Annotated in this window: 53 protein-coding genes (2 of these 53 only partly in view); 26 read left to right on the top strand and 27 right to left on the bottom strand. The window is 66.6% G+C overall.

What is annotated here, in order from left to right; genetic code table 11:
• A protein-coding gene (gene mgtE, locus P0Y43_RS25790; RefSeq protein ID WP_275640071.1) for a magnesium transporter crosses the window boundary here: on the top strand, positions 1-972 show its 3' portion. 84 nt of this gene lie to the left of the window's left edge; the window shows 972 of its 1,056 coding nt (coding positions 85-1,056); its start codon lies off the left edge, out of view; it ends in the stop codon at positions 970-972.
• Between the two features lie 40 nt (positions 973-1,012).
• Here mgtE and P0Y43_RS25785 read toward each other — a convergent pair whose 3' ends face one another.
• Entirely contained in the window at positions 1,013-2,209 is a 1,197-nt protein-coding gene (locus tag P0Y43_RS25785; protein WP_275640070.1) for a class I SAM-dependent rRNA methyltransferase, read from the bottom strand.
• Positions 2,210-2,442: 233 nt separating this feature from the next.
• Here P0Y43_RS25785 and P0Y43_RS25780 point away from each other — a divergent pair, with 233 nt between their 5' ends.
• Entirely contained in the window at positions 2,443-3,261 is an 819-nt protein-coding gene (locus P0Y43_RS25780; RefSeq protein WP_275640231.1) for an HDOD domain-containing protein, read from the top strand.
• Positions 3,262-3,264: 3 nt separating this feature from the next.
• Positions 3,265-4,077 (top strand): bifunctional DNA-formamidopyrimidine glycosylase/DNA-(apurinic or apyrimidinic site) lyase, encoded by an 813-nt coding sequence (mutM, locus tag P0Y43_RS25775; RefSeq protein ID WP_275640069.1) that lies wholly within the window; start codon positions 3,265-3,267, stop codon positions 4,075-4,077.
• Positions 4,078-4,140: 63 nt separating this feature from the next.
• On the opposite strand, the gene P0Y43_RS25770 is transcribed toward mutM, so the two are convergent.
• The 5 genes from P0Y43_RS25770 to P0Y43_RS25750 form a co-directional block, all read right to left on the bottom strand.
• Entirely contained in the window at positions 4,141-4,392 is a 252-nt protein-coding gene (locus tag P0Y43_RS25770) for a YfhL family 4Fe-4S dicluster ferredoxin (protein WP_275640068.1), read from the bottom strand.
• Positions 4,393-4,502: 110 nt separating this feature from the next.
• Positions 4,503-4,982: a pantetheine-phosphate adenylyltransferase gene (coaD, locus tag P0Y43_RS25765; RefSeq protein ID WP_275640067.1), complete on the bottom strand. Its 480-nt coding sequence runs from the start codon at positions 4,980-4,982 to the stop codon at positions 4,503-4,505.
• 111 nt (positions 4,983-5,093) lie between these two features.
• Entirely contained in the window at positions 5,094-6,692 is a 1,599-nt protein-coding gene (locus P0Y43_RS25760) for a GMC family oxidoreductase (RefSeq protein WP_275640066.1), read from the bottom strand.
• A 26-nt stretch (positions 6,693-6,718) separates the two neighbouring features.
• On the bottom strand, positions 6,719-7,204 hold the full coding sequence (locus P0Y43_RS25755; RefSeq protein ID WP_275640065.1) for a twin-arginine translocation pathway signal protein: 486 nt from the start codon (positions 7,202-7,204) through the stop codon (positions 6,719-6,721).
• Between the two features lie 13 nt (positions 7,205-7,217).
• Entirely contained in the window at positions 7,218-8,648 is a 1,431-nt protein-coding gene (locus tag P0Y43_RS25750; RefSeq protein ID WP_275640064.1) for a coniferyl aldehyde dehydrogenase, read from the bottom strand.
• 151 nt (positions 8,649-8,799) lie between these two features.
• Between P0Y43_RS25750 and P0Y43_RS25745 the strand changes: the two genes are divergently transcribed.
• Positions 8,800-9,465, top strand: coding sequence for a TetR/AcrR family transcriptional regulator (locus P0Y43_RS25745; protein ID WP_275640063.1), 666 nt, complete (start codon positions 8,800-8,802; stop codon positions 9,463-9,465).
• A gap of 35 nt (positions 9,466-9,500) precedes the next feature.
• Positions 9,501-10,355 (top strand): sulfurtransferase, encoded by an 855-nt coding sequence (locus P0Y43_RS25740; protein WP_275640062.1) that lies wholly within the window; start codon positions 9,501-9,503, stop codon positions 10,353-10,355.
• A gap of 48 nt (positions 10,356-10,403) precedes the next feature.
• Here P0Y43_RS25740 and P0Y43_RS25735 read toward each other — a convergent pair whose 3' ends face one another.
• From P0Y43_RS25735 to P0Y43_RS25710, 6 genes are all read right to left on the bottom strand, one after another.
• Entirely contained in the window at positions 10,404-11,396 is a 993-nt protein-coding gene (locus P0Y43_RS25735; RefSeq protein WP_275640061.1) for a hydrolase, read from the bottom strand.
• A 60-nt stretch (positions 11,397-11,456) separates the two neighbouring features.
• Positions 11,457-12,845 carry a M16 family metallopeptidase gene (locus tag P0Y43_RS25730; RefSeq protein WP_275640060.1) on the bottom strand — a complete coding sequence of 463 codons (1,389 nt, stop codon included), beginning with the start codon at positions 12,843-12,845 and terminating at the stop codon, positions 11,457-11,459.
• Positions 12,838-14,145, bottom strand: a complete 1,308-nt coding sequence (locus P0Y43_RS25725) for a M16 family metallopeptidase (protein WP_275640059.1) — start codon at positions 14,143-14,145, stop codon at positions 12,838-12,840. Before P0Y43_RS25725 ends, P0Y43_RS25730 begins: the two co-directional genes overlap by 8 nt.
• A 98-nt stretch (positions 14,146-14,243) precedes the next feature.
• Positions 14,244-14,846 (bottom strand): 16S rRNA (guanine(966)-N(2))-methyltransferase RsmD, encoded by a 603-nt coding sequence (gene rsmD / locus P0Y43_RS25720; RefSeq protein WP_275640058.1) that lies wholly within the window; start codon positions 14,844-14,846, stop codon positions 14,244-14,246.
• Positions 14,846-16,330, bottom strand: a complete 1,485-nt coding sequence (locus tag P0Y43_RS25715; RefSeq protein WP_275640057.1) for a M16 family metallopeptidase — start codon at positions 16,328-16,330, stop codon at positions 14,846-14,848. The genes rsmD and P0Y43_RS25715 overlap by 1 nt, the downstream gene beginning before the upstream one ends.
• On the bottom strand, positions 16,323-17,678 hold the full coding sequence (locus P0Y43_RS25710) for a M16 family metallopeptidase (RefSeq protein WP_275640056.1): 1,356 nt from the start codon (positions 17,676-17,678) through the stop codon (positions 16,323-16,325). Before P0Y43_RS25710 ends, P0Y43_RS25715 begins: the two co-directional genes overlap by 8 nt.
• Positions 17,679-17,910: 232 nt before the next feature.
• Here P0Y43_RS25710 and ftsY point away from each other — a divergent pair, with 232 nt between their 5' ends.
• The 4 genes from ftsY (at position 17,911) to rpoH (ending at position 22,133) form a co-directional block, all read left to right on the top strand.
• Positions 17,911-19,476, top strand: a complete 1,566-nt coding sequence (gene ftsY / locus P0Y43_RS25705) for a signal recognition particle-docking protein FtsY (protein WP_275640055.1) — start codon at positions 17,911-17,913, stop codon at positions 19,474-19,476.
• On the top strand, positions 19,473-20,144 hold the full coding sequence (gene ftsE / locus P0Y43_RS25700; protein WP_011531723.1) for a cell division ATP-binding protein FtsE: 672 nt from the start codon (positions 19,473-19,475) through the stop codon (positions 20,142-20,144). Before ftsY ends, ftsE begins: the two co-directional genes overlap by 4 nt.
• Positions 20,141-21,166, top strand: coding sequence for a permease-like cell division protein FtsX (ftsX, locus tag P0Y43_RS25695; protein WP_275640054.1), 1,026 nt, complete (start codon positions 20,141-20,143; stop codon positions 21,164-21,166). The genes ftsE and ftsX overlap by 4 nt, the downstream gene beginning before the upstream one ends.
• Positions 21,167-21,278: 112 nt before the next feature.
• A complete protein-coding gene (rpoH, locus tag P0Y43_RS25690) occupies positions 21,279-22,133 on the top strand; it encodes an RNA polymerase sigma factor RpoH (protein ID WP_275640053.1) in 855 nt (284 codons plus the stop codon).
• A 125-nt stretch (positions 22,134-22,258) separates the two neighbouring features.
• Here the strand turns inward: rpoH and mtgA are convergent, their stop codons facing one another.
• The gene (mtgA, locus tag P0Y43_RS25685; protein ID WP_275640052.1) at positions 22,259-22,969 is read right to left on the bottom strand and encodes a monofunctional biosynthetic peptidoglycan transglycosylase; all 711 of its coding nucleotides are present in this window, start codon (positions 22,967-22,969) and stop codon (positions 22,259-22,261) included.
• A 64-nt stretch (positions 22,970-23,033) separates the two neighbouring features.
• On the opposite strand from mtgA, the gene P0Y43_RS25680 reads away from it, so the two are divergent.
• From P0Y43_RS25680 to trmB, 4 genes are all read left to right on the top strand, one after another.
• Positions 23,034-23,405 carry a DUF423 domain-containing protein gene (locus P0Y43_RS25680; RefSeq protein WP_275640051.1) on the top strand — a complete coding sequence of 124 codons (372 nt, stop codon included), beginning with the start codon at positions 23,034-23,036 and terminating at the stop codon, positions 23,403-23,405.
• Positions 23,406-23,508: 103 nt separating this feature from the next.
• On the top strand, positions 23,509-23,709 hold the full coding sequence (gene thiS / locus P0Y43_RS25675) for a sulfur carrier protein ThiS (RefSeq protein WP_166885687.1): 201 nt from the start codon (positions 23,509-23,511) through the stop codon (positions 23,707-23,709).
• Between the two features lie 54 nt (positions 23,710-23,763).
• Complete coding sequence (locus P0Y43_RS25670) at positions 23,764-24,558, top strand: thiazole synthase (RefSeq protein ID WP_275640050.1); 795 nt, start codon at positions 23,764-23,766, stop codon at positions 24,556-24,558.
• A gap of 9 nt (positions 24,559-24,567) precedes the next feature.
• Complete coding sequence (gene trmB, locus P0Y43_RS25665) at positions 24,568-25,290, top strand: tRNA (guanosine(46)-N7)-methyltransferase TrmB (protein ID WP_275640049.1); 723 nt, start codon at positions 24,568-24,570, stop codon at positions 25,288-25,290.
• 39 nt (positions 25,291-25,329) lie between these two features.
• On the opposite strand, the gene P0Y43_RS25660 is transcribed toward trmB, so the two are convergent.
• The 9 genes from P0Y43_RS25660 to P0Y43_RS25620 form a co-directional block, all read right to left on the bottom strand.
• Entirely contained in the window at positions 25,330-25,656 is a 327-nt protein-coding gene (locus P0Y43_RS25660; protein ID WP_275640048.1) for a DUF3392 family protein, read from the bottom strand.
• Between the two features lie 9 nt (positions 25,657-25,665).
• On the bottom strand, positions 25,666-26,859 hold the full coding sequence (hemW, locus tag P0Y43_RS25655; RefSeq protein ID WP_275640047.1) for a radical SAM family heme chaperone HemW: 1,194 nt from the start codon (positions 26,857-26,859) through the stop codon (positions 25,666-25,668).
• Positions 26,856-27,452: an RdgB/HAM1 family non-canonical purine NTP pyrophosphatase gene (gene rdgB / locus P0Y43_RS25650; RefSeq protein WP_275640046.1), complete on the bottom strand. Its 597-nt coding sequence runs from the start codon at positions 27,450-27,452 to the stop codon at positions 26,856-26,858. The genes hemW and rdgB overlap by 4 nt, the downstream gene beginning before the upstream one ends.
• The gene (locus P0Y43_RS25645) at positions 27,449-27,883 is read right to left on the bottom strand and encodes a DUF4426 domain-containing protein (protein WP_275640045.1); all 435 of its coding nucleotides are present in this window, start codon (positions 27,881-27,883) and stop codon (positions 27,449-27,451) included. Before P0Y43_RS25645 ends, rdgB begins: the two co-directional genes overlap by 4 nt.
• Before the next feature lie 24 nt (positions 27,884-27,907).
• The gene (gene metW / locus P0Y43_RS25640; protein ID WP_275640044.1) at positions 27,908-28,528 is read right to left on the bottom strand and encodes a methionine biosynthesis protein MetW; all 621 of its coding nucleotides are present in this window, start codon (positions 28,526-28,528) and stop codon (positions 27,908-27,910) included.
• Positions 28,529-28,535: 7 nt separating this feature from the next.
• On the bottom strand, positions 28,536-29,675 hold the full coding sequence (metX, locus tag P0Y43_RS25635) for a homoserine O-succinyltransferase MetX (RefSeq protein WP_275640043.1): 1,140 nt from the start codon (positions 29,673-29,675) through the stop codon (positions 28,536-28,538).
• 89 nt (positions 29,676-29,764) lie between these two features.
• Positions 29,765-30,355, bottom strand: coding sequence for a YggT family protein (locus P0Y43_RS25630; protein ID WP_275640042.1), 591 nt, complete (start codon positions 30,353-30,355; stop codon positions 29,765-29,767).
• 10 nt (positions 30,356-30,365) lie between these two features.
• Positions 30,366-31,184 (bottom strand): pyrroline-5-carboxylate reductase, encoded by an 819-nt coding sequence (gene proC / locus P0Y43_RS25625; RefSeq protein WP_275640041.1) that lies wholly within the window; start codon positions 31,182-31,184, stop codon positions 30,366-30,368.
• 38 nt (positions 31,185-31,222) lie between these two features.
• On the bottom strand, positions 31,223-31,909 hold the full coding sequence (locus P0Y43_RS25620; RefSeq protein ID WP_275640040.1) for a YggS family pyridoxal phosphate-dependent enzyme: 687 nt from the start codon (positions 31,907-31,909) through the stop codon (positions 31,223-31,225).
• 65 nt (positions 31,910-31,974) lie between these two features.
• On the opposite strand from P0Y43_RS25620, the gene P0Y43_RS25615 reads away from it, so the two are divergent.
• Entirely contained in the window at positions 31,975-32,973 is a 999-nt protein-coding gene (locus P0Y43_RS25615) for a type IV pilus twitching motility protein PilT (RefSeq protein ID WP_275640039.1), read from the top strand.
• A 67-nt stretch (positions 32,974-33,040) separates the two neighbouring features.
• Here P0Y43_RS25615 and P0Y43_RS25610 read toward each other — a convergent pair whose 3' ends face one another.
• On the bottom strand, positions 33,041-33,673 hold the full coding sequence (locus P0Y43_RS25610; RefSeq protein ID WP_275640038.1) for a C40 family peptidase: 633 nt from the start codon (positions 33,671-33,673) through the stop codon (positions 33,041-33,043).
• Positions 33,674-33,831: 158 nt separating this feature from the next.
• On the opposite strand from P0Y43_RS25610, the gene P0Y43_RS25605 reads away from it, so the two are divergent.
• Positions 33,832-34,251 carry an NINE protein gene (locus P0Y43_RS25605; RefSeq protein ID WP_275640037.1) on the top strand — a complete coding sequence of 140 codons (420 nt, stop codon included), beginning with the start codon at positions 33,832-33,834 and terminating at the stop codon, positions 34,249-34,251.
• Between the two features lie 124 nt (positions 34,252-34,375).
• Here P0Y43_RS25605 and P0Y43_RS25600 read toward each other — a convergent pair whose 3' ends face one another.
• From P0Y43_RS25600 to P0Y43_RS25590, 3 genes are all read right to left on the bottom strand, one after another.
• Positions 34,376-35,080: an SPOR domain-containing protein gene (locus P0Y43_RS25600; RefSeq protein ID WP_275640036.1), complete on the bottom strand. Its 705-nt coding sequence runs from the start codon at positions 35,078-35,080 to the stop codon at positions 34,376-34,378.
• Position 35,081: 1 nt separating this feature from the next.
• Entirely contained in the window at positions 35,082-36,818 is a 1,737-nt protein-coding gene (gene argS, locus P0Y43_RS25595; RefSeq protein WP_275640035.1) for an arginine--tRNA ligase, read from the bottom strand.
• Between the two features lie 141 nt (positions 36,819-36,959).
• On the bottom strand, positions 36,960-39,179 hold the full coding sequence (locus P0Y43_RS25590; RefSeq protein WP_275640034.1) for a primosomal protein N': 2,220 nt from the start codon (positions 39,177-39,179) through the stop codon (positions 36,960-36,962).
• A 178-nt stretch (positions 39,180-39,357) separates the two neighbouring features.
• On the opposite strand from P0Y43_RS25590, the gene rpmE reads away from it, so the two are divergent.
• The 3 genes from rpmE (at position 39,358) to P0Y43_RS25575 (ending at position 41,845) form a co-directional block, all read left to right on the top strand.
• The gene (rpmE, locus tag P0Y43_RS25585; protein ID WP_029614303.1) at positions 39,358-39,573 is read left to right on the top strand and encodes a 50S ribosomal protein L31; all 216 of its coding nucleotides are present in this window, start codon (positions 39,358-39,360) and stop codon (positions 39,571-39,573) included.
• Positions 39,574-39,575: 2 nt separating this feature from the next.
• Entirely contained in the window at positions 39,576-40,397 is an 822-nt protein-coding gene (locus tag P0Y43_RS25580) for a thermonuclease family protein (protein ID WP_275640033.1), read from the top strand.
• A gap of 179 nt (positions 40,398-40,576) precedes the next feature.
• A complete protein-coding gene (locus tag P0Y43_RS25575) occupies positions 40,577-41,845 on the top strand; it encodes a malic enzyme-like NAD(P)-binding protein (protein ID WP_275640032.1) in 1,269 nt (422 codons plus the stop codon).
• A 104-nt stretch (positions 41,846-41,949) separates the two neighbouring features.
• On the opposite strand, the gene P0Y43_RS25570 is transcribed toward P0Y43_RS25575, so the two are convergent.
• Complete coding sequence (locus P0Y43_RS25570) at positions 41,950-44,400, bottom strand: penicillin-binding protein 1A (protein ID WP_430540289.1); 2,451 nt, start codon at positions 44,398-44,400, stop codon at positions 41,950-41,952.
• A 169-nt stretch (positions 44,401-44,569) separates the two neighbouring features.
• On the opposite strand from P0Y43_RS25570, the gene pilM reads away from it, so the two are divergent.
• The 8 genes from pilM to gltB form a co-directional block, all read left to right on the top strand.
• The gene (pilM, locus tag P0Y43_RS25565) at positions 44,570-45,448 is read left to right on the top strand and encodes a type IV pilus biogenesis protein PilM (RefSeq protein WP_275640030.1); all 879 of its coding nucleotides are present in this window, start codon (positions 44,570-44,572) and stop codon (positions 45,446-45,448) included.
• Positions 45,445-45,984 carry a PilN domain-containing protein gene (locus P0Y43_RS25560; protein ID WP_275640029.1) on the top strand — a complete coding sequence of 180 codons (540 nt, stop codon included), beginning with the start codon at positions 45,445-45,447 and terminating at the stop codon, positions 45,982-45,984. The genes pilM and P0Y43_RS25560 overlap by 4 nt, the downstream gene beginning before the upstream one ends.
• A gap of 35 nt (positions 45,985-46,019) precedes the next feature.
• Entirely contained in the window at positions 46,020-46,994 is a 975-nt protein-coding gene (locus P0Y43_RS25555; RefSeq protein ID WP_275640028.1) for a pilus assembly protein PilP, read from the top strand.
• Positions 46,915-48,183 carry a type IV pilus secretin PilQ gene (locus P0Y43_RS25550; RefSeq protein ID WP_430540281.1) on the top strand — a complete coding sequence of 423 codons (1,269 nt, stop codon included), beginning with the start codon at positions 46,915-46,917 and terminating at the stop codon, positions 48,181-48,183. The genes P0Y43_RS25555 and P0Y43_RS25550 overlap by 80 nt, the downstream gene beginning before the upstream one ends.
• Positions 48,184-48,187: 4 nt before the next feature.
• A complete protein-coding gene (gene aroK, locus P0Y43_RS25545) occupies positions 48,188-48,706 on the top strand; it encodes a shikimate kinase AroK (RefSeq protein WP_275640027.1) in 519 nt (172 codons plus the stop codon).
• Positions 48,707-48,795: 89 nt separating this feature from the next.
• Positions 48,796-49,893, top strand: coding sequence for a 3-dehydroquinate synthase (gene aroB / locus P0Y43_RS25540; protein ID WP_275640026.1), 1,098 nt, complete (start codon positions 48,796-48,798; stop codon positions 49,891-49,893).
• 15 nt (positions 49,894-49,908) lie between these two features.
• On the top strand, positions 49,909-51,492 hold the full coding sequence (locus P0Y43_RS25535) for an AAA family ATPase (RefSeq protein WP_275640025.1): 1,584 nt from the start codon (positions 49,909-49,911) through the stop codon (positions 51,490-51,492).
• A gap of 376 nt (positions 51,493-51,868) precedes the next feature.
• Positions 51,869-55,164 carry the 5' portion of a glutamate synthase large subunit gene (gltB, locus tag P0Y43_RS25530; protein ID WP_275640024.1) on the top strand. It continues 1,150 nt past the right edge of the window, so the window shows 3,296 of its 4,446 coding nt (coding positions 1-3,296); it begins with the start codon at positions 51,869-51,871; its stop codon lies off the right edge, out of view.

Genomic DNA, 55,164 nt, shown 5'->3' with positions numbered 1-55,164 from the left:
GGCCTGTACGAGGAAGGCAGCGCCGGCGCGCTGATGATCAGCCAATACTCCAGCCTCGACAGCGGCCTGAGCGCCCGCCAGGCCATCGACATGCTGCGGCGCGAGGCGGCGGACGCCGAAACCATCTATCAGTCCTACGTGCTGGATGCCGAGCGCAACCTGCTCGGCACCCTATCGCTGCGTGAACTGATCCTGGCGGCGCCTGACCAGCCGATCGAAGCCATCATGGTGCGCAAGGTCCTCTGCGTGACCACCGCGACCCGTCAGGAAGAAGTCGCCCGCCTGATCCGCGAGCACGACCTGCTGGCGGTGCCGGTGCTCGACGAGGTGGGCCGCCTGGTGGGCATCGTCACCTGCGACGAGGCGCTGGACGTGATGGTCGAAGAGGCCACCGAGGACTTCCACAAGGGTGCATCGATCACCAACCACATTGGCAACCTGAAGGACGCGAGTGTCGGCCTGATGTACCGCAAGCGCGTGCTGTGGCTGGTGTTGCTGGTGTTCGGCAACCTGTTCTCCGGGGCCGGGATCGCCGCGTTCGAGGACACCATCGCCGCCCATATCGCGCTGGTGTTCTTCCTGCCCTTGCTGGTGGACAGCGGCGGCAATGCCGGCGCCCAGTCGGCGACCCTGATGGTGCGCGGCCTGGCCACCGGCGAGGTGGTGCTGCGGGACTGGCTGCGCATGTTGTCGCGCGAGTGCGGCGTGGCGCTGGCGCTGGGCGGCACCATGGCGGTGGCGGTGGCTTCTCTGGGCGTATTGCGTGGTGGGCCTGAAATCGCCTGGATCGTGGCCAGCAGCATGCTGGTGATCGTGCTGATTGGCAGCCTGATCGGCATGAGCCTGCCGTTCATGCTCAGCCGGCTGAAGCTGGACCCTGCGACCGCGAGCGGGCCGCTGGTCACGTCGATCGCCGACGCGGTGGGCGTGTTGATCTACTTCGGTATCGCGTCGAGGGTGCTGGACATGTGATCGAGGGCCAGGGCTGCCGCGCGCGGCAGCCCTGGAGCGATCAGCTGTTGGGCAGCAAGCGGCAGGTGATGCTCTTGATGTAGCGGGTCTCGGCGATCGCCGGGTGCACCGGGTGGTCCGGGCCTTGGCCGCCGCGTTCGAGCAGTTGCAGGTTGCGGTCCAGGTGACGGGCGCTGGTCAGCAGGATGTTGTGCAGGTCGTCCTCGGGCAGGTGCATCGAGCACGAGGCGCTGACCAGGATGCCGTCCTTGGTCAGCATGCGCATGGCCTGCTCGTTGAGGCGGCGGTAGGCGGCCTCGCCGTTCTTCAGGTCTTTCTTGCGCTTGATGAACGCGGGCGGGTCGGCAACGATCACGTCGAAGCGCTCCTCGGCGGCCTTGAGCTCGCGCAGGGCCTCGAACACGTCGCCTTCGATGCAGGTCAGCTTGTCGCCGATGCCATTGAGCGCGGCGTTGCGCTCGACGCCGTCCAGGGCGAAGCCCGAGGCGTCGACGCAGAACACTTCGCTGGCGCCGAACGCGCCGGCCTGCACACCCCAGCCGCCGATGTAGCTGAACAGGTCGAGCACGCGCTTGCCCTTGACGTAGGGCGCCAGGCGCGCGCGGTTCATGCGGTGGTCGTAGAACCAGCCGGTCTTCTGGCCGTCGCGCACCGGGGCTTCGAACTTGACGCCGTTCTCTTCCAGGGCGACCCAGTCCGGCACCTCGCCGTAGACGGTCTCGACGTAACGCTGCAGGCCCTCGGCGTCGCGTGCGGCGGAGTCGTTCTTGAACAGGATCCCGCTGGGCTTGAGCACCTGCACCAGGGCGGCGATGACGTCGTCCTTGTGCGCCTCCATGGTGGCCGAGGCCAACTGCACCACGAGGATGTCGAAGAAGCGGTCGACCACCAGGCCAGGAAGCAGGTCGGAGTCGCCATACACCAGGCGGTAGCAGGGCTTGTCGAACAGCCGTTCGCGCAGCGACAGGGCGACGTTCAGGCGGTGCACCAGCAGCGACTTGTCCAGCGCCAGTTTGACGTCGCGCGACAGCAGGCGCGCGCAGATCAGGTTGTTCGGGCTCAGCGCGACGATGCCCAGCGGCTTGCCGTTGGCCGCTTCGAGAATCGCCTGCTGGCCGGCTTGCAGGCCCTGCAGCGGGGTCGCGACGACATCGACTTCGTTGCTGTAGACCCACAGGTGGCCGGCGCGCAGGCGGCGGTCGGCGTTGGCTTTGAGGCGAAGGCTGGGCAGGGACATGACGTCGCTCCGGGAAAAAAGAGCGGGAGTATACCGTGTTGGACCGGGGTTCGCTGGTGGGGTGGATGAAGTGTCGGGCCCTATCGCGGCTAAAGTAAACCGCCCAGGGAACGATCCAGTGATTGGTGCCCTGCCGGAGTACAGGGTTAGAATTCCCCTTCATTCCCGAGTATGTGCCCATGTCCCAGGAACTTACCGCCGAACAGATCCAGCAAGCCTTGCAAGGCATCACCATCCCGCCGCAGCCGCAGATCATGGTCGACCTGCAGTTCGAGCAGTACATGCCCGACCCTGATCTGGAAACCATCGCCAAGCTGATCGCGCAAGACCCCGGCCTCTCCGGCGCCCTGCTCAAGCTGGTGAACTCGCCGCACTTTGGCCTTTCCAACAAGATCGGCTCGATCCAGCGCGCGGTGAACCTGCTGGGCAGCCGTTCGGTCATCAACCTGATCAACGCCCAGTCGATCAAGGGCGAGATGACCGATGAAACCATCGTCACCCTCAACCGTTTCTGGGACACCGCCCAGGACGTGGCCATGACCTGCCTGACCCTGGCCAAGCGCACTGGCCTGCAAGCGGCGGACGAAGCCTACACCCTGGGCCTGTTCCACGACTGCGGCGTGCCGCTGATGCTCAAGCGCTTCCCCAACTACATGGAGGTGCTGGAGGAGGCCTACGCCGCGGCCAGCGACGAGGTCCGCGTGGTCGACACCGAGAACCGCGCCTTCAACACCAACCACTCGGTGGTCGGCTACTTCACCGCCAAGTCCTGGCGACTGCCGGAGCACCTGAGCGCGGCCATCGCCAACCACCACAACGCCCTGGCGGTATTCCGCGACGAGTCCTCGCGCAACACCCAGACCCAACTGAAGAACCTGCTGGCGGTGCTGAAGATGGCCGAGCACATCTGTGCCTCGTACCGGGTGCTGGGCAACCAGGCCGTGGACCACGAGTGGGAGGTGGTCGGGCCGCTGGTGCTGGACTACATCGGGTTGTCGGAGTACGACTTCGAGACCCTCAAGCAGAACATCCGTGAGATGGGCGGGCACTGATTCATGCCGGAATTGCCAGAAGTCGAAACCACCCGACGCGGTATCGCGCCGTACCTCGAAGGCCAGCGCGTCAGCCGCGTGGTGGTGCGTGACCGGCGCCTGCGCTGGCCGATCCCCGAGGACCTCGACGTGCGTTTGTCGGGGCAGCGCATCGTCACCGTCGAGCGGCGCGCCAAGTACCTGCTGATCAACGCCGAGGTCGGCACGCTGATCAGCCACCTGGGCATGTCCGGCAACCTGCGCCTGGTGGAGCTGGGGTTGCCGGCGGCCAAGCACGAGCACGTGGACATCGAGCTGGAGTCGGGGCTGATGCTGCGCTACACCGACCCGCGGCGTTTCGGCGCCATGCTCTGGAGCCAGGACCCGCTGAACCACGAGCTGCTGCTGCGCCTGGGGCCGGAGCCGCTGACCGAGCTGTTCGACGGCGAGCGCCTGTTCCAGCTGTCGCGCGGGCGGGCCATGGCGGTCAAGCCGTTCATCATGGACAACGCGGTGGTGGTGGGGGTGGGCAACATCTACGCCACCGAGGCGCTGTTCGCCGCGGGCATCGACCCACGCCGCGAGGCGGGCAGCGTGTCGCGGGCGCGCTATGTGAAGCTGGTGGGGGAGATCAAGCGGGTGCTGGCGGCGGCGATCGAGCGCGGCGGCACCACGTTGCGCGACTTCATCGGCGGCGACGGGCAGCCAGGGTATTTCCAGCAGGAGCTGTTCGCCTATGGGCGTGGCGGAGAATTGTGCAAGGTATGCGGCACGACCCTGCGCGAGGTGAAGCTGGGGCAGCGGGCGAGCGTGTATTGCCCGCGTTGCCAGCGCTGACCCCATCCCCTGAGCGGGCTTGCCCCGCGATGAGGCCGGCGAAAGCCCCGAAAACGCCTGGCCTCAGGCCTTGCCGGTGATCCGCCGGTACTTTTCCATCAGTTCGTCCTGGGTTTCCGGGTGCGCTTCATCCAGCGGGATGCAGTCGACCGGGCACACCTGCTGGCATTGCGGCTCGTCGTAATGGCCCACGCATTGGGTGCACAGGTTCGGGTCGATCACGTAGATCTCTTCGCCCTGGGAAATGGCGGCGTTCGGGCACTCGGGTTCGCAGACGTCGCAGTTGATGCAATCGTCGGTGATGATCAGGGACATGGGTACTCCGGCCGAGGCCTGTGGCCCGGGCATGTTTCAAAGGCGATGGGCACAATTGTGCCGCATTCGCGCCCGCAGTGCACGCGGGCGCGACGGTCAGGCGGTGGCAATCACTTGCGGAAGCGTTCGGTCAGGGCGTCGGCCACCGCCGGGTGGACGAACTTGCTGATGTCGCCGCCCAGCGCCGCGATCTCGCGCACCAGGGTCGAGGAAATGAACGAATAACGCTCCGACGGCGTCAGGAACAGGCTCTCGACGTCCGGCGCCAACTGACGGTTCATGTTCGCCAGCTGGAACTCGTACTCGAAGTCCGATACCGCGCGCAGGCCACGCAGGAACACATTGGCGTTCTGTTCCTTGGCGAAATGCGCCAGCAGGCTGGAGAAGCCGATGACTTCGACATTGGGCAGGTGCTTGGTGACCTCACGGGCCAGCCCGACCCGTTGTTCCAGCGGGAACAGGGGGTTCTTCTTGGGGCTGGCGGCCACTGCGATGATCACGTGGTCGAACAGGCGCGAGGCGCGCTCGACCAGGTCGCCATGGCCTTTGGTGATGGGGTCGAAAGTACCCGGGTACAACACTCGGTTCATCGCGTCATCCTGGCTGGAGTGCGTTGGGGAGTCGGATGGTAGCGCAGCGACTGCGCCCGGCCAAGTCACGCGGCCGGATGATGGCACTATAGACAGTGCGGATATTCGTTGTCATGCCCCGTGCGCCAGGCGGCTGGCCAAGGCGTCGCTGAGGCACGCGGTGATGGCGTACACCGACAATTGCGGGTTGGCGCCGATGCTGGTGGGAAACAGCGAACCATCGTGAATCGACAGGTTTTCCAACTGGTGGTGGCGCCCCAGGCTGTCGCATACCGCCTGGCGCGGGTCTTCGCCCAGGGCGCAGCCGCCCATCACATGGGCGCTGCCCAGGCGGGCGCGCAAGGGTTCCAGGCGCAGGCCGTCGATCAGCGCCTGGGCGTGCGCCAGGCTGGCGACGTAGCGGGCGTCGGCGTGCACCGGCATCACCCGGCTGGCGCCCGCGGCGAACTGCACCTGCGCCATGCTCTGGTAGGCGCGGCGCAGGCCATCGCGCAGGTAGTCGGTGACGCTGTAGTCGAGCACCGGCGAGCCATCGCCGCGCAGCTCCACTTGCCCGCCCGGGCTTTCGGGGTGAAAGCCGTCGCGCAGCAGTGCAAGCATCACATGGGTATGCGGCAGCTCGGCCATGCGTCGGGCGTTGTCCTGGCCGTGGCTGCCCAGCAGGGTGCTGGCCAGGGCCGGATGCAGGGGCGGCACCTCCAATTTGTAGCCGACCGCGCCGTCGACGCCGCCCTGCCACTGGAAGTGGTCGCTGTAGATGGATTGCGGGGCGCCGTAGTACGGGTCGATGCGCTCGGCGAAGCGCGCGGCGCTGAAGTTCACCAGGTGCAGGAAGGTGCGTTTGCCAAGGCAGCGATGCGGGTCGGGCGCCGCCGAGCGCAGCAGCAGCGCCGGGCTGTTGATGCCGCCGCCGGCGAGCACGTAGTGACGGGCCTGCACTCTGATACGACGCCCGTTGGGGTTTACACCTGCGGCGTCCAGGGCTTGGCAGTGCAGGGCGGCGATGCGCCCATCGGCGTGCTCGAAGCGCTCGGCGCGAGCCAGGTAGAGCAATTCGGCGCCACGTTCGAGGGCGGCCGGGATGCTGGTCACCAGCATCGACTGCTTGGCGTTGACCGGGCAACCCATGCCGCAATAGCCCAGGTTCCAGCAGCCGCGCACGTTGCGTGGGATCACCGCCCAGCGGTAGCCGAGCGCCTCGCAGCCGCGGCGCAGCACGTCGTTGTTGGCGTTTGGCGGCAGCGCCCAGGGGCTGATGCCCAGGTCCTGCTCCACACGCTCGAACCAGGGGCGCAGCGCCTCGCTGCCCAACCCCTTCACCGCATGCTCCTTGGCCCAGTGGGCGAGGGTCGGCTCGGGGGTGCGGAAGCTCGAGGTCCAGTTCACCACGGTGGTACCGCCTACGGCGCGGCCCTGGAGAATGGTGATCGCGCCGTCCTTGCTCATGCGCCCCAGGCCTTCCTGGTAGAGGCTGGCGTAGGCTTCGTCCTCCAGCAGGTGGAAGTCGCGGCTGGTGCGCAGTGGGCCTTCCTCGATCAGCAGCACCTTGAGCCCTGCCTCGCTGAGCCGCCGCGCACTGGTGGCGCCGCCCGCGCCGCTGCCGATCACCGCGACGTCTGCGGCCAGGGTCAGGTCCTGTTCGAGGCGCGAGCCGTCGTGGGTGATCCAGCCTCGTTCGAGGCCTTGGCGAAACGGGTCCGGTACTGGCATTCGAGGGTGCTCTTGTCGGTTGGCGATCAGATCTTCGGTGGGCCGGGGTAGCCGCACGCGGGCCAGGCCTGTGGGCATTCGTACCAGGCCATCAGCAGCAGTTGCAGCAATGAGGCATGGCCCATGCGCAGCAGGTTCAGCGAGCTGCCCTGCCAGCGTTGCAGGAACGCCTCGACCTGTTCCGGGCTGGCGCTGGCCCAGCCGCCCCAGACGCCGGTCAGCGGCCCGCGGGTGAAGGGCAGGCTGAGCACGTCGAACAGCTGGCGAGTGAGCTTGAGCATTTCCGGCGACAGCGCTGCGAGCTTGCGGTCCAGGCTATGCAGCACCGGGTCGGCGGTGGCGGCGGTGCCGGCCAGCACCACCGGGATCAGCACGCTGAGCAGCGGCAGGTCGTCGTCACGCAGGGCGCGGTAGCCCTGGGCGGGCGACTGGGGCGAGCAGCCGACCAGGCTCGCGGTGGCCAGGAAGGCGCTGGCGCCCAGGCTCAAGCGCAACAGTTCGCGACGCTGCATGGCCGGCCCCCGTTCAGCGGATGAACAGCTTGTGGACCAGGCGCTGCAAGGCCTTGCCGTAGGGCGGATAGATCAGCCGTGCGGCGTTCAGGCGTTGCTTGGCCAGCACCGCCTTGGCCTTGCTGAAGGTCAGGAAGCCGTCGTGACCGTGGTAATGGCCCATGCCGGACGGGCCGATGCCGCCGAACGGCAGGTTGTCCTGGGCCACGTGCAGCAGGGTGTCGTTCAGGCACACGCCGCCGGAGTGGGTGTGCTGCAGCACGCGCGCCTGCCCGGCGCGGTCGTAGCCGAAGTAGTACAGCGCCAGCGGGCGTGGGCGTTGGTTGATGTAGGCCAGGGCGCCGTCGAGGTCGTCGTAGGGCACCAGCGGCAGCAGCGGGCCGAAGATCTCGTCCTGCATCACCTGCATGTCGTCGTGCACATCCAGCAGCAGGTGGGGCGGCAGGCGGCGGCCCTGGCGGGGTTCGTCGGCATAGAGGTCGAGGACCTGGGCGCCTTTGCCGCGGGCGTCGGCCAACAGATGCTCCAGGCGTTGCAACTGGCGCGGGTTGATGATCGCGCTGTAGTCGGGGTTGTCGGCGATGCGTGGGTACAAGCGGTGCACGGCACGCTGGTAGGCGTCGGCGAAGGCGCCCTGGCGCTCGCGTGGCACCAGGACGTAGTCGGGGGCTACGCAGGTCTGGCCGGCGTTGAGGGTCTTGCCGAAGGCGATGCGTTCGGCGGCGGCGTCCAGCGGCACGTCGGTCGAGACGATGGCCGGTGACTTGCCGCCCAACTCCAGGGTCACGGGGGTCAGGTTGTGCGCGGCGGCCAGCATCACCTGGCGGCCGACGCTGGTGGCACCGGTGAACAACAAGTGATCGAAGGGCAGGCGGGCGAAGGCCTGGCCCACCGCGACCTCGCCGAGCACCACGCTGACCAGGTCGGCGGGAAACACCCGCTCGAGCAGCGCCTGGAGCGCCAGCCCGGTGGCCGGGGTGGCCTCGCTGAGCTTGAGCATCACCCGGTTGCCAGCGGCCAGCGCGCAGGTCAGCGGGCCGATGGCCAGGAACAGCGGGTAGTTCCACGGCACGATGACCCCCACCACCCCCAGCGGCTGGTACAGCACGCGGGCGCTGGCCGGCTGGAAGGCCAGGCCGACCGCGCGCCGTTGCGGGCGCATCCAGCGCGCGAGGTGGCGTTCGGCGTGGCGCAGGCCCTGCACCGAGGGCAACAGCTCGGCCACCAGCGTCTCGTCGGCGCTGCGCCCGTCGAAGTCGGCGTCGATGGCCTCGATCAACGCCTGGCGCCCGTCCAGCAGGGCTTCGCGCAGGCGCTTCAGCCATTGCCGGCGCTGGGCGGCCGGCGGCATGGGGTTGGCGGCGAAGGCCTGGCGCTGGGCGGCGAACGTCCCCTCCAGGGCGAGGTCGGAGTGCACAGGGGGCACGGCAAGGGACGACGTCATGGGGGCTCCGGTCAGGGGCGGCGAATCTCTAGAGCCTATACTCTAATCCCCCGGGCCGTGCGAGTTTTTTCATGTTGCCAACCGGTGCATCGCGACCACCCAAGGCCTTAAGATGAAGCCCTATCGAAGCCGTCAGACTGGGAGTCCAAGCATGGCCCCGCGCCTCAAGACCCGCGAGCGCATCGTGCAGAGCAGCCTGGAATTGTTCAACCAGCAGGGCGAACGCAGCGTCAGCACCAACCACATTGCCGCGCACATGGAAATATCGCCCGGCAACCTGTACTACCACTTCCCCAACAAGCAGGCGATCATCGCGCTGTTGTTCAGCCAGTACGAAGAGCTGGTCGACAGTTTCCTGCGCCCGCCCCAGGGCCGCGCTGCCACCGTCGAAGACAAGCGCTTCTACCTCAAGGCGTTGCTGGCGGCAATGTGGAACTACCGCTTTCTGCACCGTGACCTGGAGCACCTGCTGGAAAGCGACCCGGAGCTGGCCGCGCGCTACCGGCGCTTCTCCCAGCGCTGCTTGCAGCAAGGCCAGGCGATCTACCGGGGTTTCGTCGAGGCGGGCATCCTGGCCATGGATGCCTCGCAGATCGAGTCTTTGACCATCAACGCCTGGATCGTGCTGACCTCCTGGGTGCGTTTTCTCAGCACCACCCGCGAGCATTCCGCGCATTTGGGTGAAGAAGCCTTCAAGCGTGGCGTCTACCAGGTGCTGGTGCTCGAACTCGGCTTCGTCACCGCTGACGCCCGGCGCGCGGTGGATGCGCTGTGCCAGGAATTCCACATCCCCTTCAACCAGGCCCTGGAGCAGTGAGCCAGCGCCTTCGTGCCACCGATCAGGAGATTGTCATGCCCCTTGCGCAATTGATCACCCCGCAGCAACTGGCCGAGCGTCTGGGCTCGCCCGGGCTGGTGATCCTCGACTGTCGCTTCGCCCTGGAGGATGTCGACTATGGACAACGCAGCTTCGCCGAAGGGCATATCGCCGGGGCGCACTTCGCCGACCTTGAGCGCGACCTGAGTGGGCCGGTGGTCAAGGGCAGCACCGGGCGCCACCCGTTGCCGGAGCCGCGCCGGCTGGTCGAGCGCCTGCGCGAGTGGGGCGTGGACAACGACAGCCAGGTGGTGCTGTACGACGACGGCCCGGGTGCCTATGCCGCGCGCGCCTGGTGGTTGTTGGCCTGGCTGGGCAAGCGTGACGGTGTGTTCATCCTCGATGGCGGCCTGAAGGCCTGGCACGCCGCGCACCTGCCGCTGAGCCTCGACCCGCCGCTCAAGCGCGAGGGCGCGTTCAGCGGGCAGCCGGACGCCAAGCTGCTGATCGATGCCGAGCACCTGGGCAAGCGCCTGGGGCATGCCGAGTTGACCCTGATCGACGCCCGTGCGCTGCTGCGCTTCCGTGGCGAGGTGGAGCCGATCGACCCGGTCGCGGGGCATATTCCCGGCGCGCAATGCGCGGCGTTCACCGACAACCTGGGGGCCGATGGGCGCTTCCTGCCGGTGGAGCAGCTCAAGCAGCGCTTTGCCGAGAAGCTCGCAGGGCGCGCGCCGGAGCAGTTGGTGGCGTATTGCGGGTCGGGGGTGACGGCGTGTCACAACCTGTTTGCCTTGGCATTGGCGGGGTATCCGCTGGGGCGGCTGTATGCGGGGTCGTGGAGCGAGTGGATCAATGATCCACAGCGGGGCGTTGCGACCGGGGAGTAAGGTGATTCGGTGGGGCAGGCGTGGACACCGCAGAACCTGCGGCTCCCGTCACCGCCCCTCGACCAACCACTGCGGAATCCGCCGCTCCAGGTAATACCCCGGGTTGCGCAGGCTGCCATCGACGAACCCGACATGCCCGCCACGGCTGTGCAGCTCGAATTGCGTCTGCGGCGCCAACTCATCAGTCGTCGGCAAGCTATGGCCGAACACGAACGGGTCGTCGCTGGAATGGATGATCAGCGTCGGCGTGCGGTTCTCGCCCAGGTAATAGCGGCTCGACGCGCGCCGGTAGTAGTCGTGGGCATCACTGAAACCATTGAGTGGCGCAGTGACCTTGCCATCGAAATCCCAGAACGTGCGCAGGTTGCGCAGCGGCCCCAGGCGCTCGATCGACGCCAGGCCCTCATGGTGGCCCTGGTCGCGGAAATGCCGCTGCTTGTCCTGCACGTAGGCCAGCATCTCGCGCATGAAATGCGCCTGGTAGACCTTGGAGAACCCCTGGCCGATGCGGTCGGCGCACTGGTCCAGGCGAAACGGCACCGACACCGCCACCGCCGCTTCCAGCTGGCTGGCCGCACCACGTTCACCCAGGTACTTGAGCAATACGTTGCCCCCCAGCGAATACCCCACCGCGTACAACGGCGCCATTGGCCGTTGCGCGCGCAGGTGGGCGACGACTTCGGCCAGGTCCTCGCTGGCGCCGGAATGGTAACTGCGCGCCAGCAGGTTCGGCTCACCCGAGCAGCCGCGCCAGTTCAGCGCCACGCTGGCCCAGCCGCGCGCCTGCAAGGCCAGTTGCAGGCCCTTCACGTAAGGCGAGTCGGACGAGCCGGTCAGGCCATGCAGCACCAGCACCAGCGGCGTATCGGCCTGGTGCGGGCCGTGCCAGTCGAGGTCGAGGAAATCGCCATCGGCCAGCCACAGGCGTTCGCGGGTGCGGGTGAGAGGCGGCAGCTTGCGCCAGAGAGGCCCCCAGAGCGTTTGCAGGTGGGGGTTGGCAAGCCCGGGGGCCGGGCGGAAGGTGGCGGTGAGGCTGGGCATGACGGGCGACTCGTGGTGTGCCCGCCTAGAGTGCCATGAAACACCGCCACCCTGCCTGTGCTATTGGTCGGTCACAGGCTGCTCGGGCAAGGGCTGCTGGCTGGCGTCCGGCCCGACGCTGACGAACACCATGGCCTGCAGCTCAAGGCACTGAAGCGCACGCTTGATGTCCTGCTCGGTGAGGTTGGCCAGCCGTTCGACATAGCTGGACACGTGGTCGGCGGGCAGCCCCTGGCGGCCGAGGTCGCCCAGCAGCCCGGCCAGCGAGTGGTTGCGGGCGACCGCGCGCAGCAGTGCGCCGGCCAGTTGCTGGCGCGCCAGGGCGAGTTCGGCTGCGCTCGGCCCTTGTTCGACGAATTGCCTGACGATATCGGCCACCAGGTCCTGTGCCGCAGCGTTGTAGTGGGCGGCGATTTCCCATTCGATCGCCAACACCCCTGCCGCGCTCAAGGACACCAGTTGGGCTCTCACGTCATAGGTCAGCCCCCGGCGTTGACGCAACTCGCGCATCAACCGCGACTCCAGGCCAGTACCCAGTATTTCGCTGGCCAGCACCAAGGCCAGGTAGTCTGGCGCATCCGGCTGCATTTGGAAGGGCATCGCCAGCAGCACCCGGTCGCTCGTGCCTGGCTGTTCTATGTGGATGATTTCCGGCTCCGCAGCGGGCACCGCGGGCGTGTCTGCCGCTGCCCAGTGCTGGGGCAGCGCCTGGGTGAGGCCTTCGACGAGCGCCTCGGCTTGCTGGCGGGACAGGTCGCCCACCAACGACACCTGAAGGTTGTTGGCCGAGTAGGCCCGCTGGTGGAAGGCCCGCAACTGATCGGGGGTGATGGCGTTCACGCCGTCTTGCGAGCCGTTCAAGGCATGGGCGTAAGGGTGGCCGGCGAACAGGTGACGGAAGGCTTCGTTGCGTGCTCGGGTGGTCGCGCCGGTCTCCTGGGCGGCCTGGTGGGCCAGCAGTTGCTGCTTGACCCTCGCCACGGCGGAGGGATGGAACGCGGGGTGGGCGACCATATCGGTCAGCAACTCGACGGCGGGGGCCAACACGTCGTGGTCCGACAGGCTGCGTAGGTTCAGGGTGACGTGCTCCGGGCGGACGCGCTTGTCGATGAGCGCGCCGAGCTCGTCCAGGCGTTCGGCGAACAGGTTGGCGTCCAGGGTTTGCGTGCCTTCGTCCAGCAGGTAGAGGACCAGTGCCGCCAGGCCCGGCGTTTCACCCTCCAGCGCCCGGCCCGCCTTGAAGTCCAGTACCAGGTCGACGATCGGCAGTTCGCGGGAGGGAACGAACAGGACGCGAGTGCCGGCCTCTGTCTCCCAGCTCTGGACGGGGGTACGCACAGGTTCGAGGGTGGTCAGGTCCAGCCCTTGCGCGGACGTCAACTGTTCGACCGGTGAGTTTAGCGTCGGGTTTGCGAGGTGGGTGGTATCGGTACGAGTCAGGTCATTCATGGTGGTTCTCCTGGCCTTGCATGCAGGTGATGCTCAAGCGGCCCCTGCTGAGGTAGGCCTGTGCAACGTCGCGCACCTGCTCTGGCGTGACCTGTTCAATGGCCTGTCGCTCGTCGTCGAGCAGGGTGGGATCGAGGCCGCTGATGGCGTACTGGCCGATGGCGAGTGCCTGTTCGTGAAGGTCGTCGCGGGCGAAGCTCAGGCTGGCCAGCAGCCGGGCTTTGGCCCGCTTCAGCTCCGCTGCCAGGGGAGGGACTTGCCCAAGCGTGAGCACTTCGTCGAGCACCCGCTGCGCGGCCTGCGCTGGCTTGATGGTCGTAGCGTTGGAGAACAGGTACATCGTCAGCAGGCCATCGCCGCGCCGCAGGTGCTGATAGCTCGACCTGATGCCTTGCAGCACCGAGTTATCGCGTACCAGCAGGCGGTTGAGCCGCGCGCTGCTGCCTTCGGTGAGCAACTGCGGCACCAGCCGCAGGGCGTGGGCATGATCGGGCTCGGCGGTGGTGGCCAGGCTGGGCGTGTTGAAGTCGAGGATCACGCCTTCGCGCAGGCCGGGCAGGGCCACGGTCTGCTGGCGCAGGGTCAGCCCCTCGCTGGCCCTGGGGGGTGTTCGCTCGGGCGTCGCGGTGTGTGGCAGCGACGCGAAGTGGCGCTCGACCAGCGGACGCAGGCGGGCTACGTCGATGTCGCCGACCACTACCAGCGTGGCATTGTTCGGGTGATACCAGGTGCGATACCAGTCCTGGACAGCCATGAGGGTCATACCCTCGAGGTCGCGCTGATGGCCGATCGCCGGCGTTGCGTAGGGACTGCTGCCATGGGCCAGTGCCTTGCTGCGCTCAGCGGCCAAGCCCAGCGGGTAGTTGTCGACCCGTGTGCGACGTTCGGCCTTGACCACGTCCAGCTCCCGCTCGAACGTCGAGGCACCGAGGGTGGCGCTGGCCATTGAGTCGGCCATGGCTTCCAGCGCTATCTCCAGGCGGCTGGCCGGCAAGGTGACGGGAAAGCAGGTGGCGTCATCGCTGGTGAAGGCCCCGGACGTGCCGCCCAGGCGCGTCATCAGGCGGCTGTACTGCCCGGGAGCGAGCTTGCTGCTGCCCTCGAACATCAGGTGTTCCAGCAGGTGCGAGAGGCCGGAGCGGCCCGGCGGTTCGTAGCTGGCGCCGACGTGGTACCAAAGTTGCGCGGTCACCAGCGAGGCGCGGTGGTCTTCACGCAGGTAGACCTTGAGGCCATTGGCGAGGGCGAAGTGTTGCAGGCGCTGCGCCGAAGCGCCGCGAGGATCGGAAGGGGATGGCATGGTGTGAAGCACTCCTGGGTGGCGATGCACCGCAGCAGCTTCGACCAAGGGAGAGGGCCGCCTGCGTTAGATAGATACGCAGGCGGCCATGTTGCTGGTCAGCCCCGTTGCCAGAGCGCGTAGTGCACCTGGCCGGTCTTCTTCTCCCGGTGCAGGCGCCAGTTGCCTGGCAGTTGCAGGGAAGAGGGCGCGGCCTCGCTCTCGGTGTAGATCCACGCTTGCCCGCGCAGCCACTGGCCTTGCTCCAGCAGTTGGCAGGTATTGGCCAGCAGGTCCTGGTGGAACGGCGGGTCGAGGAACACCAGGTCGAACTGTTGCTTGGCCGGGCCTTGCAGGTAGCGCAGGGCATCGGTCTGGAGGATCTGCCCACGTGGACAGCGCAGGAGCTCGAGGTTGTCCTTGAGGTTGGCGATGGCGGCGGGGTTGCTGTCCAGCGCCACGGCATCCTTGGCCCCGCGTGACAGGGCTTCGAGCACCAGCGCGCCGCTGCCGGTGAAGGCATCGAGCACCAGGGCGCCCTCGATGTAGGGTGCCAGCCAGTTGAACAGGGTCTCGCGCACCCGGTCAGGGGTCGGACGCAGGCCTTCGCCCTCCGGCACCGCCAGGCGGCGGCTGCGCCACTCGCCGGCGATGATGCGCAGGTGCCCCTGGCCCTTGCTGTTGGCCTGGCCCTTGGGGGCTGGGGAATGTGCTCTTGCCATCAATGCTCCGGTACGCCGAGCGGCTGCTCGGCGGGTTTGTCAGTGGGCGCTGGCAGCGCTTGCTGCGCCACGGTCGGGCCGACCGTGACGATGACCAGCTTGTCCGCCGCCAGGTGCTTGTTCATCGCTGTCTTGACCTGTTCGACGGTCAGCGCCTGGGACTGCTGCATGAAGTCCTCCAGCCAGGTCAGCGGCAAGTTGTAGAAGCCGATGGCGGCCAATTGGCCGACGATGCTCATGTTGCTGGCGTTGGACAGTGGGAAGCTGCCGGCCAGCTCGCGCTTGGCGTCGTCCAGTTCCTGCTGGGTCGGGCCGTTCTTCAGGTAGTCGGCGAGGATGTCCTGCACCAGCTTGAGCGTGCCTTCGCTGAGCTCGGCACGGGTCTGCAGGTTGATCATGAACGGGCCGCGCACCTGCATGGGGCTGAACGCCGAATAGACGCCGTAGGTCAGCCCGCGTTTCTCGCGCACTTCGCTCATCAGCCGGGTGCCGAAGGCGCCACCGCCGAGGATCTGGTTGCCCAGCGACAGGGCGGCCCAGTCCGGGTCCTGGCGGGTGATGCCCAGCTCGGCGAGCATCAGGTGCGTCTGCTTGCTCGGGAAGTCGATGTGGGTGACCCCGGCCTTGGGCTCGGTGGGCACGCCCGGGGCCGCCAGTGCCTGGCCCTTGGGCAGGGCGGCGGAGACCTGGGCGGCGATCGCCTCGGCCTCGCTGCGGTCGAGGTCGCCCACCAGCGCGATCACCGCGTTGCCCGCGGCATAGCCCTTGGCGTGGAACGCGCGCAACTGCGCCAGGGTGATGCCCGGCAGGCTCGCCGCCGTGCCGTCGCTGGGGTGGGCGTAGGGGTGGTTGCCGTAGAGGTTGGCGAACAGCGCCTTGCCGGCGATCTTGCCGGGGTTCTGCTTCTCGTATTCGAAGCCGGCCAGCAGTTGGTTCTTGATGCGCTTGAGGGCGTCTTCCGGGAAGGTCGGCTGGCCGACCACCTCGGCGAACAGCTTCAGGGCCGGCTCGCGCTTGTCGCTGGCGCTCAGGCTGCGCAGCGAGGCCACGGCCATGTCGCGGTACGAGCCGTTGCCGAAGTCCGCGCCCAGGCCCTCGAAGCCCTGGGCGATGGCGGTGACGTCCTTGCCGGCCACGCCTTCGTTGAGCATGGCGTTGGTCAGCGTGGCCAGGCCGGGGATGTCACCGTCCTGGCTGCTGCCGGCGGCGAAGGTCACGCGCAGGTCGAACATCGGCAGTTCGCGGGCCTCGACGAACAGCACCCGGGCGCCTTCGGCGGTGTTCCAGTGCTGGATGTTCAACTGGCGCCGGCTTGGAGCCTTGCCGTCGAGCTCGGCCAGCGATTGCAGGGTGTTGGCCGGGCGTGCGGCGCTGGCGGCGTCGTCGGACTGCGCCGGGCGGGCCAGCACCACGGCCAGCGCCACCACCCCGGCGATGATGCCGAGGCCGTACAGGGTGTAGCGGGGGGCGCTGCGATCACTCATGAGCGGACTCCTCGGGCAGGACATGGGCAACGCTCAGGCGTTCGCGGGTGAAATAGGTGCGCGCGGCGTTCTGGATGTCTTCGGGGGTGACCCGCTTGAGCTCGTCCAGCTCGCTGTCGATCAGCTTCCACGACAGGCCGACGGTTTCCAGCTGGCCGATGGTGGTGGCCTGGCTGCTGATGGAGTCGCGCTCGTAGACCAGCCCGGCGATCACCTGGGCGCGCACGCGCTCCACTTCCTCGGCGGTCGGCGGGGTGTTCTTGAGTTCGTCGAGCAACTGCCAGATGCCCTTCTCGACATCGGCGAGGGTCTTGTGCTTTTGCACGTTCGGCGTGGCCGAGACCAGGAACAGGCTGTCGCCACGGGTGAAGGCGTTGTAGCTGGACGAGGCGCCGGCCACCAGCTCCTGGCCGCGTTCCAGCCGCGCCGGCATGCGCGCGCTGTAGCCGCCGTCGAGCAGGGCCGAGATCAGGCGCAGGGCGTGGACGCTGCGTGGGTCCTTGGCGGTGGCCAGGCCCGGCACGTTGAAGCCGTAGATCAGGCTCGGCAGTTGCGTGCGCACGTGCAGGGTAATCTGCCGCAGGCCCGGCTCGGCCAGCTCCAGCGGCAGCTTGGCCGGTGGCACGGCGCGCTTGGGGATGGCGCCGAAGTACTGGGTCGCCAGGCCCTTGACCTCGTCGAGGGTGACGTCGCCGACCACCACCAGGGTGGCGTTGTTGGGGGCGTACCAGGATTCGTACCAGTGCCGCAGCTCCTCGACCTTCATGCGCTCGAGGTCGGCCATCCAGCCGATGGTCGGGGTGTGGTAGCCGCTGGCCGGGTAGGCCATGGCGCGGAACAGCTCGAAGGCCTTGGCGTTGGGCTGGTCGTCGGTGCGCAGGCGGCGTTCTTCCTTGATCACCTCGATTTCGCGGCTGAACTCGTCGGCCGGCAGGCGCAGGCTGGCCAGGCGATCGGCCTCCAGCTCCAGGGCTACCGGCAGGCGGTCGCGGGCCAGCACCTGGTAATAGGCGGTGTAGTCATCGCTGGTGAAGGCGTTCTCCTCGGCGCCGAGGTCGCGCAGGATGCGCGACGCCTCGCCGGGGCCGACCTTGGCGCTACCCTTGAACATCATGTGCTCGAGGGCGTGGGACAGGCCTGTCTGGCCCGGGGTCTCGTAGCTGGAGCCGACCTTGTACCAGATCTGCGATACCACCACCGGGGCGCGATGGTCTTCGCGCACGACCACTTTCAGGCCGTTGTCGAGGATGAACTCGTGGGTGGGTTGCGGGTCGGCGGCGACGGCGGCGAACGGCAGGCAGAGCGTGCTGAGCAGCAGGCCAGCGGCGCGGCGGGCTAGAGCATTCATACGATGGTTAACCTGTACGGCGGCCCGCGTGGGTTTAGCGTCGGCGGGCCAGGAGGTGCTAGGATACTGATCCGGTTGCCTGGCGACCATGCCTGTCGCCGTTCTGGCCCGCAGGCCTCCATGACAAAACGTTGCGCACGAACCCGTTGGCTTCCAGAGAGTCTGTTCTGCGTAGAGAGAATTCCCGATGCGCCGCTGATGGCCCATCGCTACCCTGAGATAGCCGTCTTCCATGTTTGGTTCCAACGACGACAAAAAAGCGCCGGCCGAGGCAGGCGAGAAGAAAGGCCTGTTCGGCTGGTTCCGCAAGAAACCGCAGCAATCCGTCGCCGAACAGCCACACGCCGCTGAGCCGCAGGCTGGCGAACCGGCCGAGCCGTCTGCTGCCCAGCCTGGCACGGTTCCTGTGGAGGCGGGCTTGCCCGCGAACGCGCAAGCCGCTGCGCCGCAGGCCGAAAGCCCGGCGCCGGTCGGCAACCTGGTCTTGCCCGTTCCCGAAGAGCCCGTCGCCCTGGTGCCGGACCTGGAGCCAAAGGCGCCGCCGGCCATCCCCGAACGGCCCGTCGCGGCGTTGGCCCCTGCGCCCGAGCCTGAGCCCGAGCCGGTCGCGGCAGCCCCCGCAGCCCCGGCCCCGGTCGAGCCCGAGTCGGTCGCGGCAGCCCCGGTAGCCCCGGCCCCGGTCGAGCCCGAGCCGGTCGCGGCCGCCCCGGCAGCCTCGGCCCCGGTCGAGCCCGAACCGGTCGCGGCCGCCCCGGCAGCCTCGGCCCCGGTCGAGCCCGAACCGGTCGCCGCCGCCCCGGCAGCCCCGGCTCCGGTTGAGCCCGAGCCGGTCGCCGCAGCTGTCCCTAATGTCGCCGAAGCCAACAAACCCGGCTTCTTCGCCCGCCTCAAGCAGGGCCTGTCGAAGACCAGCGCCAGCATCGGCGAGGGCATGGCCAGCCTGTTCCTCGGCAAGAAAGTCATCGACGACGACCTGCTCGACGAGATCGAGACCCGCCTGCTCACCGCCGACGTCGGCGTCGAGGCCACCTCGGCGATCGTGCAGAACCTCACCCAGAAGGTCGCGCGCAAGCAACTGGCCGACGCCGACGCCCTGTACCAGTCGCTGCAGGGCGAGCTGGCCGACCTGCTGCGCCCGGTCGAGCAGCCGCTGAAGGTCGATTCCCAGGGCAAGCCCTACGTGATCCTCGTCGTCGGCGTGAACGGCGCCGGCAAGACCACCACCATCGGCAAGCTGGCCAAGAAGCTGCAACTGGAAGGCAAGAAGGTCATGCTGGCCGCCGGCGACACCTTCCGCGCCGCGGCGGTGGAGCAGTTGCAGGTGTGGGGCGAGCGCAACCAGATCCCGGTGATCGCCCAGCACACCGGCGCCGACTCGGCCTCGGTGATCTTCGATGCCGTGCAGGCTGCCAAGGCGCGCGGCGTCGACGTGCTGATCGCCGACACCGCCGGGCGCCTGCACACCAAGGACAACCTGATGGAAGAGCTGAAGAAGGTCCGCCGTGTGATCGGCAAGCTCGACGCCGAGGCGCCGCACGAGGTGCTGCTGGTGCTGGACGCCGGTACCGGGCAGAACGCCATCAGCCAGGCCAAGTACTTCAACCAGAGCGTCGAGCTCACCGGCCTGGCGCTGACCAAGCTGGACGGCACTGCCAAGGGCGGGGTGATCTTCGCCCTGGCCAAGCAGTTCAACCTGCCGATTCGCTTCATCGGTGTCGGCGAAGGCATCGACGACCTGCGCACCTTCGAGGCCGAGTCGTTCGTCAAGGCGCTGTTCGCCGAGCGGGAGCACCCATGATCCGATTCGAACAGGTCGCCAAGCGCTACCCCAACGGCCATGTCGGCCTGCATGAACTGAGCTTCAGGGCGCGCCGGGGCGAATTCCTGTTCGTCACCGGCCACTCCGGCGCCGGCAAGAGCACCTTGTTGCGCCTGCTGCTGGCCATGGAGCGCCCGACCAGCGGCAAGCTGCTGCTGGCCGGCCAGGACCTGGGGCAGATCAGCAATGCGCAGATCCCCTTCCTGCGCCGGCAGATCGGCGTGGTGTTCCAGAACCACCAGTTGCTGTTCGACCGCACCGTGTTCAACAACATCGCCCTGCCGTTGCAGATCCTCGGGCTGTCCAAGGCCGAGATCGCCAAGCGTGTGGATTCGGCGTTGGAGCGTGTGTCGCTGTCCGACAAGGGCGAGCTGTTCCCGGCGGACCTGTCCACTGGCCAGCAGCAACGCGTCGGCATCGCCCGCGCGATCGTCCACCAGCCTGCCTTGCTGCTGGCCGACGAACCGACCGGCAACCTCGACCCGCGCCTGGCCGCGGAGATCATGGGGGTGTTCGAGGACATCAACCGCCTGGGCACCACGGTGCTGATCGCCAGTCACGACCTGGCACTGATCGCGCGCATGCGCCACCGCATGCTGACCCTGCAACGCGGCCGACTGATCGGCGATGGGGAGGCCGGACAATGAGCACTACACGCACACCCAAGGTGTCCGAACGCGTCGCGCCCAAGCCGGCCGACCCGCAACCTGAGAAAAAACGCGGCGGCCACGACGACGATGGCCCGGATTTCCGCACCCTGCTCAACGCCTGGCTGGAAAGCCACCGCGCCAGCCTGGCCGACAGCCTGCGGCGCCTGGGCAAGCAGCCGATCGGCAGCTTCTTCACCTGCCTGGTGATGGCGGTGGCCCTGAGCATGCCCATGGGCCTGTCGCTGCTGCTGAAGAATGTCGAGAAGCTTGGCGGCTCATGGCAGCGCGCCGCGCAGATCTCGCTGTACCTGAAGCTCGACGCTGGCAGCAAGGACGGCGAGGCCCTGCGCGACGAGATCAAGGGCATGCCGGGCGTCGCCGATGCCCATTACGTCAGCCGCGAGGAAGCGTTGCAGGAGTTCCAGCAGCAGTCGGGCCTGGGCGATGCGCTGCGCGAGCTGCCGGACAACCCGCTGCCCGGCGTGGTGGTGGTGACCCCTACCGAAGTCGACAAACCGGCCCTGGAGGCCTTGCGCCAGCGCCTGTCGGAGCTGCCGCGGGTCGAAGTGGCGCAGCTTGACCTGGTGTGGGTCGAGCGCCTGGCGGCGATCCTCAAGCTGGGGGACCGCTTCGTCTTTGGTCTGGCGGTGATGCTGATTTCCGCCCTGCTGCTGGTGATTGGTAACACGATTCGTCTACATATCGAGAACCGCCGTGTCGAGATCGAGGTGATCAAGCTGGTGGGCGGTACCGACAGCTACGTGCGCCGACCTTTCCTCTATATGGGCGCGTTGTATGGCCTGGGCGCTGGCCTGCTGGCCTGGGGCATCCTGGCGTTCGGCCTGGACTGGCTGAACGACGCGGTGGTCGGGCTTTCCGGGCTGTATGGCAGTGACTTCGCCTTGGGTGGGGTGCCAGCGTCCGATGGTCTGTCGCTCTTGATCGGGGCGGTACTGTTGGGGTATATCGGTGCATGGATTGCGGTGGCCCGTCATTTGAACGAGCTGGCACCGCGATAATGTTTTTTCGCCAGCATTGACTTTCTTATCGTTCTGGGAACTTGTTTCGCAGTTCCCGGTCAATGTTGGCAGTGCCCACAAGGCATGAGTCCAGTGAGTCGGAGGTACCTTGATGACCACTTCGTTGCAACCTGCCTATGCCCTGGTTCCCGGTGCAAACCTGGAAGCCTACGTGCACACGGTCAACAGCATCCCGCTGCTGACGGTCGAGCAGGAGCGTGAACTGGCCGAGCGTCTCTACTACGAGCAGGATCTTGAGGCCGCTCGGCAAATGGTAATGGCCCACCTGCGTTTCGTCGTACACATCGCCCGTAGCTATGCAGGCTACGGGCTGGCCCAGGCCGACCTGATCCAGGAAGGCAACGTCGGCCTGATGAAGGCGGTAAAGCGTTTCAACCCGGAAATGGGCGTGCGTCTGGTGTCCTTCGCGGTGCACTGGATCAAGGCCGAGATCCATGAATTCATCCTGCGCAACTGGCGCATCGTCAAGGTGGCCACCACCAAGGCCCAGCGCAAGCTGTTCTTCAACCTGCGCAGCCAGAAGAAGCGTCTGGCCTGGTTGAACAACGACGAAGTGCATCGCGTGGCCGAGAGCCTCGGCGTCGAACCGCGTGAAGTGCGCGAGATGGAAAGCCGCCTGAGCGGCCAGGACATGGCCTTCGACCCCGCAGCCGAAGCCGATGACGACAGCGCCTTCCAGTCGCCCGCGCATTACCTGGAAGACCATCGCTACGATCCGGCCCTGCAACTCGAGGATGCCGATTGGAGCGACAACTCCAGCAGCAACCTGCACGAGGCCCTGAGCGGGCTGGACGAGCGCAGCCGCGACATCCTCTACCAGCGCTGGCTGGCGGAAGAGAAGGCCACGTTGCATGAGCTGGCGGAGAAGTACAGCGTGTCGGCGGAGCGGATCCGCCAGCTGGAAAAGAACGCGATGAACAAGGTCAAGGCGCTGATCACGATCTGATCGACGCCCTGATTGCAAAAAACCGTCTGTCCCTCACGGGGCAGACGGTTTTTTTATTGTCGGTGCAAGCGCCTGTGCCCCTGTGGCGCGGGCTCGCCCCGCGATAGGGCCGTCAGCCCCACCCCTCAGGGCCTGCGCCCCGCCTCCAGCTGCATCAGGTAACTGCTACCCCCCAGTTGGCTCATCTGCCGACGAATCCATCCCGCCCGGCTCGCCACGTAGGCACTCGGTCGACCGGCGCTCCACTTGATCGGGCTCGGCAGTACGGCGGCCAGCTGCGCCGCCTGCTGCCGGCTCAACCGGCTGGCATCCACGCCAAAGTGATAACGTGCCGCGGCCTGCGCACCAAACACCCCCGGGCCCCATTCGGCGCTGTTCAGGTAGACCTCGAGAATCCGCTCCTTCGACCAGAACAGTTCGATCAAGGCGGTGAACCACGCCTCCAGCCCCTTGCGCAGCCAACTGCGGCCAGACCACAGGAACAGGTTCTTGGCCACTTGCTGGGTCAGGGTACTGGCGCCGCGGATGCTGCCGCCGCGTTCGTTGTGCGCCAGGGCGGCCTGGATGGCGGGGATGTCGAAGCCCCAGTGGCTGGCGAAGCGCTGGTCCTCGCCGGCGATCACCGCCACCTTCAGGTCGTCCGAGATGTTCTCCCACGGCTGCCAATCGCGCTGCAGGTCGATCGATTCGCCAGTGAACCACGACTGCACTTTACGCTCGACCATCAACGCAGTGCCCGGCGGCGGCACCCAGCGCAGCACCAGGACCACCACGGCACTGCCAGCGGCAAACCAGAGCAGGGCGCGAACGAAGCGGCGGATGAAGGATGACAGCATGGCGATAGCTTGGCCGGACCAAAGGAAGGGGCCATTATACAGACCCCTCCCGAGGAGTCGTCCCATGCTTCGCAGCTTCCTGATGCTCGCCGCGTTCTTCGGTTTCACCGGCGTCGCCCTGGGCGCATTCGCCGCCCACGGCTTGAAGAACCGCCTGACCGCCGACTACCTGGCGATCTTCCACACTGGCGTGACCTACCAGTTGGTGCATGCCCTGGCGATCCTCGCCGTCGCCGTGCTCTCGGCGCACCTGCCCGGGCGCCTGGTCGGCTGGGCGGGAGGCCTGTTCGCCATCGGTATCGTGCTGTTCTCCGGCAGCCTGTATGCGCTCACCACCACGGGCCTGGGCAAGCTTGGCATCATCACTCCCATCGGTGGCCTGTGCTTTCTCGCCGGCTGGTTGTGCCTGGGGCTGGCGGCCTGGCGCCTGGGCTGACCGCCGGGTCGAGAATCACGACTAATGGTGCCCGCCACCCTTGGGTTCATGCGCGGATCGGGGCTAGAATGCGGGCCCCCAATGAACGATGGTGGCCGTGCGCATGCGCATTCAACTGAACGGTGAACCTTACGAACTGCCTGCGGGCGAGAGCGTGGCGGCCCTGCTGGGCCGGCTGGAGCTGGCCGGTCGTCGCGTGGCGGTGGAGCTGAACCTGGACATCGTGCCGCGCAGCCAGCACGAGAGCACCCTGCTGAGCGAAGGCGACCAGGTCGAAGTGGTCCACGCCATCGGCGGCGGCTGAGTGCCGAGCAGTGCTTCACCTGCAAGTCCCGCAACCTTTTCCAGAGGAACAACGATGAGCAACGTTCGCAGCGACAAGCCCTTCACCCTGGCCGGGCGCACCTTCGGGTCGCGCCTGCTGGTCGGCACCGGCAAGTACCGTGACATGGAGGAAACCCGCCTGGCCATCGAGGCCTCGGGTGCCGAGATCGTCACCGTCGCCGTGCGCCGCACCAACCTCGGCCAGAACCCGGGCGAGCCGAACCTGCTCGACGTGCTGCCGCCGGACCGCTACACCATCCTGCCGAACACCGCCGGTTGCTACGACGCGGTCGAGGCCGTGCGCACCTGCCGCCTGGCCCGTGAGCTGCTCGATGGCCACAACCTGGTGAAACTCGAAGTCCTGGCCGACCAGAAGACCTTGTTCCCCAACGTGATCGAGACCCTCAAGGCCGCCGAAGTGCTGGTCAAGGACGGTTTCGACGTGATGGTCTACACCAGCGACGACCCGATCATCGCCCGTCAACTGGCGGAAATCGGCTGCATCGCGGTGATGCCGCTGGCCGGCCTGATCGGCACCGGCCTGGGCATCTGCAACCCGTACAACCTGCAGATCATCCTGGAGGAGTCCAAGGTGCCGGTGCTGGTCGACGCCGGTGTGGGTACCGCGTCCGACGCCACCATCGCCATGGAGATGGGCTGCGAGGCGGTGCTGATGAACTCGGCCATCGCCCACGCCCAGCAACCGATCCTGATGGCCCGGGCGATGAAGCACGCCATCGAGGCTGGCCGCCTGGCGTACCTCGCCGGCCGCATGCCGAAGAAACTCTATGCCAGCGCCTCGTCGCCGCTGGAAGGTCTGATCAAGTAAGAGCCCCTGATGACTGAATCGCAAGAAACGCCGAGCACCACCGAAGGCGAAGATCGCCCGCACCGCCGTATCAAGAGTTTCGTGATGCGCGCCGGGCGCATGACCGAAGGCCAGCAGCGCGGCCTGGAACAGGGTGGCCCGCTGTTCATCCTGCCGCTGGCCGATAGCGCGGTGGACTACGACCAGGTGTTCGGCCGCTCGGCGCCGCGCACCCTGGAGATCGGTTTCGGCATGGGCCATTCCCTGCTGGAAATGGCCGCGGCTTCGCCTGAGCTGGACTTCATCGGCGTCGAAGTGCACCGCCCGGGCGTGGGCGCGCTGCTCAATGGCGTGCTGACCCAGGGTTTGAAGAACCTGCGGGTATATGACTGCGACGCCATCGAGGTGCTCAACCGCTGCGTGGCCGATAACAGCCTCGACCGGCTGATGCTGTTCTTCCCCGACCCTTGGCACAAGGCCCGTCACCACAAGCGTCGGATCGTCCAGCCGGCGTTCGCCGAGCTGGTGCGGCGCAAGTTGAAGGTGGGCGGGGTGTTCCACATGGCCACCGACTGGGAGCCGTATGCCGAGCACATGCTGGAGGTGATGAAGGTCGCGCCGGGGTACCGCAACCAGGCCGCCGATGGTGCCTATGTGCCACGCCCGCAAGAGCGTCCGATCACCAAGTTCGAGCGCCGCGGTGAGCGGCTCGGGCATGGGGTCTGGGACCTGAAGTTCGAGAAACTCGACTGAACCGGAAGCCGCCCTCGAGAGGGCGGCTTTTTCATGGGGTCAGCCGCGTCGATCGGCCACCACGCCGATCAGCACCAACACCACCAGCAACACCGGCGCCAGCGCATAGTTGTTGAACTGGCCCAGGCCCTTCACCACCCACGGCGTGGCATAGATCAGCGCCGCGCCGCTGCCGATCATCACCAGCAGCGCCATGAACGGCACCCGCAGGGCGCCAGCCAGGCCGCCCAGGCGTTGCTCCACCCAGCCCTTGATGTCGGTGCCGAACAGCACCAGCAGGCAGCCCACCAGGGCCAGCGAAATTTCCGACAGGTTGCTGCGGCTCCAGCGGGAAACGGTCGAGAGCAGGTCAAGTACCAGGTCCATGGGTCATCCTTAATTCAAGAAATACTGCAGCAGGTCATTGAGGAACAACTGGCCCCGTGGCGTTGCGGCCAGACGATCCGCTTCGACCCGCAAAAGCCCCTTTTGTTCGGCTGCGCGGCGCGCCTCGGCGAGCTGCGCCAGCGGCAGGCCGGTGCGCTGGCTGAACAGCGCGGCCTCCACGCCGTCGGTCAGGCGCAGGGCATTCATCAGGAACTCGAAGGGCAGCTCGTCTGCTGGCAGCAGCTTCTCACCGGCCTTGTAGGGCTTGGCGGGGTTCAGGTAGTCCTTGGGCAAACGGGTTTTCCAGGTGCGCAGGATGCGCCCGTCCGGGAACGACAGCTTGCCATGGGCGCCGGCACCGATGCCGATGAAGTCGCCGAAGCGCCAGTAGTTGAGATTGTGGCGCGCGGCGCGGCCCGCCTGGGCGTAGGCCGAGACTTCGTATTGCCGGTAGCCGTGGTCGGCCATCAGCGCCTGGCCGGCTTCCTGGATGTCCCAGAGGATGTCGTCCTCCGGCAGCTCCGGCGGCTGGCTCCAGAACACCGTGTTCGGCTCCAGGGTCAGCTGGTACCACGACAGGTGCGTCGGCCCCAGGTCGATCGCCTGGCGCAGGTCGCCCAGGGCGTCGTCCAGCGACTGCTCCGGCAGGCCGTGCATCAGGTCCAGGTTGAAGTTGTCGAAGCCCGCGGCGCGGGCCATGCCGGCCGCACGCACCGCTTCATCGCCATTGTGGATGCGCCCGAGCTTCTCCAGCTTGGCCGGCTGGAAGCTCTGCACGCCGATGGACAGGCGGTTGATGCCGGTCTGCCGGTAGGCCTTGAACTTCTCCTGCTCGAAGGTGCCGGGGTTGGCTTCGAGGGTGATTTCGATGTCCGGGGCGAACGGAATGCGCCGTTCCACGCCTTGCAGCAGGCGCCCCAGGGCATTGGCGCTGAACAGGCTGGGTGTGCCGCCACCGAAGAAGATCGAGCTGATCGGGCGACCCTGCACCGCAGGCAGTTCCTGCTCGAGGTCGGCCAGCAGGGCGTCGACGTAGTCGTCTTCCGGCAGCGTCGGGCCGGCCTGGTGCGAGTTGAAGTCGCAGTAAGGGCATTTGCGCACGCACCAGGGAATATGGATGTACAACGCCAGCGGCGGCAGTTCGGGCAAAAGCAGGCCAGCCGCGGCGGTAGGCAGCGGCTGGCGGGACGGCTGTTCGGTCATGCCAGGCCCAGGCGTTGACGCAGCAGGGCCATGGCGCGGGCGCGATGGCTGAGCTGGTTCTTGTCGACAGGCGGCAGGTCGGCGCTGGAGCAGTTGCGCTCCGGCACCCAGAATAGCGGGTCGTAGCCGAAGCCATGCTCGCCGCTGGCCTCGAACAGGATGCGCCCCGGCCAGAGGCCTTCGCAGAGGATGGGCAGCGGGTCGTCGGCATGGCGCACCAGCGCCAGTACGCAGACGAACTGCGCGCCGCGCTGCTCGGCCGGCACATCCTTCAGGGCTTCGAGCAGCTTGGCGTTGTTCGCCGCATCGCCCTGGCCGTCGGCGTAGCGCGCCGAGTAGATGCCCGGTGCGCCGCCGAGGAAGTCCACGGCCAGGCCCGAATCGTCGGCCAGGGCCGGCAGGCCGGACAGGCGCGCGGCGTTGCGGGCCTTGAGGATGGCGTTCTCGACGAACGACAGGCCGGTTTCCTCAGGCTCCACCTGGCTGAACTCGCCGACCGAGCGCAGTTGCACGCTGCCGCCTAGCATGGCCTGGAGTTCCTTGAGTTTGCCGGCGTTATGGCTGGCCAATACGAGTTGCTGGAAATTCATCATTCGCCTGGGAACACTTCCTGGTTGAAGCTGAGTTTGTGGCTGACGCCGCCGGTTTCGACATTCAGGTCGAACGTCAGGGTTTGCGCTTGGTCGATCTTGAACTGGGCGAGGTAGTAGACGGCGCCCTGGTCGGTGATCTGCTTGAACGACAGCGGGCTGCTGCGCCCGGTGAGGTCCTTGACCGTGCCACTGACCACCGCCATGCCCGGCTTGCCGGCCTTGAGCACGGCGATGTTGAGCACGCCCTGGTTCTTGCTGCGGGTCAGCCCCGTGGCTGCGGCTATGTCCGGTTGCAGCATGCTCGAGGTGAAGGCGCTGTAGTGCACCGTGACGTCGCCGAACACTTCCTTGCGCTCGGGCCGGGCGGCATCGGCGGCCAGTACTGGCAGCGCCAGGCACAGGCTGAACAGGAACAGTACGAGACGACGCATGGGTGCTTCCTCCAGATAGGCGGGTCAGACCGCGACCTGATGTTCCTGCAGCCCCGGGCTGCTGACCCGATAGATACCGATTTCCCCTAGAAGATTAGGCCAAAGCCGGCCGGCCCACCCGTTGCGGTGCAGACGGTCGACAGCCAGGCGGTTCAGCACCTTGGCGTGGCGCTCGTGGCACAGCGCCTCGAAGTCCTCGAAGGTGCAGAAGTGGATGTTCGGCGTGTTGTACCAGGTGTACGGCATGAAGTCCGAGACCGGCATGCGGCCCTTGGTCGCCAGGTACCAGCGGCAGCGCCAGTGGCCGAAGTTGGGGAAGGTGATGATGCATTCGCGGCCCACGCGCAGCATTTCGTCGAGGATCCGGTCGGGGTACTCAACGGCCTGCAGGGCCTGGGTCATGATGACGATATCGAAGCTGTTGCTGGCGAAGTTGCCCAGGCCCTTGTCGAGGTCCTGCTCGATGACGTTGACGCCCTTGGCCACGCAGGCGGCGATGTTGTCGGCGTCGATCTCCAGGCCGTAGCCGGTGACCTGCTTGTGGTCGCGCAACGAGGCCAGCAGCTCGCCGTTGCCGCAGCCCAGGTCGAGTACCCGGCTGCCGGCGGGGATCCAGTCGTGGATGATTTCCAGGTCGGCTCTCATGCTGTCCTCAGATGGCGATGCGGTTCATGTAGTTCGCGAAACCCTGCATGTAGCGAGGCGTGGGGATCAGGAAGGCATCGTGCCCGTAAGGTGAGTCGATCTCCAGATAGCAGACGTTCTTGCGCGCGGCCAGCAGGGCGTTGACGATCTCCCGCGAGCGGGCGGGCGAGAAGCGCCAGTCGGTGGTGAACGACATGATGCAATAGTCGGCCGTGACGTGCGCCAGGCTCGCGGCCAGGTCGCCGCCATTGGCCGCGGCCGGGTCGAAGTAGTCCAGTGCCTTGGTCATCAGCAGGTAGGTGTTGGCGTCGAAGCGGCCGGAGAACTCCTCGCCCTGGTAGCGCAGGTAGCTCTCGACCTGGAATTCGACGCTGTGGAAGTCGTAGTTGAGCTTGTCGCTCTTGAGCTCGCGGCCGAATTTCTCGCCCATCGAGTCGTCGGACAGGTAGGTGATGTGGCCGACCATGCGCGCCAGCATCAGGCCGCGCTTGGGCACCACGCCCTGGTCCTGGAACGAGCCGCCGTGGAATTCCGGGTCGGTGAGGATGGCCTGGCGCGCCACTTCGTTGAAGGCGATGTTCTGTGCCGAGAGCTTGGGCGCCGAGGCCACGTCGACGCAGTGGCGCACGCGGTCCGGGTAGGTGATGGTCCATTGCAGCGCCTGCATGCCACCGAGGCTGCCGCCGACCACGGCGGCCCACTGTTGGATGCCGAGCCGGTCGGCCAGGCGCGCCTGGCTGTGCACCCAGTCTTGTACGGTCAGCACCGGGAAGTCGGCGCCATAGGGCTTGCCGGTGGCCGGGTTGACGCTGCTGGGGCCGGTGCTGCCGTTGCAGCCGCCGAGGTTGTTCAGGCTGACCACGAAGAAGCGGTTGGTGTCGATCGGTTTGCCGGGGCCGATGCAGCTGTCCCACCAGCCCGGCTTGCGCTCGTCGGGGCTGTGGTAGCCGGCGGCGTGGTGGTGACCGGAAAGCGCATGGCAGATCAGCACCGCGTTGCTGGCAGTGGCGTTGAGGGTGCCATAGGTTTCATAGACCAGCTCGTAGTTGGCCAGGGGGCGGCCACAAGCCAGGGCCAGCGGTTCATCGAACCGGGCGATCTGCGGTGTTACCAGACCGACGGAATCTTCGGGAAAGACAGTGGACATCGACCCTGCTCACGCTTGACGGAGGCGTAAGTCTAAAGAGCGCTACCCCCAGCGGCAAGCGAAGGCTTGCCGCTGGAAGAGGCCTGGGGTCAGATCATGCGCCACAGTTCCTGCGGCATGCCGGCGTAGGCCGCCAGCGGAGGCATGACGAACGACTGGATCACCTGGATCGCCAGGAAGGCGAAGATCGGCGAGATGTCCATGCCGCCGAGGTTGGGGATCAGGCGGCGGAACGGCGCCAGCACCGGCTCGCTGATCTGGTAGGCCAGTTCGGCGGCGGGGTTGTGGCTGTTCGGCGCGACCCAGGAGACGATCACCATGACGATCATCGCCACCCAGAAGATCTTCAGGAACAGCGACGTGATGCCGATGATCGCCCACAGCAGCAGGTGCAGCACGTCCCCGAAGGTGCCGTAGCTGACCATCAGCACGAAGGCCATCAGCAGCGCCTGGATGACCACTGCCAGTAGCAGCGACGAAGTGTCCAGGCCGGCGATGCTGGGGATGATGCGGCGGATCGGCTTGAGCAGCGGCTGGGTGGCGCGCACCGCGAACTGGCTCAGCGGGTTGTAGAAGTCGGCCTTGACCAGTTGCAGCACGAAACGCAGCAGGACGATCACCAGGTACAGGCTGACCAGGGTTTGCACCACGAAGATCACGGCGCCGGACAGTGCATTCATCGACAGCTCCTTATTTGCCCAATTGTTCGGCCAGCTCGGCCGAGCGCTTCGCCGCAGCCTGCAGCGCCTGCTCGACGATGGCCTCGAACCCGTTGCCCTGGAACGACTTGATCGCCGCCTCGGTGGTGCCGGCCGGCGAGGTCACGCGGCGGCGCAGCTCGGCGGCGTCGACGTCGCTGGCCACGGCCATGCGCGCGGCGCCCAGGGCGGTTTGCAAGGTCAGCTGCGAGGCGGTTTCACGCGGCAGGCCGAGTTTCTCGCCGGCGGCGGTCATGGCCTCGATCAGCAGGAAGAAATACGCCGGGCCGCTGCCGGAGACGGCAGTGACCGCGTCCAACTGCTGCTCTTCGCTCAGCCACAGCGCGGTGCCGACCGCCGACAGCAACTGTTCGGCCTGCTCGCGCTGTGCGTCGGTCACTTCGGCGGTGGCGTACAGGCCGCTGACGCCCTGGCGCAGCAGCGCCGGAGTGTTGGGCATGCAGCGCACCACGGGAATCTGCCCCAGCCAGGCTTGCAGGCTCGCGCAGGTGATGCCGGCGGCGATGGACACCACCAGTTGGCCGGCCTTGAGGTTCGGCTTCAGGGTTTCGCACACGGCCTTCATGACCTGCGGCTTGACGGCCAGGACGATCACGTCGACGCCGTCGATGGCCTGGGCGTTGCTTTCGAAGGCTTCGATGCCGTGCTCTGCCTGGATGCGCGCGCGGGTCTCGGCGCCTGGGTCGCTGGCGCGGATCTGCGCGGCGTCCAGGCCCTGGGCACGCAGGCCGCCGATCAGGCTGGCGGCCATGTTGCCGGCGCCGATAAAGGCGATACGTGTCTTGCTCATGTCAGGTCCTTAAAGGAAAGAGTGAGTAAAGCATGGATTCAGGGCTGCCCGTAATCACGGGCGCCAAACAGGGCGGTGCCGATGCGTACCCAGGTCGCGCCCTGGGCGATGGCGGCTTCGAGGTCGTGGCTCATGCCCATCGACAGGGTGTCCAGGCCAAGGCCCAGGCCCTCCTGCAACTGGCGCAGGCGGGCGAAGGCAGCCTCCTGGGCGGCGCGCTCGTCAGTGGGCTCGGGGATGGCCATCAGCCCGCGCAGGCGCAGGTTGGGCAGGCTGGCCACGGCCTGGGCCAGGACCGGCAGTGCGCTGGGGGTGCAGCCGGACTTGCTGTCCTCGCCGCTGACGTTCACCTGCAGGCAGATGTTGAGCGGCGGCAGGCTCGCGGGGCGCTGTTCTGACAGGCGTTGGGCGATCTTCAGTCGGTCCACGGAATGTACCCAGTCGAAGTGCTCGGCGATGGCTTTGGTCTTGTTCGACTGGATGGGGCCGATGAAGTGCCAGATCAAGGGCAGGTCGCGCAGCGCTTGCTGCTTGGCCAGGGCTTCCTGCAGGTAGTTCTCGCCCACGTCGCGCACGCCGGCGGCGTGGATTTCGCGGATGGCGCTGGCCGGCTTGGTCTTGCTCACCGCCAGCAACCGGACGCTGGCGGGGTCGCGCGCGGCCGCCCTGGCGGCGTGGTCGATACGGGCGGCGAGGGCGCCAAGGTTGTCTGCTATGGTGGACATGGATCGCTGCCGACGGCTTTAGGGTCTGCGGCATTCTACCTGCTTGATGGCCTTTGGGGAGTCTCATGGATGTGACCGACCTGCTGGCCCGCGCGCGTGCCGCGGGCGCCTCCGACCTGCACCTGGCCACCGGCGAGCCCCCGCTGCTGCGGGTTGCCGGGCAATTACGGCCAATGCAGCTGCCCGCCTTGCAGCCCCAGGCGCTGGAAGTGGGCCTGAGTGTTTTTCTTGATCGTGAGCAACAGCGCCAATGGGCGTCGGGCGATGACCTCGACCTGGCGTTGAGCCTGCCCACGGTGGGGCGCTTGCGGGCGAACCTGTTTCGCCAATATCGCGGCCCGGCGGCTAGCTTGCGGTTGATCGCCGAGCAGCTCCCGAATGTCGAGGCGTTGGGCCTGGCTCAGGTTGCCGCGCGCATCGCCGGGTACCGCGATGGCCTGGTGCTGGTGGGTGGGCCGACCGGCAGCGGCAAGACCAGCACCCTGGCGGCCTTGCTCGACCAGCTCAACCGTGAGCGCGCCGGGCATATCGTCACCCTCGAAGACCCCATCGAATTCGTGCACGCCAGCCAGCGCAGCCTGGTCACCCAGCGGGAGGTCGGTCGCCATTGCCGCGACTTCGCCCAGGGGCTGCGCAGCGCCTTGCGCCAGGACCCGGATGTGCTCATGGTCGGCGAGCTGCGAGACCTGGAGAGCATTCGCCTGGCGCTGCGCGCGGCGGAGACCGGCCACCTGGTGCTGGCGACCGTGCACACGCGCTCGGCGGCCAGCAGCATCGAGCGGTTGGTGGAGGTGTTCGCCGCTGAGGAGAAGGCGCTGGTGCGGGCGATGTTGGCGGACTCGCTGCAAATGGTGGTCGCGCAGGTGCTGGTCGAGCGGGTGGACGGAGGGCGGGTGGCCGCGCGGGAGGTGTTGGTGGCCACGCCCGCGGTGCGCAACCTGGTGCGCGAGGGGCGGACGGCGCAGTTGGCGTCGGTGATGCAGGCGGGTGGGGCGTTGGGGATGCGGACGATGGAGGGGGCCATGGGGGAATTGCTGGCCCGGGGTGTCATTGCAGCAGGGTAGTACCTGTACCGGCCCTATCGCGGGCTTGCCCCGCGATAGGGCCGGTACAGGCGATGAAAGCGTGCGATCAGCGCTTGGCCAGCCGCAGCGCCTCTTGTTCCTTCGGCAGCACCCGCTTGGCCACCACGTAATGCTTCTGCCAGTAAGGCTTCTCCAGGCTGTCGATGCTCACCCGCTTGCCGGTGCGCGGCGCATGGATGAAGCGGTCGTTGCCCAGGTAGATGGCGACGTGGTTCACCCGGCGGCTCTTGATGTTGAAGAAGATCAGGTCGCCCGGCTTGAGGTCGTCACGCGCCACCTTCACGCCGTGGCCCTGGGCCATGGCATTGGAGGTGCGCGGCAGGTCGACGTCGGCGACGTCGTTGAACGCGTACTTGACCAGCCCGCTGCAATCGAAGCCCTTGCCGGGCGTGCTGCCGCCCCAGCGGTACGGGGTGCCGAGCACATTCACCGCGCGGCTGAGCACTTCGCTGCTCTGCTTCGGCGACATGGCCGCCACGGGAAGACCCGGGGCCTTGGCGGCGTTGGCGGGGCGACTGCGCACGGCGACCTGCTGGGTCGGCGCGCGTTTCACGGTGGCACTGGTGTTGGTGGTGTAGCCAGTGAAGCCGTTGGGAAGACGTTGCTCACGGTTGGTGGCGTGGGCAGCCAGGGGCAATAAAAGGCAGAGGGTCAGCCATGTCTTGATGAAAGGCGGCATAGATGAAGCTCTTTATAGGTGTTGGCGCGCAACTTTATAACAGCTTTCTGATCAAATTCTGATCCGTTGGTCGATTGGCCAGTTACCATACGTCGGGTCAAAATGAAAAAGTCACATTTTCGCTTAGAAAATTTTCGGCTATGCCACGAGGGCTATGAATGAACAGTTATCAACAAGGTGCGCCCTTGCATGACACCCACAGCAAGGTCATCGGCTACCTGCTGTGGATCTTCGGCTTCACCGGCTCCCACCGTTTCTACTACGGCAAGCCGATCACCGGGACGATCTGGTTCTTCACCCTGGGATTGCTGGGCATCGGCTGGTTGATCGACCTGTTCCTGATCCCGTCGATGGACCGCGAGGCCGACCTGCGCTTCCAGCCGGGACGGGTGAACTACAGCATCACCTGGATCTTCCTGACCTTCCTGGGGCTGTTCGGCGTGCACCGGTTGTACATGGGCAAGTGGATCACGGCGTTGATCTACTTCTTCACCGGCGGGTTGTTCCTGGTGGGCGTGCTGTATGACTTCTGGACGTTGAACACCCAGGTGTCCCAGGTCAACGGCGAGCGGCGTTGAATTCATCGCGGGGCAAGCCCGCTCCTACAAGGATCGTGTGAGCTTTGTAGGAGCGGGCCAGGCCACGCAGCCAAAAAAGAAGGCCTTGCCGGGGCTCCCCAGGCAAGGCCTTCTTTTCATTCCATCACTGCCGCGTCTGGCGCTGCTGCAACAGCAGGTTGCTGAACCCTGCCCCCGCCAACTGCTTCTGCGCCACGGTCAGCTGTTCACGGTTGCTGAACGGCCCGACCAGCACGCGGTACCAGGTCTCGTCCTTCACCGTGCCCGACTCCACCTTCACCACCTGCCCTAGCAGGATGATCTGCGCGCGCACCTTGTCGGCATCGGCTTCCTTGCGGAACGACCCCGCCTGGAGGAAGAACTGCGTGGTGGCCGCCGGCTTGATCACCGGCGGCGCCGGCGGTGGCGTTTGCCCCAGCAACGCCGCCTGGGCGCGGGCAGTGTCGATCTTCGCCGCTTCGGCCGGGGTCACTGGCGTGGTCGGCACCGGTTGCGCAGGCACTGGCGGGGTTTTCTCTGGCACGGCCTCGGGCGGCACGATCACTTCCGACTCTGGCAGCAAGGTATAGAAGTCGTACTTCGGCTTGACCGGCTGCTGTGGCGTCACCGCCGCGCCCTTGTCCGCCTCGGCGACCTTGGCCGGCTTCTGTTGCTCGGGCTTGGCGCGCTTGATGTCCTCGCCGCCGGGCTCCAGTTTCATCAGGAAGACGATGAAGGCACCGACGGTGAGGCCGACCGCCAGCCACACCCAGCCCGGAATCGGCTGCTTGGCCGGCGCCTGGTAGCGGCTCGCGCCGCGCTTGGGGGCGGGCTTTTTCTTGGCAGCCAACTTACATGCGCTCCAGGGTTTCCAGGCCGAGCAGTTCCAGGCCCTGTTTGAGGGTGAGGCCGGTCAGCGCAGCCAGGCGCAGGCGGCTCTGCTGCTGCTCCGGGGTGTCGGCGGCGAGGATCGGGCAGTTCTCGTAGAAGCTCGAGAACAGGCCAGCCAGGTCGTACAGGTAGCTGCACAGCACGTGCGGGGTGCCCTTGTCGGCGACGTTGTTGAGGATCTCGCCGAACTGCGCCAGGCGCGCGGCCAGGTCCTGCTCCTGGGCGGCCTGCAGCACGATCTGCCCGTCGACCTCGTCGAAGCCCTTGCCCAACTTGCGGAACACCCCGGCCACGCGGGTGTAGGCATACAGCAGGTAGGGCGCGGTGTTGCCTTCGAAGTTGAGCATCTGTTCGAAGTTGAAGCTGTAGTCGCTGGCGCGGTGCTTGGACAGGTCGGCGTACTTCACCGCGCCGATGCCAACCACTTCACCGATGCGGCGCAGTTCGTCCTCGCCCAGGCCCGGGTTCTTTTCCTTGACCAGCGCGTAGGCGCGCTCCTTGGCCTCGGTCAGCAGGTCGATCAGCTTGACGGTGCCGCCGTCGCGGGTCTTGAACGGGCGGCCATCGGCGCCGTTCATGGTGCCGAAGCCCATGTGCTCCATCTGCATCGGGTGGCCGACGAAACCGGCGCGGCGGGCCACTTCGAACACCTGGTTGAAGTGCAGGGCCTGGCGCTGGTCGACGAAGTACAGGGCGCGGTCGGCCTTGAGCACGTTGCTGCGGTAGCGCACCGCGGCCAGGTCGGTGGTGGCGTACAGGTAGCCGCCGTCGGCCTTCTGCACGATCACCGGCAGCGGCTCGCCCTCGGTGTTCTTGAATTCATCGAGGAACACGCACTGCGCGCCCTGGCTCTCGACCAGCAGGCCGCTGGCCTTGAGGTCGGCGACCACGTTGGCCAGGTCGTCGTTGTAGGCGCTCTCGCCCATCACGTCGGCCATGGTCAGCTTGACGTTGAGCAGCTCGTAGGTCTTCTGGCAGTGCGACAGCGAGATGTCCTTGAAGCGCGTCCACAGCGCCAGGCACTCCGGGTCCCCGGCTTGCAGCTTGACCACCAGGCCGCGGGCGCGGGTGGCGAAGTCCTCGGACTCGTCGAAGCGCTTCTTCGCAGCGCGGTAGAAGTTTTCCAGGTCCGACAGCTCGTCGCTGGTGACCGGGTTTTCCTCCAGGTAGGCCAGCAGCATGCCGAACTGGGTGCCCCAGTCGCCCACGTGGTTCTGCCGGACCACCTGGTCGCCGAGGAACTCCAGCACGCGCGCGACGCTGTCGCCGATGATGGTCGAGCGCAGGTGGCCGACGTGCATCTCCTTGGCCAGGTTCGGCGCCGACATGTCGATCACCACCTTCTCGGCCACGCCGGCCTTGCGCACGCCCAGGTGGTCGTCGGCCAGGGCGGCGTCCAGGCGATTGGCCAGGGCGTCGGTGTTCTGGAAGAAGTTCAGGAAGCCCGGGCCGGCGATCTCGACCTTGCTGATATCGGCGCTGGCCGGCAGCGCGGCGATGATCTTGTCGGCCAGGTCGCGCGGCTTCATGCCAGCCGGCTTGGCCAGCATCATGGCGATGTTGCTGGCGAAGTCGCCGTGGGTCTTGTCACGGGCGTTTTCCACCTGGATCGCCGGCGTCAGGCCTTCAGGCAACGCACCGTCGTGGACGAGTTGGGTGAGGGCTTGCTGGATCAGCTGGCGAATGGTGTCTTTCATCGGGATCTCTTTTCGACCGCAAGCGCGGTGCAGCGCTTCGATGCGCAGGTGGAAAAACGGGGCATTATCCGTGGCTGGCGCGTCATTGCCAACCTCTACGGCTCGCCACGCCGCCGCCGTCCCCCTGGGTGAGCGCGGTGGCTAGTAGAGGTCGACCGGGTCCACATCCAGCGACCAGCGCACCTGCCGCCCCGACGGCATCTGCTCCAACACTAGCAGCCAGGCGCCGATCAGGCGATGCAAGGGGGCCCGGGCGTTGGCCTGGATCAACAATTGCGCGCGGAAGCGCCCGGCACGGCGTTCCATCGGCGCCGGCACTGGGCCGAGCAGTTCGATGCCCTGGGCGCCTTGCTCGGCCAGCAGGCGCTCGGCGGCGCTGCACGCCTCGTCAAGAAAACCTTCCGCCTGCCCCGGCTTGTGCGCCTCGGCGCGCAGCAGCGCCAGGTGCGAGAACGGCGGCAAGCCGGCGGCACGGCGCTCGCTCAGGGCTTGTTCGGCGAAGGCGAAGTAGCCTTGTTCGGTCAATTGCACCAGCAGCGGGTGCTCGGCCAGGTGGGTCTGCACGATCACCTTGCCCGGCTCCTCGGCGCGCCCGGCACGCCCGGCCACCTGCACGATCAACTGCGCCATGCGCTCGCTGGCGCGGAAGTCGCCGGAGAACAGGCCACCGTCGGCATCGAGGATCGCCACCAGGGTCACCCGTGGGAAGTGGTGGCCCTTGGCGAGCATCTGCGTGCCCACCAGGATGCTCGGCTGGCCGCGCTGGATGGTGGTGAACAGGTTGTGCATGGCGTCTTTGCGCGAGGTGCTGTCGCGGTCCACGCGCAGCACTGGGTACTCGGGGAACAGTGTCTTCAGGCGGTCCTCGGCGCGCTCGGTGCCGGCGCCCACCGGCCGCAGGTCGACGTGCGCGCACTGCGGGCATTGCAGCGGCAGGCGCTCGTCGTAGCCGCAGTGGTGGCAGCGCAGCACGCCGGAGCGTTGGTGCACGGTCATTCGCGCGTCACAGCGGGGGCATTCGGACAGCCAGCCGCAGTCATGGCACAGCAGGGTCGGGGCGAAGCCGCGGCGGTTGAGGAACACCAGCACCTGCTGGCCTGCCGCCAAGGTCTGGCCGATGGCCTGTTGCAGCGGGCCGCTGATACCGCTGTCCAGCGGCAGGCTGCGCACGTCCAGGCGCAGGAAGCGTGGCGCGCGGGCGCCGCCGGCTCGCTGGTTCATGCGCAGCAGGCCGTAGCGACCGTTGTGGGCATTGTGCAGGCTTTCCAGCGACGGGGTCGCCGAGCCCAGCAAGATCGGGATGTTCTCCTGGTGCGCGCGCACCACGGCGAGGTCGCGGGCGTGATAGCGCAGGCCTTCTTGCTGCTTGTAGGAGCCGTCGTGCTCCTCGTCGATGATGATCAGCCCCGGGTGCTTCATCGGGGTGAACAAGGCCGAACGGGTGCCGATGATGATGTCGGCCTCGCCGTCACGTGCGGCCAGCCAGGCATCCAGGCGCTCGCGGTCGTTCACCGCCGAGTGCAGCAGGGCGATGCGCGCGTTGAAGCGCTGCTCGAAACGCGCCAGGGTCTGCGGGCCGAGGTTGATCTCGGGGATGAGGATCAGCGCCTGCTTGCCAGCTTCCAGCGTTTCTCGGATCAGTTGCAGGTACACCTCGGTCTTGCCGCTGCCGGTGACGCCGGCCAGCAAGAAGGCGTGGAAACCGCCGAAGCCCGAGCGCACCGCCTCGAACGCCGCGCGCTGCTCTTCGTTGAGCGGCAACTCCGGCTGCGCCAGCCAATGTTCGTGACGTGGCGGCGGCAGATGGCGGCGCACCTCCACGTGCACGAGCTCCTTGGCCAGCAGCAGGTCGAGGCTGTCCTTGTTCAGGCCGAGCTTGCCGAGCACGCCATGGGCGACCCCGTGCGGGTGTTGGGCGAGGGCCTGCAAGGCCTCGCGCTGGCGCGGGGCGCGGGCGATGCGCGGGTCTTCCAGGCGTGCGCCGGGGGCGATGTGCCAGAAGCGCTCTTGGCGCACCTCGGCCGACTCGCCCTGGCGCAACAGCACCGGCAGCGCCCAACTGAAGGTGTCGCCGAGGCTGTGCTGGTAGTAGTGGGCGGTCCACAGGCACAGCTTGAACAGCGCCGGTGGCAGCGGCGAAACCGGGTCGAGCAACTGGCTCGCCGGCTTGAGCTTGTCGGCCGGCACTTCGCTGCGCTCGCATACCTCCACCAACACACCGATCATCTCGCGACGGCCGAACGGCACACGAAAGCGCATGCCCGGGGTCAACTGCTGGCGCGCCATGGCAGCCGTGGCCCGGTAGTCGAACAGGCGACGCAGGGGCGAGGGCAGGGCAAGGCGCAAGATGACGTCGGACACGCGGCAGGTCTCTGAAAGGCATTTCGGGGTTGTTGCGAATTCCGGCGAGCCTAGCAGACGACCATCGGTGCAAGCGACAACTTGCGCTGGCGTGCGGCTCTGGTATCATTCGCCGCCTATTTACGTGCGGTATTCAACAATGGTGTTGGATGGCGGCACGCAGCTCGAGGAAGTGACCATGAAAGCAGATATTCATCCGAACTACGAAGTAGTTGCAGTCACCTGCAGCTGCGGCAGCAAATTCGAAACCCGTTCGACCCTGGCCAAGCCGCTGGCGATCGACGTGTGCTCCCAGTGCCACCCGTTCTACACTGGCAAGCAGAAAGTCCTGGACACCGGTGGTCGCGTACAGAAGTTCGCCGATCGCTTCGGTATGTTCGGTACCAAGAAGTAATCATGCGCACGGCGAGCCCCTCGGGTTTCGCAGTGTGGCAAAAGAAGGCGCCCCTCGTGGGCGCCTTTTTTATTGCCGCTCTCTGGCACCTCCCGGCGCTGGCCTTCTGTCCGCTGCCGGGCGCGGCCCAATCGGTGGCGGTACGCCAGGTGGTCGACGGCGACACCCTGCGCCTGAGCGATGGCCGCAGCGTGCGGATGATCGGCATCAACGCCCCGGAGATCGGCCGCAAGGGGCGCCCCAGCGAGCCCTACGCCGAGGCGGCCCGGCGCCGCTTGCAGGCGCTGGTCAAGGCCAGCGACGGACGTGTCGGGTTGGTGCCGGGAGTGGAAGCGAAAGACAAGTACGGCCGTACCTTGGCGCATATCTACGGGCGCAACGGCGACAATCTGGAAGCGCAACTGCTCAGCGAAGGCCTGGGCTACCGCGTGGCCGTGGCGCCCAACGTGCGCTTGGCCGGCTGCCAGCAGCAGGCCGAACAGGCCGCCAGGCAGGCCCGCGTCGGGCTTTGGCGGCAATCGCCGGTGCTGCGCGCGGGGCAGGTGGCGCGCTCGGGCTTCGCCGTCGTCGGTGGCACGGTGCGCGCCATCGAGCGCAACAGCGGTGGGGTCTGGCTGGAGCTGGACGACGCCGTGGTGCTGCAGGTTCCCGCTCGTCTGCGGCGCAACTTTCCGGCGAGCTTCTTCGATAACCTCAAGGGGCGCCCGGTCGAGGCGCGCGGTTGGGTGCTGGACCGTTCCCGCAGGGGCGGCCTCAAGCCTGGGCAGCGCCGCTGGGTATTGCCGTTGACCGACCCGAGCATGCTGCAGAGGGTCCAGGGCTGAAAAACTTGTAGACATTCCGCCGCATGATTGTACACACTGATTGCCATGCGCCCCGTGGGTTGTAGCGTAAAGTCGTAGGCCAAAGGCCTTGACACTTGTGACCGGGCAGTCTTGTCGCCCCCCGGCTCTTTGCGTATCCTCGGCGGTCCGTCAGAACAGTAAACAGCGGAATGCCCATCATGTCAGACCTGAAAACCGCCGCTCTCGATTATCACGCTCAACCTCGTCCGGGGAAACTGAGCGTCGAGCTCACCAAGCCCACCGCCACCGCCCGCGACCTCGCCCTGGCCTACAGCCCAGGCGTCGCCGAGCCCGTGCGCGAAATCGGCCGTGACCCGGAGCTGGCCTACAAATACACCGGCAAGGGCAACCTGGTCGCGGTGATCTCCGATGGCACCGCCATCCTCGGTCTGGGTGACCTCGGCCCACTGGCGTCCAAGCCGGTGATGGAAGGCAAGGGCGTTCTGTTCAAGCGTTTCGCCGGTGTCGACGTGTTCGACATCGAAGTCGAGTCGGAGAGCCCTCAAGCCTTCATCGACACCGTTCGCCGTATCTCGATCACCTTCGGTGGCATCAACCTCGAGGACATCAAGGCGCCAGAGTGCTTCGAAATCGAACGCGCCCTGATCGAGCAGTGCGACATCCCGGTCTTCCACGATGACCAGCACGGCACCGCGATCGTCACCGCGGCCGGCATGATCAACGCCCTGGAAATCGCCGGCAAGACCCTGGAAGACGCGAAGATCGTCTGCCTGGGCGCTGGCGCTGCCGCCATCTCCTGCATGAAGCTGCTGGTGAGCATGGGTGCCAAGGTCGAGAACATCTTCATGATCGACCGCACCGGCGTGATCCACGCTGGCCGCGACGACCTGAACCAGTACAAGGCCCAGTTCGCCCACGCCACCGACAAGCGCACCCTGGCCGACGCCCTGGAAGGCGCTGACGTGTTCGTCGGCCTGTCCGGCCCGAACCTGCTGAGCGCGGAAGGCCTGAAGTCGATGGCTGCCAACCCGATCGTGTTCGCCTGCTCGAACCCAGATCCAGAAATCAAGCCGGAGCTGGCCCACGCCACCCGCAGCGACGTGATCATGGCCACCGGTCGTTCCGACTACCCGAACCAGGTCAACAACGTGCTGGGCTTCCCGTTCATCTTCCGTGGCGCCCTGGACGTCCGTGCCAAGCGCATCAACGAAGAGATGAAGATCGCCGCCGCCATCGCCCTGAAAGACCTGGCCAAGCTGCCGGTTCCGAAGGAAGTTTGCGACGCCTACGGCGTGCAGGCACTGGAGTTCGGCCGTGAGTACATCATTCCGAAGCCGCTGGATTCGCGCCTGATCACCGTGGTTTCCGATGCCGTGGCCAAGGCCGCCATCGAATCCGGCGTGGCCACCCTGCCGTATCCGAAGCACTACCCGCTCAAGAGCGTGGATGACGTGTTCAACGGCTGATGCCGTAGCGTCATGAAAAAGCCCCGGCTCGTGAGAGCCGGGGCTTTTTTTGTGTCGTCGTGGTGGTTTGTCCGGCCCTATCGCGGGGCCGCCGCGCTTCGCGTTTAGAACAGGTCTATCGGCGCCGCTTCATCCGCTGGCAGCGGGCTGCCCGGTGCCGCACCGTTGCCCAGTTCGTCCACCGAAGGCGGCGAGTCCTCGGCCTTGAACAGCTCGAAGTAGGCATTCGGCGTGCTCGGGGTGGCGGCGCGGCCGCTGACCGGGTCGACGCGCAGGCTGAGGATGCCTTCTGGCTCTGCCGGTGCATGTTCGGGCTTGCCCTTGAGTGCCGCCCCCATGAAGTTCATCCAGATCGGCAGTGCCGCAGTGCCGCCGTATTCACGGCGACCCAGGGTCTCGGGCTGGTCGAAGCCGACCCACACGGTGGTCACGTAGTCGGCGTTGTAGCCGGAGAACCAGGCGTCCTTCGATTCGTTGGTGGTGCCGGTCTTGCCCGCCAGGTCGCCGCGGCCCAAGGCCAATGCGCGGCGGCCAGTGCCGCGCTTGATCACGTCCTGCAGCATGCTGGTGAGGATGTAGGTGGTGCGCCCGTCGATGATGCGTTCGGCCACTGCTGGGGCTTGCGCAACGGCAGGTGCCTGGCCAAAGGCCGGTTGTGCCTCGCCGGGCAGCGCAGCGGTGCTGATCGGCTGCTCCGGCGCGGCGAGGCCCGCCTGGTCCTGGTTGCCTTGCGTGGCGCGGGGCGGGTTGGCGGTGAACAGCGTTTCGCCGTTGCGGCTCTCGATGCGTTCGATCAGGTACGGGGCGATCTTGTAGCCCCCGTTGGCGAAGGTGCTCCAGCCGGTGGCGATCTCCATCGGCGTCAGGGTAGCGGTGCCCAGCGCCAGCGACAGGTTGCGTGGCAGGTCCTGTTTGTTGAAGCCGAACTTGGCGATGTAGTCGATGGTGCGGTCCACGCCCATCGCCTGCAGCAGGCGGATCGACACCAGGTTTCGCGACTTGTACAGCGCCTCGCGCATGCGGATCGGGCCGAGGAAGGTGTTGGTGTCGTTCTTCGGTCGCCAGACCTTGTCGAGGTATTCGTCGACGAACACGATCGGCGCGTCGTTGACCAGGCTGGAGGCGGTGTAGCCGCTGTCCAGCGCGGCACTATAGATGAAGGGCTTGAAGCTCGATCCCGGCTGGCGCTTGGCCTGCATGGCGCGGTTGTAGTTGCTCTGCTCGAACGAGAAACCGCCGACCAGTGCGCGGATTGCCCCGTCGTAAGGGTCGAGGGTGACCAGCGCGCTCTGCGCCCCGGGCACCTGGCTGAACTTCAGCTTGCCGTCTTCCAGGCGCTGTACGCGCACCAGGTCGCCGACTTGGGCGACGTCGGCCGGCGACGTCGGCGAGCGGCCCTGGGCGTTGCTGTTGATGAACGGGCGCGCCCACTTCATGGTGTCCCAGGCCACGTCCTCGTCCTGGCCGCCACGTGTCAGTACCTTCAGGCCATGCTTGTCGACCTGGGTGACGATGGCCGGTTCCAGGCCGCCGAGGGGGCGTTGCTTGCTGAGTTCCTGCTGCCAGGCGGCGCGGGTCTTGCCGGGCAGGCGCGATTCCGGACCACGGTAGCCGTGGCGTTCATCGTATTCGGAGAGGCCCTTGAGCACGGCGCTGTTGGCCATCTCCTGCATGTCGCTGGGCACCGTGGTGGTGACCCGGAAGCCTTCGGTGTAGGCGTCGCTGCCATAGCGCCCGACCATCTCGGCGCGGGCCATCTCGGCCACGTACGGGGCGTTCACTTCCGGCGCCGGCACGTGATAGCTGGCGTTCAGCGGCTCGGCCAGGGCGGTTTGGTAGCTGGCTTCGTCGATCTTGCCCAGCTTGTACATGCGCCCGAGGATCCAGTCGCGGCGCTCCTTGGCGCGCACCGGGTTGGCCAGCGGGTTGAAGCGCGACGGCGCCTTCGGCAGGCCGGCGATCATCGCCATCTGCGCCAGGCTCACGTCACGGATCGACTTGCCGTAGTACACCTGCGCGGCGGCGTCGATGCCGTAGGCGCGGTTGCCCAGGTAGATCTTGTTGACGTACAGCTCGAGGATCTCGTCCTTGGTCAGCTCGCGCTCGATCTGCAAGGCCAGGAGGATCTCGTTGGTCTTGCGCGAGAAGCTGCGCTCGCTGGTCAGGAAGAAGTTCTTCGCCACCTGCATGGTGATGGTGCTGCCACCGGTCTGGATATGACCAGACTTGAGCAACTGGGTCGCGGCACGCATCAGGCTGCTCGGGTCGACCCCGTAGTGGTTGAGGAAATTATCGTCCTCTGCTGACAGAAGCGCCTGGATGAACTGTGGGGGAATTTCCGCGAAACGGATCGGAGACCGCCGCATCTCGCCGAACTCGGCAATCAGCTTGCCGTCGCTGCTGTACACCCTCAGCGGTATCTGCAACTGGATGCTTCTGAGCGAATCGACCGAGGGCAGGCTGGGGCTAAGATACAGAAACGCACCGCTCACACCGAGTACGAGCGCACAGATGACTGCGACGAAAGACCACCAGAAGAACTTCAGCAGGCGTATCAAGGCTTTTGGGTGTCCAGGTTGGGGAGTGGGTTGCGCGCGGGGCCGGCGGGCTGAAAAACGCTGGGCATTATAAGCATTTTTCGCTTCGCCGGGTGACCGCCCGGGCGGGGTCTCACCTCGAATTCACTGGCGGCGAGGGATCGCCGCAGGCAAAAGGGAAACAGCGATGCTTGGACGCTTCGGCACGGATGCCGGTTCACTCCTGGGGGTGGAAATCACCTCCGATTCCATTCGAATGCTTCAACTGCAGCGGGCGCGAGGGTGTCGCCGCGTGTTGGCATGGGCGCTGGAGCCGCTTGTCCCGGCGCCCGGTGAGACAGGCGACCCGCTGGTGGCGGCGCTGCGCCGGGCGCATCGCCGTTGCGGCAGTCGGCAACGCCAGGTGGCGGTGGCCTTGCCCGGGTCGCAGGTGATCTGCAAGCGCTGCCCAATGCCCGCTGCGTTGCCCGAGAACGAACGCGAGGCGTACCTGCTGGCGGAGGCGGAGCGGCTGTTCCCCTTCCCTTTGGAGGACCTGGCCCTCGACTTTCAGGTAATAGGGCCGTCGCCTCGGCAGCCGGGCGCGTTGGATGTGTTGGTCGGTGCTTGCCGGCACAGCCAGTTCGAGCCGTTGCTCCAGCAGTTCGATGCGGCGGGGTTGGAGGTGCTGGCGGTCGAGGTCGACAGCCTGGCCCTGCATCGCGCCCTGCCGATGGGGACGCAAACCGTCTTGCAACTTGAAGCCGACGGCATGACCGTGCACGCCTGGCCCGAAGGCAGTGTTGCCTGGCGTCGTGAGCAACGCGGTGGCGGGTTGTGTCTGGACAGCCTCGAGCGCTGGTTGGCCGGTGTCGGGAATTGGCGTCAAGGCCCGCTGTTGATCGCAGGCGCCGCGGCTTCAGCGCAAGCTGCCAAGGCGGTGGTGGATCGCCTGGGCATGGCGTGCGAGGTTTTTCAGCCGCTGAGCGGCTACGACCTGCGAGGCGTGGAGGACGTCACCGCGCTGTCCAGGGCTGGCAGCGCCTTCGCGCTCGCCTGCGGCCTGGCGTTGGGGGATGGGCGATGAGCGTGCGCCTGAACCTGATGCCCTGGCGCGAGCGCCAGCGCGCGAGTGCGCTCCGGCGCTTCTGCCAGAGGTTGGTCGGCTGCCTGGTGTTGGCGCTGGTCGGTGTCATGGTGGTCGACCGCCTGGCCTACCTGCGTGTGCAGCAACAGGCCAGGGCCGGCGTCGCGCAACAGGCGGCACTCCAGGCGCTGGACAGCCAGCGCCAGCACTTGCAAGGCCTCGCTGAATCGCGCCTGGCACTGGAGGCCCAGCAGGCGCTATTGGCAGGGCTTGGGGCGAGCCAGGGCGTGGTGGCGCTGCTGCTCGCGGAGCTGGAACGCGCGATGCCGGGAGGCATGCGCCTGCGCGGCCTGGACCTGCAAGGCGAGCGCCTGTCGATCAGTGGCCTGGCCACGTCGCCGGCGGTCCTGGCGCAGTTCATGCGCGACCTGGTGCACTCCGATGTCTTGTCGGTGTTGGAGCTCAAGCAGGTTGAAGGGGGGGCAGAGGGTGATGCGTTCCTGCTGCTCGCCCGCCTGATGAAGGCCCCGTCGTGAACGGCGCGGCATGGTTTGACTGGCGCGAGGTGGTCATGCGCTCCCGTTATCACCGATGGGGCGCATTGCTATTGGCCACGCTGCTGGTGCTGGGTGGCGGTTACCTGGTGCGTTTGCAGGGCGTGCACCAGGCCTACCGACAGGGCGTCTTGCAAGCGCTCGAGTTGGAGCGATCGCGCCAGTCCATGCTGGACCAGGTGGTAACGCTGGAGCCTGCCCGGCAGGCTCTGGTCAACGCCGAGGGGCAATTGAGGGCCGCTCGCTGGCGCCTGTCGGCGGGCGGCGGGATGAGTGAGTTGCTCGACCAGCTGGCCAGCTCCGGGCGGGCGCATGGGTTGCTGTTCGAGCGGTTCGAGGTGGGTGACCAGGTGCCGGAGAACGGCTACCGCCGGCTGCCGTTGCAGATGCAGGTCACGGGTCGTTATGCCGCCTTGCGCCTATGGCTGGACGAATGGCTCGGGCAACTGCGGGTATTGCAGGTATCGAGCCTGCAACTTGCCGAGGTTGGCGAGGCGACCGGGCTGCTGCGCCTGCACCTGCAGGTGCAGGTGTTCGACGCGGGCGAGGTGCTGCCGGCGCCAGCCTCGCTGGCGCACGAGCAGGCGCGGGCTGCACCGCAGCCGCCCCGCCTGGACCCCTTCGCCCCGTGGACGTCGCGGAGGGCCCCGGCAGGCCTGGCGGGTGTGCCGTTGGAACAGCTGGAAATGGTTGGCAGCCTGTCGCGCCAAGGTCGACACCATGCCCTGCTGCGTGTCGCCGGGCGGCTTTACCGGGTGGGTGAGGGCGACCGGCTGGGGCGTGAGGATGGCGTGGTGGCGAACATCGACGAGGAGCGGGTGGAGATTCGTCAGCGGCTGTTCGTCGCTGGCCGGTGGCAGGCGCACGCCACCTATCTCGTGTTGAGCAAGCGCGTGGACAAGGAGGTCCGGGATGAGCAGGGCGCAATGTTGGATGGGGCTGCTGGCGATCGTCCTGGCGACCCAGGTATCGGCGAAAGCGTATCGGGGTGAGGCGTTGTCGCTGAACTTCCAGGATGTGGAGGTTCGCGCCGTGCTGCAGGTACTGGCCGAATACGCAGGTATCAACCTGGTGGCCAGCGACTCCGTGCAGGGTAGCGTCACGCTGCGTTTGCAGGATGTGCCCTGGGACCAGGCGCTCGACCTGGTGCTGCGCAGCAAGGGCTTGGCGCGACGCCAGGAAGGCAATGTGCTGCTGGTGGCTCCAGCCGCCGAGCTGGCTGAGCAGTCCCGTGACGCGCGCCTGGGCCAGGCCTGGGAGGCCCAGTTGCAACCGCTGCGTCGGGAGCTGCTACCGATTCACCATGCCAGCGCCGCCGACCTCGCCGAACTGCTTTTGGCGAGCCTGGCCGACGACGGCATTCTCACCGGGCGCGGCAGCCTGAGCGTTGACGCGCGCACCAACACTCTGGTGGTTACCCAGCCCGTAGACCGGCTCGCCGAGCTGCGCCAGTTGGTTGCGCAACTGGACGTGCCGGTGCGCCAGGTGATGATCGAGGCGCGCATCGTCGAGGCCAGCGTCGATTACGAGAAGGCCCTTGGTGTGCGCTGGGGGCAACGGTTGGGCGCCGCGCCGACGCTGGGGAGCGACCTGTTCGTCGACCTGGGCGTCAAGCAGGCGGGGGCGGCTATCGGCGTTGGCCTGCTGCGTGGCGATGTGTTGCTGGACCTCGAACTGAGCGCCATGGAGAAAAGCGGCAATGGCGAGATCATTTCCCAGCCCAAGGTGGTCACCGCCGACAAGGAAACCGCGCGCATTCTCAAGGGCACCGAGGTGCCGTACCAGGAGACCACCCGCAGCGGGGCAACCTCGGTGTCGTTTCGCGAAGCATCGCTGTCGCTGGAGGTCACGCCGCAGATCACGCCCGATGGCAAGGTGATCATGGCCGTACGGGTGACCAAGGACGAGCCGGACTACGTCAATGCCCTGAACGATGTGCCGCCGATTCGCAAGAACGAGGTCAATGCCAAGGTGCGGGTGGCCGATGGTGAGACCATTGTGATCGGTGGCGTGTATTCGACGTCGCATAACAATGTGGTGGACAAGGTGCCATTTTTGGGCGATCTGCCGTATGTTGGGCGGCTGTTTCGACGCGATGCATTACAAGAGAAAAAATCCGAGCTGCTGGTCTTCCTGACTCCGCGTATCATGAGTGACCAGGCGATTGCTGCGAGTCGTTGATTCTGTGCGAAATTTGATACTTGTGGGGCCCATGGGCGCTGGAAAGAGCACCATCGGGCGCCTATTGGCCAAAGAGCTGCGCCTGCTGTTCAAGGATTCCGACAAGGAAATCGAACTGCGTACCGGCGCGAACATCCCGTGGATCTTCGACAAGGAAGGCGAGCCGGGCTTCCGTGACCGCGAGCAGGCGATGATCGCCGAGCTCAGCGCGCTCGATGGCGTGGTGCTGGCAACCGGCGGTGGCGCAGTGATGCGCGATGCCAACCGCGCCGCGCTGCGTCAGGGCGGGCGAGTGATCTACCTGCATGCCTCGGTGGAGCAGCAGGTCGGCCGTACCGCGCGCGACCGCAACCGCCCGCTGTTGCGCACCGCCAACCCCGAGGCCACCCTGCGGGCCCTGCTGGAAGCCCGCGACCCGCTCTATCGCGAGATTGCCGACCTGGTGGTCGAAACCGACGAACGGCCACCGCGCATGGTGGTGCTCGACATCCTCGAGCGTCTGGAGCAGTTGCCGCCCCGCTGAGCCGGGTCTATCCTCGGCGACCTGCGCTGGGGTGAGCGTGAACGTTATCGCCGGGTCACCGCCGGCGCCAAAGCACATTGTGGGGATACATGCAGACACTTAAGGTCGACCTGGGCGAACGTAGCTACCCGATCTACATTGGCGAAGGCCTGCTGGACCAGCCCGAGCTGCTGGCGCCGCACATTGCCGGGCGGCAGGTCGCCATCGTCTCCAACGAAACCGTCGCGCCCCTGTACCTCGAACGCCTTGCTCGCACCCTGGGAGCCTACAAGGTGCTGCCAGTGGTGCTGCCTGACGGTGAGGCCCACAAGAACTGGGAAACCCTGCAACTGATCTTCGACGCCCTGCTGACCGCCCGCCATGACCGCCGCACCACCGTGGTGGCCCTCGGTGGCGGGGTGATCGGCGACATGGCTGGCTTCGCCGCCGCCTGCTACCAGCGCGGGGTGGACTTCATCCAGGTACCGACCACGCTGCTGTCCCAGGTGGACTCGTCGGTCGGCGGCAAGACCGGCATCAACCACCCGTTGGGCAAGAACATGGTCGGTGCCTTCTACCAGCCCAATGCGGTGCTCATCGACACCGCCAGCCTGCGCACCTTGCCGGCGCGCGAGCTGTCGGCGGGCCTGGCCGAGGTCATCAAGTACGGCCTGATCTGCGACGAGCCGTTCCTCGGCTGGTTGGAGGACAACCTGGCCGCGCTGCGCCAGCTCGACCCGGTGGCGCTGACCGAAGCCATCCGCCGCTCCTGCGCGGCCAAGGCCGCGGTGGTCGGCGCCGACGAGCGCGAGTCCGGTGTGCGCGCTACCCTGAACCTCGGCCACACCTTCGGCCATGCCATCGAAACCCACATGGGTTACGGTGTATGGCTGCACGGCGAGGCTGTCGCTGCCGGGACCGTAATGGCCCTGGAGATGTCCATGCGCCTGGGCTGGATCGACCAGTCGGCGCGTGATCGCGGAATCCGCCTGTTGCAGGACGCAGGCTTGCCGGTGGTGCCCCCACAGGAAATGACCCCGGCGCACTTCATGGAGCACATGGCGGTCGACAAGAAGGTGCTCGACGGACGCTTGCGCCTGGTGCTTTTGCGCCAGATGGGCGAGGCCGTGGTCACCGACGACTATCCGAAAGAGATTCTTCAGGCCACGTTGGCCGCGGATTACCGCGCGATCGTGGCGCAGCTTTGAGGTTGTGACAGCGCAATGACCAGTTTGCATGCCGATGAGGCGTTTCTCGACCATTACCAGTTGAGCCACGATCCGTTCGCGCCGCGTGTGCCCGGCTTCAAGTTCTTCCCGGCCCAACGCAAGCCCGTGCTTGGCCAACTCCACCACCTGGCGCGCTACAGCCAACTGATGCTGGTGGTCACCGGGCCTGTGGGCAGCGGCAAGACCCTGCTGCGCCAGGCCTTGGTGGCCAGCACCAACAAACAGTCGGTGCAGAGCGTGGTGGTCTCCGCCCGTGGCGCCTCCGATGCGGCCAGTGTGCTCGGCCAGGTGGCCCAGGCGCTGAACGTGGCCCAGGCCGAGGTTCAGGCGATTCTTTCCCAGGTGGTGCAACTGGCGCTGACCGGGCAGGAGGTCTACCTGCTGGTGGACGATGCGGAACAACTTGACGAGTCGGCACTCCAAGCGTTGCTGGAGCTGGCGGCGGGCGTCGCGGAAGGTCGCCCGCACGTGTTCCTGTTCGGCGAACCGTCGCTGATCGCCGGGTTGGAGGAGTTCAATGTCGAGGAAGAGCGCTTCCACATCATCGAACTCGCCCCCTACAGCGAGGAAGAGACCCGCGAGTACCTGGAGCAGCGCCTGGACGGTGCTGGCCGGGGCATCGAGGTGTTCACCCGTGAACAGATCGTCGATATCCATGAAAACTCCGACGGCTGGCCTGGAAACATCAACCAGGTCGCCCGCGATACCTTGATCGAAGCCATGATCGCCAGCCGCACCACGGCCAAGCGACCATCCATGGGGTTCAAAATGCCTAAGAAACACGTGCTCGCGCTGTCCGCTGTGGTCGTGGTCGCCGTCGCAGCGGCCGTCCTCATGCCCAAGAAGGGCGACAAGGCCCCGGCCGAAGCGCCTGCCGCGCAGGCCCAGCTGCCGTTGGGGCAGGGCCAGCCAGCCATCGAGTTCTCCGGTAATTCGCAGCCGATGCCGTTGCCGCTGGTCGGCCAGTCGCAACCGGTGATGCGCGAGCCGCTGGCCCAGGCCGCTGGCATGGGTGACGGTGAAGAAAGCGGCCCAGCGGGTGACACCGGGCTACAGCCGTCGGCACCGTCCGCCGCCGTGCCACCGACCGTTACCACCATCGCCCCGCCCCAGGGTGTGAGCGCCGGCCCGGCACCGACCCCGGCCCAGCCGGTGACCAGCGCGCCAGCAGTTGCGCCTGCGCAAAAGCCTGTCGCAACCCAGCCGGCGAAGCCGGTTGCACCTGCGGCCAAGCCCGCCCCGGCTCCGGCGGCCAAGCCTGCCGAGAAGCCCGCCGCCGGTGGCGCGGGCAACAGCGGCTGGTATGCTGGCCAGAAACCGGGCAATTACGTGGTGCAGATCTTCGGCACCAGTTCCGAAGCCTCGGCGCAGTCGTTCGTCAAAGAGCAGGGTGGCGACTATCGCTACTTCAAGAAAACCCTGCAGGGCAAGCCGCTGTACGTGGTCACCTACGGCAACTTCGCCAGCCGCGACGCGGCGGCTGCGGCAATCAAGAACTTGCCAGCCAAGGTCCAGGCTGGTAAACCTTGGCCTCGTACCGTCGCCAGCGTCCAACAAGAGCTGGCCACGGCCCGCTGACACCTTCCGGGCGGCTTCACCCCCGCCGCCCAGTTGCTGAGCGAATCCCGGATACCGATCAGCCTGCTGCGTTCATGCGCGGCAGGCTTTTCTGTCCCAGACTGCCGGCCACAAGCCTTCTGTTGCAGTCACGGCTGAACCGCTTCAGACTCGAGCCAAGCCGCTATCACGGCGCATGGCGCAAAAACATTCAAAAATGCGACATAAATTTTCAACGATACGTCGTTAAAATTTGTGGGCTTCCCTGTCGCTGTGCAACAATGGTTTCCCATTGCCCACCGCAAAAAAGCTGGCATTCGATCGGCGTGGATGGTAAGTGGTTGTACTAAAAAGAGATTTGCCTTGGTTGAGAGGCGAACCTGGTGAGAAAGTGTCTATGAAAACAGGTCTGTACCATCCCGAAGAATTCAAGGATAACTGTGGTTTCGGCCTGATTGCCCACATGACGGGCGAGGCGAGCCACCACCTTCTGCAAACTGCCATCGAGGCCCTGACCTGCATGACCCACCGCGGTGGGATCAACGCGGACGGCAAGACCGGTGACGGTTGCGGCCTGCTGATGCAGAAGCCCGACCAGTTCCTGCGTGCCGTGGCCCAAGAACATTTCGCCGTCGAGCTGCCCAAGCAGTACGCCGTCGGCATGGTGTTCTTCAATCAGGACCCGGTCAAAGCCGAAGCCGCGCGCGCCAACATGGACCGCGAGATCCTCGCTGCCGGCCTGACCCTGGTGGGCTGGCGCAAAGTGCCGATCGACACCAGCGTCCTCGGCCGCCTGGCCTTGGAGCGCCTGCCGCAGATCGAGCAGGTGTTCATCGGTGGCGAAGGCCTGAGCGACCAGGAACTGGCGATCAAGCTGTTCAGCGCTCGCCGCCGTTCGTCGGTGGCCAACGCCCACGATGCCGACCACTACATCTGCAGCTTCTCGCACAAGACCATCATCTACAAAGGCCTGATGATGCCGGCGGACCTCACCGCCTTCTATCCAGACCTCAGCGACGAGCGCCTGAAGACCGCCATCTGCGTCTTCCACCAGCGCTTCTCCACCAACACCCTGCCGAAATGGCCGCTGGCGCAGCCATTCCGCTTCCTCGCCCACAACGGCGAGATCAACACCATCACCGGCAACCGCAACTGGGCCATGGCCCGTCGCACCAAGTTCGCCAACGACCTGATCCCCGATCTCGAAGAACTCGGCCCGCTGGTCAACCGCGTCGGCTCCGACTCCTCGAGCATGGACAACATGCTCGAGCTGATGGTCACCGGTGGCATCGACCTGTTCCGCGGCGTGCGCATGCTGGTGCCGCCGGCCTGGCAGAACGTCGAGACCATGGACGCCGACCTGCGCGCCTTCTACGAATACAACTCCATGCACATGGAGCCGTGGGACGGCCCGGCGGGCATCGTCATGACCGAAGGCCGCCACGCGGTGTGCCTGCTCGACCGCAACGGCCTGCGCCCGGCGCGTTGGGTCACCACCAAGAACGGCTACATCACCCTCGCCTCGGAAATCGGCGTGTGGAACTACCAGCCCGAGGACGTCGTCGCCAAGGGCCGGGTCGGCCCGGGGCAGATCTTCGCCGTCGACACCGAGACTGGCCAGATCCTCGACACCGATGCCATCGACAACCGCCTCAAGTCGCGCCACCCGTACAAGCGCTGGCTGCGTCAGCACGCCACGCGTATCCAGGCGACGCTGACCGACGACCAGGGCGTGGCCAGCTACGACGCTGACCAGCTCAAGCAGTACATGAAGATGTTCCAGGTCACCTTCGAGGAGCGGGACCAGGTGCTGCGCCCGCTCGGCGAGCAGGGCCAGGAAGCGGTCGGCTCGATGGGCGACGACACGCCGATGGCCGTGCTGTCGCAGCGCGTGCGTTCGCCGTACGACTTCTTCCGCCAGCAGTTCGCCCAGGTGACCAACCCGCCGATCGACCCGTTGCGCGAAGCGATCGTGATGTCGCTGGAAATCTGCCTGGGCGCCGAGCGCAATATCTTCCAGGAATCCCCCGAGCACGCTTCGCGGGTGATCCTCAGTTCGCCGGTCATCTCGCCGGCCAAGTGGCGTTCGCTGATGAACCTCGACCGCGAAGGCTTCGAGCGTCATCTGATCGACCTCAACTACGAAGAAAGCCTCGGCCTGGAAGCGGCCATCCGCAACATCGCCGACCAGGCCGAGGAAGCGGTGCGCAGCGGCAAGACCCAACTGGTGCTGAGCGACCGCTACATCGCCCCGGGCAAGTTGCCGGTGCACGCGTCGCTGGCCGTCGGCGCGGTGCACCACCGCCTGACCGAGCAGGGCCTGCGCTGCGACAGCAACATCCTGGTGGAAACCGCCACCGCCCGCGACCCGCACCACTTCGCCGTGCTGCTGGGCTTCGGCGCCTCGGCCGTGTACCCGTACCTGGCCTATGAAGTGCTGGCCGACCTGATTCGCACCGGCGAAGTGCTGGGCGACCTGGACGAAGTCTTCAAGTACTACCGCAAGGGCATCTCCAAGGGCCTGTTGAAGATCCTGTCGAAGATGGGCATCTCCACCATCGCCTCGTACCGCGGCGCCCAGCTGTTCGAAGCGATCGGCCTGTCGGACGAAGTCACCAGCCTGAGCTTCAAAGGTGTGCCGAGCCGCATCAAGGGCGCGCGCTTCGTCGACCTGGAAAGCGACCAGAAGCTGCTCGCCGCCGAAGCCTGGAGCGCGCGCAAGCCGATCCAGCAAGGTGGCCTGCTCAAGTTCGTCCACGGTGGCGAGTACCACGCCTACAACCCGGATGTGGTCAACACCCTGCAGGCTGCGGTGCAGAAGGGCGACTACGCCAAGTTCAAGGAATACACCGAACTGGTCGACAAGCGCCCGGTGTCGATGATCCGCGACCTGCTCAAGGTCAAGGTCGCCGACCAGCCGTTGGCGCTGGAGCAGGTCGAGCCGCTGGAGGCGATCCTCAAGCGCTTCGACTCCGCCGGTATCTCCCTGGGCGCGCTGTCGCCGGAGGCCCACGAGGCCCTGGCCGAGGCGATGAACCGCCTGGGCGCGCGCTCCAACTCCGGTGAGGGCGGCGAAGACCCGGCCCGCTACGGCACCATCAAGAGCTCGAAGATCAAGCAGGTGGCCACCGGCCGCTTCGGCGTCACCCCGGAATACCTGGTCAACGCCGAAGTGCTGCAGATCAAGGTGGCCCAGGGCGCCAAGCCCGGCGAGGGCGGCCAGCTGCCGGGCGGCAAGGTCAACGGCCTGATCGCCAAGCTGCGCTACGCGGTCCCTGGCGTGACCCTGATCTCGCCGCCGCCGCACCACGACATCTATTCGATCGAAGACCTGTCGCAGTTGATCTTCGACCTCAAGCAGGTCAACCCGCAGGCGCTGGTATCGGTCAAGCTGGTGGCTGAAGCCGGCGTGGGCACCATCGCCGCCGGCGTGGCCAAGGCCTACGCCGACCTGATCACCATCTCCGGCTACGACGGTGGCACCGGCGCCTCGCCGCTGACCTCGATCAAGTACGCCGGCGCCCCATGGGAACTGGGCCTGGCCGAAACCCACCAGACCCTGCGCGGCAACGACCTGCGCGGCAAGGTGCGGGTACAGACCGACGGCGGCCTGAAAACCGGCCTGGACGTGATCAAGGCGGCCATCCTCGGCGCCGAGAGCTTCGGCTTCGGCACCGCGCCGATGATCGCCCT

The sequence above is a fragment of the Pseudomonas entomophila genome (genome assembly GCF_029193575.1).
Classification (GTDB): domain Bacteria; phylum Pseudomonadota; class Gammaproteobacteria; order Pseudomonadales; family Pseudomonadaceae; genus Aquipseudomonas; species Aquipseudomonas entomophila_G.
Note: the sequence above shows the minus strand (reverse complement) of the source record. Positions and strands in the feature narration are given on the sequence as shown.

Excerpts from the sequence above, each read along its gene's own strand:
- P0Y43_RS25645 (WP_275640045.1), bottom strand. The coding sequence starts at position 27,883 with ATGCGTCGTCTCGTACTGTTCCTGTTCAGCCTGTGCCTGGCGCTGCCA.
- P0Y43_RS25620 (WP_275640040.1), bottom strand. The coding sequence starts at position 31,909 with ATGTCCACCATAGCAGACAACCTTGGCGCCCTCGCCGCCCGTATCGAC.
- argS (WP_275640035.1), bottom strand. The coding sequence starts at position 36,818 with ATGAAAGACACCATTCGCCAGCTGATCCAGCAAGCCCTCACCCAACTC.
- P0Y43_RS25560 (WP_275640029.1), top strand. The coding sequence starts at position 45,445 with ATGAGCGTGCGCCTGAACCTGATGCCCTGGCGCGAGCGCCAGCGCGCG.
- ftsY (WP_275640055.1), top strand. The coding sequence starts at position 17,911 with ATGTTTGGTTCCAACGACGACAAAAAAGCGCCGGCCGAGGCAGGCGAG.
- ftsE (WP_011531723.1), top strand. The coding sequence starts at position 19,473 with ATGATCCGATTCGAACAGGTCGCCAAGCGCTACCCCAACGGCCATGTC.
- P0Y43_RS25550 (WP_430540281.1), top strand. The coding sequence starts at position 46,915 with ATGAGCAGGGCGCAATGTTGGATGGGGCTGCTGGCGATCGTCCTGGCG.
- P0Y43_RS25660 (WP_275640048.1), bottom strand. The coding sequence starts at position 25,656 with ATGGACCTGGTACTTGACCTGCTCTCGACCGTTTCCCGCTGGAGCCGC.
- P0Y43_RS25710 (WP_275640056.1), bottom strand. The coding sequence starts at position 17,678 with ATGAATGCTCTAGCCCGCCGCGCCGCTGGCCTGCTGCTCAGCACGCTC.
- P0Y43_RS25630 (WP_275640042.1), bottom strand. The coding sequence starts at position 30,355 with ATGAATGCACTGTCCGGCGCCGTGATCTTCGTGGTGCAAACCCTGGTC.
- P0Y43_RS25555 (WP_275640028.1), top strand. The coding sequence starts at position 46,020 with ATGCGCTCCCGTTATCACCGATGGGGCGCATTGCTATTGGCCACGCTG.
- P0Y43_RS25670 (WP_275640050.1), top strand. The coding sequence starts at position 23,764 with ATGAGCAACGTTCGCAGCGACAAGCCCTTCACCCTGGCCGGGCGCACC.
- P0Y43_RS25735 (WP_275640061.1), bottom strand. The coding sequence starts at position 11,396 with ATGCCCAGCCTCACCGCCACCTTCCGCCCGGCCCCCGGGCTTGCCAAC.
- P0Y43_RS25605 (WP_275640037.1), top strand. The coding sequence starts at position 33,832 with ATGAACAGTTATCAACAAGGTGCGCCCTTGCATGACACCCACAGCAAG.
- P0Y43_RS25760 (WP_275640066.1), bottom strand. The coding sequence starts at position 6,692 with ATGCCAGTACCGGACCCGTTTCGCCAAGGCCTCGAACGAGGCTGGATC.
- coaD (WP_275640067.1), bottom strand. The coding sequence starts at position 4,982 with ATGAACCGAGTGTTGTACCCGGGTACTTTCGACCCCATCACCAAAGGC.
- proC (WP_275640041.1), bottom strand. The coding sequence starts at position 31,184 with ATGAGCAAGACACGTATCGCCTTTATCGGCGCCGGCAACATGGCCGCC.
- P0Y43_RS25725 (WP_275640059.1), bottom strand. The coding sequence starts at position 14,145 with ATGCCATCCCCTTCCGATCCTCGCGGCGCTTCGGCGCAGCGCCTGCAA.
- pilM (WP_275640030.1), top strand. The coding sequence starts at position 44,570 with ATGCTTGGACGCTTCGGCACGGATGCCGGTTCACTCCTGGGGGTGGAA.
- P0Y43_RS25745 (WP_275640063.1), top strand. The coding sequence starts at position 8,800 with ATGGCCCCGCGCCTCAAGACCCGCGAGCGCATCGTGCAGAGCAGCCTG.
- P0Y43_RS25750 (WP_275640064.1), bottom strand. The coding sequence starts at position 8,648 with ATGACGTCGTCCCTTGCCGTGCCCCCTGTGCACTCCGACCTCGCCCTG.
- mutM (WP_275640069.1), top strand. The coding sequence starts at position 3,265 with ATGCCGGAATTGCCAGAAGTCGAAACCACCCGACGCGGTATCGCGCCG.
- rsmD (WP_275640058.1), bottom strand. The coding sequence starts at position 14,846 with ATGGCAAGAGCACATTCCCCAGCCCCCAAGGGCCAGGCCAACAGCAAG.
- hemW (WP_275640047.1), bottom strand. The coding sequence starts at position 26,859 with ATGACCGAACAGCCGTCCCGCCAGCCGCTGCCTACCGCCGCGGCTGGC.
- P0Y43_RS25770 (WP_275640068.1), bottom strand. The coding sequence starts at position 4,392 with ATGTCCCTGATCATCACCGACGATTGCATCAACTGCGACGTCTGCGAA.
- thiS (WP_166885687.1), top strand. The coding sequence starts at position 23,509 with ATGCGCATTCAACTGAACGGTGAACCTTACGAACTGCCTGCGGGCGAG.
- P0Y43_RS25610 (WP_275640038.1), bottom strand. The coding sequence starts at position 33,673 with ATGCCGCCTTTCATCAAGACATGGCTGACCCTCTGCCTTTTATTGCCC.
- rdgB (WP_275640046.1), bottom strand. The coding sequence starts at position 27,452 with ATGATGAATTTCCAGCAACTCGTATTGGCCAGCCATAACGCCGGCAAA.
- P0Y43_RS25730 (WP_275640060.1), bottom strand. The coding sequence starts at position 12,845 with ATGAATGACCTGACTCGTACCGATACCACCCACCTCGCAAACCCGACG.
- P0Y43_RS25680 (WP_275640051.1), top strand. The coding sequence starts at position 23,034 with ATGCTTCGCAGCTTCCTGATGCTCGCCGCGTTCTTCGGTTTCACCGGC.
- P0Y43_RS25535 (WP_275640025.1), top strand. The coding sequence starts at position 49,909 with ATGACCAGTTTGCATGCCGATGAGGCGTTTCTCGACCATTACCAGTTG.
- metX (WP_275640043.1), bottom strand. The coding sequence starts at position 29,675 with ATGTCCACTGTCTTTCCCGAAGATTCCGTCGGTCTGGTAACACCGCAG.
- aroB (WP_275640026.1), top strand. The coding sequence starts at position 48,796 with ATGCAGACACTTAAGGTCGACCTGGGCGAACGTAGCTACCCGATCTAC.
- metW (WP_275640044.1), bottom strand. The coding sequence starts at position 28,528 with ATGAGAGCCGACCTGGAAATCATCCACGACTGGATCCCCGCCGGCAGC.
- ftsX (WP_275640054.1), top strand. The coding sequence starts at position 20,141 with ATGAGCACTACACGCACACCCAAGGTGTCCGAACGCGTCGCGCCCAAG.
- P0Y43_RS25575 (WP_275640032.1), top strand. The coding sequence starts at position 40,577 with ATGTCAGACCTGAAAACCGCCGCTCTCGATTATCACGCTCAACCTCGT.
- P0Y43_RS25580 (WP_275640033.1), top strand. The coding sequence starts at position 39,576 with ATGCGCACGGCGAGCCCCTCGGGTTTCGCAGTGTGGCAAAAGAAGGCG.
- P0Y43_RS25740 (WP_275640062.1), top strand. The coding sequence starts at position 9,501 with ATGCCCCTTGCGCAATTGATCACCCCGCAGCAACTGGCCGAGCGTCTG.
- P0Y43_RS25715 (WP_275640057.1), bottom strand. The coding sequence starts at position 16,330 with ATGAGTGATCGCAGCGCCCCCCGCTACACCCTGTACGGCCTCGGCATC.
- mtgA (WP_275640052.1), bottom strand. The coding sequence starts at position 22,969 with ATGCTGTCATCCTTCATCCGCCGCTTCGTTCGCGCCCTGCTCTGGTTT.
- P0Y43_RS25785 (WP_275640070.1), bottom strand. The coding sequence starts at position 2,209 with ATGTCCCTGCCCAGCCTTCGCCTCAAAGCCAACGCCGACCGCCGCCTG.
- rpoH (WP_275640053.1), top strand. The coding sequence starts at position 21,279 with ATGACCACTTCGTTGCAACCTGCCTATGCCCTGGTTCCCGGTGCAAAC.
- P0Y43_RS25755 (WP_275640065.1), bottom strand. The coding sequence starts at position 7,204 with ATGCAGCGTCGCGAACTGTTGCGCTTGAGCCTGGGCGCCAGCGCCTTC.
- trmB (WP_275640049.1), top strand. The coding sequence starts at position 24,568 with ATGACTGAATCGCAAGAAACGCCGAGCACCACCGAAGGCGAAGATCGC.
- P0Y43_RS25615 (WP_275640039.1), top strand. The coding sequence starts at position 31,975 with ATGGATGTGACCGACCTGCTGGCCCGCGCGCGTGCCGCGGGCGCCTCC.
- rpmE (WP_029614303.1), top strand. The coding sequence starts at position 39,358 with ATGAAAGCAGATATTCATCCGAACTACGAAGTAGTTGCAGTCACCTGC.